Source organism: Jeotgalibacillus malaysiensis, assembly GCF_044789845.1.
Taxonomy (GTDB): Bacteria; Bacillota; Bacilli; order Bacillales; family Jeotgalibacillaceae; genus Jeotgalibacillus; species Jeotgalibacillus malaysiensis_A.
In genome coordinates, this window is record NZ_CP085252.1 from 1,386,586 (window position 1) to 1,444,256 (window position 57,671).

Below are 57,671 nucleotides of genomic sequence, written 5' to 3' on the forward strand. Positions count from 1 at the left end.
TGTTTAATTGGCTCATATCAAATCTTTTGTTCCCAGTCAAACTCACTTCTCCATTTCTCACTGAAAAGCTACCACCATACTTGAGTACGCTTATAAGGGTCTCGAAAGCTTCAAGGGTGGACTCCCCAAGCTCTTCAACAAGGTTATTCCACTTCAGTCTTAAACCCTTCAGGTTCTTGAATCCTTCTTTGTTATCCTCTTCAAGTTCTTCTGGAAAACGGTTGTACTCAAGAACTGGGTGAAGTGGGGAGAGTCTTCCAAGGTTTCCTTTTTCCTTTTTGCAAGTAAGGTGAGGGAAATCTGGTAGCTCCTTCTCTTCTCCGCTCTCAAGCTCTTCAAACACATCACCAATGCTCTCAAGAGTTTCTTCCACTAGCTCAATGAACTTGAGTAGCATCTTCACATCATGCTTACTTACTTGAGGGTCTCTCTTAAGTCGCTTAGCAACTTTCCTCATATCGGTGAGAGAATCTTCAGTAACAGTCAAAGACTCAAGCAAATCAGGTCTTTCATCAAACCAAATTAGTGAGCGACCATTTATAAGGTCTTCCGCTGTTCCAGCTTGGCTCTTGTAGGTGAACTTAGCTGTTGTTACCACAAGGAGTCTTGCTACTTTGGCTCTATCAAGAGCGTCTTTGTAGGCTACATCAGAAGAGTAATTGTCTTTGCCAAGGAGTGGAAAAGCTTCAACCCCCAAGGTTTCCATGTACTCAGTAAATTCCTTTATGGTTTCAATCTTTTCAGCCACCACTAGAGCGGAAAAATCAGAGAAATTTTTAATCATATAAGCTAACATTTCCTTTTGAGCTACACTCTTGAATGACCCAGCTGGTAAGTCTAAAACTACCTTTGAACAATCATTTGTTAAAATCACCAGAGCCATTTCATACATGACTTTCTTTTGAACTGCTGTTGTTGGTCTTTTGGTGAGCTGTTCTACTTTTTGCTGAATCTGGCTTTGCATTTTACTAGCGTGTTCTTTGCGTTGTTCCTCATCAAGGTTCTTGTACTGCTCATTCCACATTAGACTAAAACCCCCTTAATCACTTGGGGTATATCCTCAATTATCACATCCCCAAGGTTCTCTTTATCTCTGTAGTAATCATCAGCTCTCAAGACAATCTCATCTCCATACTGTGGTTTGAAGTTCTGGAGGTAAGTTGAAACAGTAACAGCTTGAATGAGTTGCTCATCAGAAGGGTTAAATTTCATAAGCTTCTCTGGGTAGCTGTCAAACATCTTCACCACCCTTTTAATTCCCTTTGAGTCCAACTTCTGAAGTTCATTTTGACGGAATCCACCATGAACCAGACTGACAATTATGAAAGACTTGGTTTTCATCTCAGAGGTTTTAGTATCCACTACTGGAGCAATCAACCTACTTACTTTCACATAAGGTTCTTTTTTCATTCTGTGGTCATCTCCTTTTTTAATTTTTGTTGACAACGTTATAGAGATATTCCTATAAGACTGTCAACATTTTAATTCCCTTACTGGTACACCCTAATTAGTTCAGCCATTTCATGGGGTTCCAAATCAAGTGCATTAACAATTACCTCTAAAGTCTTCAATGAAATGGTCTCTCTTCTCATCAAACGAGAGATATAAGCGGTGTCCAATCCTGTCATCTCACTTAGTTGCTTTTGGCTCAAACCTCTTTCTTGCAAAACCCTTTTAAGCTCAAACTTTACTACCTTTTTAGTTTCCATTGAGTTGCCACCTCCTTAATTGTTTGTTTTAATCTGTGAATCAATCTAAAGAGTAAAAGAGAGAGCCAGTTCAGAAGAACCAGCTTTAAGTCTTTTGGAAGACTCACAGAATGATTAAATTATCAAGAGAGAATTAGAATGAAAGTAAGTAAACCAGTAATTCAGCAAAGGAGTTGCACCTCATGGGGTGCTGATTAGTAAAGCTCCTTTTTTTTACCTCTTCATTAGTTCTTTTCAAGAGGTGTGACATTTACTCTTCATCTATATATACCAGAGAGGTGTCTACCTTTTTTCCACCTCACTTTATACCTTTAAGAAGGTGTCTAGTGTTAACCTCTTCATACATAATGTGAAGGAGGTGTCTAGTCACTTAATTTCCCTTACACCTATAATGTGAAGGAGGTGTGACATTTACTTTAAGTCCATCTACTATATATACCAGCAAGGTGTTTACAATCTAAAAGTGTTCAGTCTACTTATAATCTATAACTAGGGTGAACACTTTAAAGTGACAATCTTTCTTTGCTGGCTCAAAGGGAATTAAAAAAAATGAAGAGAAGGTGTCTTTTAGTAACAATCCATTTTTAAAAGAAGTTTTGTTCAAATCGGACATTCCTCTTTAGAGCATATCTTTAAAGGGAAATGTCGCTTTTAATTTTTGTTACCAACGTTATAGAGATATCCCTATAAGACTGGTAACACTTTTGTGAAACAGCAAATCACCTAGAGCCAGAATCAGAGTGAACTTGCTTAGTTTCCGCTCAAGAGCGGGGTCTGTGAGAAAAATTTTTTAAAAAAATGTGAGGTGGCAAATTAAGAAGGGGGCTACCCAGTTCAACTCAGGGGGGGGAGGGTGTGAGAGGTAGCCTTGGAGTGAACCTTGTTTACGACTCTTGGAACTTACGCTAGTAAGTGACCTTGGAGGGTTGCCAAATCGGGTTTGTGGAATTTATCTCTAGTAGAAATGGCTCTATGTGTGTGTGGAGATACCCCCTATGCTCATAATTTTTGGACACAAAAAAAGTTAAGACCAAAATCAAAACACGAGCTGGAGACTCAAGGGTAAAACTCTCAAGGCTGTATCTGATAATCCTTGCCCTGAAGCGGTTCACTTGGACTCATTACCAGCTGTGTAGAGTCCATTAGAGTGGTGTTCTATAGGTCTGTTACTCAAGAGGTAGTCTTGGAGGGTATCGAGGGGAGTGTGAGGCTACCTGAGACGCTCTGAGAGTCCATCTCTGGAGTCTTCCTTTTGAGCTGAATGTCATTGGACTCCTAGCTCCAAGGTGGGCTGAGAAAGGCTTCTGAGTTGTTTTGAAAAGGTGTGCTTATCAGGTAAAACAAAAAGAGCCAACCTCGAAAGGTCAGCTCCTGAGTTTAATGTAGTTGTTTGTTTGAACCAGCACCATCTTGAGCTAGTCTTTGAAGGTACTCTGACAGCTCCCCTTCAAGGGCTTCTAGTAGGTCATCTACTTCATCCATATCAGCAAAGACTTCGTTCAAGATAGCTGAGAGAATCTCTTCATGAGCTTTTTCAAGTAGCTCATCTCTCCAAGCTGGAGTCTCTTTGATTGATACTACATCATTCCCTTTCATTACTGTTGTTTCAATCCCACTCTGAGAAGCCCTTAACATTACCTTCACATCAAGCACATCAGTAACTAACACATTTCCGAATTGTTCAATCTTCATCATCATTTTCACTTCTCCCTTCAAAGTTCAATTCATAAGTAATCACTGGAGGAAAGGTCTCTCCATCAAGTATCTTCTGGAGCTTCCCAAAGAGCTTGGGGTGTCTTTTTGGTGAAATGGAGAGAACCGCTTCCAAGGTCTCTATCTTAATCACAATCCTCTTTCCACTCTTCCACATTATGATAGGGGAATGGAAGTACATCACAAAAGTCCTCTGAGAGGGTTGGCTTCATCAAGGCTCTCTTTTAATTCATGAGCAAAGTAACCTACATACTGTCTGGTCACATCAATCTTTGAGTGTCTCGCAAGGAGCTGAGCCTGTCTCAGGTTCAATCCATTCTTGAGAACGCTCTTAATGAAGTAATTTCTCAAGGTGTGAGGTGAAAAGTAGCCCTCAATTCCAATGCTTGCCCTCAGTCTCTTAAAGACGTTCTGAACAGAATCCTTGGTGAGTCCTTTGCCTTCTTTAGTGACAAACACTGAGTCAGGTAATCTCTGAAGTTTACTCTTCAGGTAATCTTGGTAATCAAGCAATTCTCTTTTCAAGTCCTCTGAGAGTGGTACTGATTGAGTTTTTCTACTCTTGGAGGTTCTTATCATGATTAAGTATGAATCAAAATCAATGTCGTTCCATCTGAGGGAGCACAACTCTGAGAGTCTCATTCCAGTTCCAGCTAATGTGAGAATGATAACGTAATTCCTTCTAGCTGTGAAAAGGTGCTCTCTTCTGAATTGCCTTCTCAGGTGTCTGAGAACATCTTGAAGGTCTTTATCTTGAAGAATCTTTGGAGAGTCATCTTCCTTCTTCATTTTAACTCCCTTGGTGAACAACTCATCAGTAATGCACTCATCAGTAAGCCATCTTGCAAATGCTCTCATGAGCTTGAGCTTCGTGTTCACTGTCTTGGGTTTGTTCTGACGCTCTTCAGTGCACCACATCAGGAACTTCTTTGTTACTCTTGGGTTTAGCTGGTCAACTCTTTCAATGCCCTCGTGAGCCAGCCACTCATTCCAAGTCTTAAAGAAGTTCACATAAGAGGTAAGACTGTTCTCGGTAAGACCTTCAAACCTCTTTTCAGCCAAAAATTCTTTTTCCATCATTTCAATTGAAGCCACAAAAAAAACCTCCTCAATGTTCACTGTTTTGGTGTAAACCGTACAGCGTTCATTAAGAAGGCTTTTTGTGTCCACAAGGTGGACTCTGTGCATGAATGACTCGTACTGGACTTGAACCAGTGACCCCTTGCCTGTCAAGCAAGTGCTCTCCCACTGAGCTAACGAGTCTCGATAGTTGTAACTTTGTGAGCTGAGACTGAACCGAAAGCGACCCCTTCCCTGTCAAGGAAGTGCTCTCCCACTGAGCTAACAGGTCATAGTATGTAGTGAATCTCATATGAACTCAGACAAATATTATATTACCTTTTAGACAATTCATTGTCAATCAGTTATTGTTTAAAAATAGACGTTTAAAAGAGGTGTCATTATGAAAAAGATGATTGTGATAGGGGGCGGCATAGCAGGTGCTTCAGCTGCCTATTATTTATCAAAACAACCGTGCGAAGTGATATTAATCGACCGGGAAGATCCAGGGCAGGCAACAGGCGCTGCAGCCGGAATTATCTGTCCATGGCTCTCACAAAGAAGAAATAAACTGTGGTATTTTCTGGTGAGGGAAGGTGCTGCGTATTATCCGGAATTGATCGATATGCTGAATCGTGATGGGGAAGCTGATACCGGTTATAAAAAAACAGGAGGCATCGCACTGCATCTTGAAGAATTAAAGAGAGATAAAATGATAGAACGGGCATTGATAAAAAGAGAAGAGGCGCCTGAAATGGGTGAGATCAGTGCATTAGATGCTGATGAGGTAAAGCGGCATTTCCCATATCTGACTGAAGATTACTTTGGTGTACTCGTCTCTGGAGCAGCCCGGGTCGATGGAAGAAAGCTCAGGCAGTCCCTGATTAATGGAATGAAAAAAAATGGGGGAAGGCTGATCACCGGCCATGCAGAAATTCTAAACGATGAAAAACAGTCACCGGTCGTAACTGTAAATGGAGAGAGACTGTCTGCTGACCGTATTATTTTAGCTGCAGGCGCATGGGCACAGGAAATCTTAAATAACATGGATATTAAGATTGACGTTTCCTATCAAAAAGCGCAAATTACGCATTTGGGGGTAGCTGGGGACACCAGTGAGCTACCTGTAGTGATGCCACCGGGAGATCAATATCTGCTTGCGTTTGATGATAACCGGATTGTTGCAGGTACAACGCATGAAAACGACAGACCAATGGATGATAAAGTCACAGCCGGCGGGGTCTTTGACATTCTGAATAAAACATTGGCTATTGCAGGTGGTCTGAATGAAGCAGCATATTTGGAAACAAGAGTGGGATACAGACCGTTCACGCCCGGGTTCTTACCAGTTGCCGGGCCATTTCCGGAAATTTCAAAGCTCCTGTTTATTAATGGGCTCGGTTCTTCAGGGCTAACATCAGGTCCTTTCATTGGCAAAGAAGTAGCAAAAATGGCTTTAGGTCAGGATTCAAAAATTAATTCAAAAGACTATCCGGTAGAGAATATTATAAAAGAGCGCTGAGGAGCGCTCTTTTATTTTTCTTTATGAACAGGCAGGATAATCTCAAATGTAGTCCCGTGATTTTTAGTACTGGATACCTTTACAGAACCGCCGCTCGCTTTGATAATACTGTAGGAGACCATAAGTCCAAGACCTGTGCCTTTTTCTTTCGTAGAAAAGTATGGCTCGCCCAGCCTGTTGATCTCTTCTTCAGACATTCCGTAACCCTGATCAGATACATGTATTATATATACTTCAGTTTGCTGGGATATACTGATGGTTAAAACCCCGCCGTCAGGCATTGCTTCAATTCCGTTTTTAAATATATTGATCAGGCTTTGCTGAAACTGTTTCTTTTCTGCAAGCAGCAGTGCATTATCAGGAAGCTGATCCTGTAAGTGAATATCTACTTGATTCATATTAGCGAGCGGCTGAATCACGTTAACAGAATGATTCAGTTCTTCTTTAATCTTAATGACATCCTGATGATCAGAAGTAGGCTTAGCAAATGTGAGGTAGTCATTAATGATGTCCGTTGCATGATCTATTTCTTTTAATGCAGTGTTTAAATAATAATGCTGTTTACTGTCTTCATCATGATCCTGGAGCGCCATCTGAATAAACCCTCTGCTTACTGTGAGTGGGTTTCTTACTTCATGTGAAATACTTGCTGCAAGGTGACTGACGACAGACAGCTTTTCAGCTCTGATTAAATCATTTAAAATCAGGAAATTTGTTCTGATGATTTCCCACAGAATCAGTGCAACAATCAGTCCGACAATATTAATAATGGTAAACGTCACCCATACATCAAGGGGCATTAATACATCAAAAATTAAATATGATAATGTCAGGTTACACATAACAAGAAATGAAACGAGTAAAGTACCAATCATAATTTTACCCGGAACCTTTGAGCGTTGAAACTGATTCATGAAAATAAGGTATAAAATCCAGATCAGACCTAGCGTAATGGTAGATACGAGTACGCCGTCACCACCGAGTATAGCACGGCTGATCAAGGCGACTGTTGTGAGGAAGATCCCCATGCGGTAACCGCCATATAATGTGCCGAGTACAATCGGTACAGCACGCAGGTCCCATAGAAATCCTTCATTCATAGTAAATGGGAAGGAGAGGCATAAAAGAATTGAAATTGCAGGAAAAATCGCTGCAAACTTTCCTTCTTTCTTTTGAAGGCGATTACGGTAAGAATAAAAATAAACAATTTGTATAAATAATAAAGGCAGTATCATTAATAAAAAATTCACCAGCAGGTCTTTTGTTAATACGTCCATATATCAAACTCCATACAATTAGTCAGTATGTATCATAACACAATATGAAGCATTTAGATTGAAAAATATCAGCAGTTGCGATATGATTTTTTTCCAGGCTGCGTTGTTCGTATGTTCTAAGTAAGTTTTAACCTTTGATCTGTTAACGGGAGTTTTAAATAAAAGTCGGATTGCCATGCCTCATCAGCGTATGAGGACGCGCATGAAAGCTTTTGCGAACACCCACTTTGAGGAGTGGTGGTTTAAAAACTTTCTTAATTAAACTACGGCAAAGGCGGCTGTAAAACCGGGGATTTCCCCGGTTTTTTTTATGCCTTCTTCCTACAGCTCCGTTCTTAAATCCCAGAGCTCCGGAAAAAAATAAGTATCCAGCACGCTTTTTAAATAGTTAACACCTGAAGAGCCGCCTGTTCCCTTCTTAAAACCGATGATCCGTTCTACCGTCTTCATATGACGAAATCGCCACTGCTGATGCCAGTCTTCAAGATCGACCAGTTTCTCAGCAAGCTGATAAAGTGTCCAGTAAGTCTGAGAGTCTTTGTATACTTCACTCCACGCTGTTTTTACTTCATCCCTTTTAACATACGCTTTGGAAAAATCCCGGTGCAGGAGATCTTTTGGAATGTGAAACCCTGCTTCTGACAGTTTATCTATTGCAATATCATAAAGCCCTTTCTCCTCATACGCTTTCTCAAGAACTTTATAAACTTCCTTATCCTGCTCATAGATTTTGAGAATATGCGGGATTTTGTATCCAAGTGAAAATTCAATCAGCCTGTATTGGTATGACTGAAAGCCTGATGCTTTACCGAGTGAATCACGAAACTCAATGTATTCAGAAGGTGTCATTGTAGCTAAAACATCCCAGGCTTTAATAATCTGCTCCTGAATTTTTGATACGCGGGCCAGCTGTTTGAAAGCTGGTTCAAACTGATTATTGCGAAGTGATTCACAGGCAGCCTGAATTTCATGTATGATCAGCTTCATCCACAATTCACTTACCTGATGGATCACAATAAACAGCATCTCATCATGATGACCTGAAAGCCGGTTCTGTGCAGCAAGCAGCTGATCGAGAGACAGATAATCAGCATAAGTCATGTCATCTTTAAAATCTGTGTATATATGTTGGTCACTCATTCTGTACACTTCCTTTGTTATTAATCATATGTCGTTTATCATTTTAACAAAACGATCCAGTGATGAGGGGAAATTAAAAATAATGTAAAACTTATATAAGGTTTGTGGTAAAATTTATTCATTGCAACTCATTATATAGGTCTTTATCATTACAGTTCATTATTTTTGGAAAAAGAAGGTGAAAACATTGTCTACGATGAATCATTCTCTTTTTAGAAATCAGCAGCAGCGGCTTTTTCAGTTAGCTAAAGCGAAAAGAATTTCTGCGCTTGAACTCCAGTCCACAGTAGAACAGCTTTGTGAAGCAATGTCTGAAATGATTCAATGCGAAAGGGTCAGTGTGTGGGTCTTTGATCAGGAGCGGCCTGCTTTGATCGCAGTGAATGTGTATCATGGCAGCCACACGAAAGGTGATGTTTTACATAAAGAATGGTTTCCACATTACTTCAGCCTGCTGCAGGGGACAAGAGTACTTTCCATTACAGATGTGTCAACGGATGAGCGTGTAAAGGAGCTATACCCTGATTATTTTGAACACGCAGGGAATATCCGTTCTATGATTGATGCGCCAATTGTAATGGCTAATGGTGTGATAGGGGTAATCTGCTGTGAGACTTCAATTCAGAAAGAATGGGGAAAGCTTGACGAATCCCTGGCCGGAAGCTTTGCAGACCTGATTGCATTTCTTTTTGACAGCATTCAGCAGCAGGAGCTCGAAAAGAAACTTGAGCATCTCGCTTATTATGACCAGCTTACATCATTGCCTAACTTAAATATGTTCTATAAAGAAGCAGACAGCAGAATGAAGAACACGCAGTATAGCGTCTGTTATATTGAAATTGATCAATTGTATCAGATGATTGATGCACTCGGTTATGATTCGGGAGATCTGATCATAAAAAAAATTGCCGAACGTTTCAGCCGAATGTTAAAAGACGGTGAATTTTTGGCAAAAGCTGACCAGGGACACTTTATATTTTTAACTGACTGCTCAAACTTAGAGGAAAGAATTCATCAGATCCAATTTTTACTGACTACACCTTTTAAAGTGAATGACTACGATGTGGCTGCATCCTTCAGCTTTGGCCTCAGCCAGTCAGGGAGCTCTGCAAAAGAGCTGCTCCAGACAGCCCAGATTGCTCTTAACAAAGGAAAAGAATCCTCATCAAGGAACAGTCTGACTTATTTTACAGAAGACATGAAAGATTCAAGCAGAGACCACTTTGAAATAGAAATGAATCTGAGAAAAGGATTGGAGCTGAATCAGTTTACCTTATACTATCAGCCCCAGATTAAAGCTTCTTCAGGGAAAATTTCCGGCTTTGAAGCGCTCATCAGATGGAATCACCCTGAAATTGGACTGGTCTCACCTGATATGTTTATTCCGCTAGCTGAGTCAACAGGATTTATTGTGCCGCTTGGAGAGTGGATTATTGAAGAAGCGATTAAAAAGGTAAGCGGGTTTAAGCAGGCAGGGGCAGGGGACATTGTGATTTCAATTAATATCTCACCAAGGCAGTTTATCCATGAGAACCTGCCTGATGTGATTTTCCGGACGCTCGCACTTTACAACGTCTCCCCGAAGCAGCTCTGCCTTGAGATTACAGAGTCGGTTGCGATGGAGGAAAATAAGCTCGTCATTGAAAGGTTGAAACTTTTCAGTAAAGCGGGCATCAGGCTTTCAATTGATGATTTCGGTACAGGGTTTTCTGCTTTTGTCTATTTACAGGACTACCCTGTTCATGAAATCAAAATTGACCGGGAGTTTGTCAGGGTGCTGACTGACAATAAAAAGAGTGAGGCGCTTGTTAAGACGATTATTGACCTGGCTGGTAACCTTGAGCTGTCTGTGATTGCTGAAGGAGTAGAATCACCGGCACAGCTGAATTTGCTGAGTCAACTCGGATGTGATCATTTCCAGGGCTACCTGATCAGCAGACCATTGCCTTCAGATGAGCTGGAGATATGGATGGACCGCTTTGAATATTATTTATAAATAAAAGCAGCCTGTGATTCAGTTCACAGGCTGCTTTAATATTAATTGCTTATTTTAATGTAATAGATTAAATACTAGTTAGAAAAAGTAGAATAGCTGTAATAACTCCGGTTCCGGCAAATCCTGTAAGTATATCCGACTTTGTATATGAAACGTTTTCTTCTCTCATGGTGATCTCCTCCTATGATAAACGCGCTGTTTTTAGTGATATTAGTCTATTCCCGGAAGTCAATTGATTAAACAGCAGGTGTTCAAAAGAAGAAAAAAGACCCATACTTTTTTAAAGTATGGGTCTTTTTGATCGCTATTCTGTTTTATACTGCATATAAGCTACATGTGTAACAAGGAAGTCATCTAAACCGTGCTTACCATCAGCACCGCCAAGACCTGATTTTCTGACGCCGGCATGATATCCCTGAAGCGCTTCGAAGTTTTCACGGTTAACAAACGTTTCTCCAAACTTCAAGCCGTTAATCACTCTCATCGCTTCATGATAATTCTCCGTGTAAACAGATGATGATAGTCCAAATTCAGTATCGTTACTCATTTCAATCGCTTCATCAAGCGTATTATACGTTACGATCGGAAGTACCGGACCGAATATTTCTTCTTTAATAATTGACATGCTGTGCTTTGCATTTCCGATCACAGTCGGAGCATAGAAGAACCCTTTGTCGCGATCAAGCGGCTTACCGCCTGTCAGAATTTCCGCACCTTCTTCAACTGCCTTTTGAACCATCTCATGCACAGTATCAAGGCGATCTTTGCTGACCAGTGGTCCAAGATCCAGGTTAGATTCCTCATTCGGGTTACCTGCCTGTGATTTTTCCATCGCTTCAGTCAATTTCTTTGTAAAATCTTCAGCTACTGATTCCTGAACGTATACGCGCTCAGCATTCGTGCAGGCCTGACCTGAATTTGTCAACCGGGACGTAACAATGTGTTTAACAGCGAGGTCAAGGTCTGCGTTCTCAGTTACAATGGCAGGAGCTTTACCACCCAGCTCAAGGTTAACCTTCGTAATATTCTGTGCAGCAGCCTCCATGACCTTTGTTCCTGCTCCTACACTACCTGTCATTGTGATGATGCCGACTTTAGGATGAGAAGCCATTACGTTGCCGATTGTAGAGCCTGTTCCTGTGACATAGTTGTAGACGCCTTTTGGAATCTCATCCATTCCGTCAACAATTTTAGTAAACTCAGCTGCTGTATTCGGTGTCTGCTGACTCGGCTTAAGTACGATTGTACACCCTGCAATTAGTGATGTTGCAACTTTTCTTGCCAGAATAAATACCGGGAAGTTCCATGGTACAATTCCTGCTACAACGCCAATCGGCTTTTTATAAATCAGTATGTTTTCATTCGGACGGTCACTCGGTACAATTTCTCCTTCAATTCTACGGGCCCATTCAGACATGTAATAAAAGTAGTCAATTGCCGTATCAACCTCATCACTTGCCTGATCTTTCGGTTTACCCTGTTCTTCAATCAGCAGTTCGATAAAAGTCTCACGCTTTTCCTTCATCTTATCGCCAAGCTTTCTGACGATCTCACCACGTTCATTTGAAGGAACCTTTTCCCACTGTTTCTGTGCTTCAAAAGCAGCATCTATGGCTTTGTTTACATCTTCTTCAGTACCTTTAGGGGTCTTTGAAATCACTTCTTCAGTAGCAGGATTGATAATGTCAATCCACTCATCGCCAGTTGAATCTGTGTATTGCCCATTAATATAAAGTTTATGCTGGTTCATAAAAATCCTCCTAAATGTGGAATAGTGTCTGTTTTCCACATTTAGAAGGATAGAAACATTTTGATGCTCTAAATAGCTTCGAAATTTTTCTCAAGTCTGATCTCAACGTTACCTTTCAGTGCGCGTGAGATCATACAGTTTTGTTCTGACTGCTCCATATAACGTTCAATTTTTTTCTGAAGTTCCGCCTCAGCCTTTACGTAAGGGCGGTGGATAATGGATTTGTAGGTGATCACACCCTTATCGTCCACTTCAACAATCCCTTCAGATTCAAGTGACATTTTTTCTATCTCAATGTTTGCACGTTCAAGCTTAGCAGCAAGTGTAATGATATAGCAGGTTGAAGCTGCACCGAGTAACATTTCATCCGGATTTGTTCCAATCCCCGGTCCGTTCATTTCAGGGGGAATTGAGATATCAGTCTTCAGGTTGCCTGCTTCAATTGAACCGACCGTATTACGGCCACCCGGCCATGTTGCTGTTAAATGAAAAGAATGTTCAGCCATCCAATCTTCCTTTCCTCATGAAAATTTCATCATTATTGTAACACTGAAGCTTAAAAAGGTAGATGAATTAAACCTGTGCTACAATATTTTTAAAAAGATGCAGGAGAGATCATCATGAAAAAAAGAGTGCTGATCGTTGAAGATGAAGAAAAAATTGCCCGCGTGCTTGAACTGGAACTGGGCTTTGAAGGATACGATACGGAAAAAGTATATTCTGGCTACGATGCGCTTGAAAAATACAGAGAAGGAAACTGGGATCTGATTTTACTCGATGTCATGTTACCTGAAATGACGGGGATTGAACTCTTAAGAAGAATCCGTTCTGCCGATTCGGAAACACCAGTGATCATGCTGACCGCAAAAGATTCGGTTGAGGATAAAGTTTCCGGTCTCGATCTCGGGGCCAATGATTACATTACAAAGCCATTCCAGATTGAAGAGCTGCTTGCAAGAGTCAGGGCAGTACTCAGAACGAAACAGACAGATGATGCATCTGTGCTTAAAGCAGGAAATCTCATATTGAATGAACAAACGAGGGAAGTAACAAGGGGCACATATGAAATCGATCTGACACCACGTGAATTTGATCTGCTCGTTTATTTGCTAAAGAACATGAGGCAGGTACTGAACAGGGAGCAGATTCTTAATGCGGTATGGGGCTATGATTATTATGGTGATACAAATGTAGTTGATGTCTATATCAGATATATACGTAAAAAAATTGATCTCGAAGGTCATGCTTCTCTAATTCACACTGTAAGAGGTGTTGGTTATGTACTGAAGGTGAATGAATGAAGCTTCAGAACAAAATTCATCTTTTTACGTCAGGTGTATTCGCCATTTTACTACTACTGATCAGTATTGCAATCTACTTGATATTCAGTAATCTTACTTACAGCAGTGAACTGAATGCTGCAGAACTGAATGCTGCAAGTACAGCTTCCGGCATGATCTCAAGTGCGGGGGTCATTCAGGAAGGCGATCTGCTCCGCTCCTTTGGTCCTCTTAACGGAGCAACCTCTATCATCAGGGAAGACGGCAGTTCACTTGGTACCGTAACCTCAGTTGGGCAGAGTGCATTAAACAACTCAGAAAACAATTTTTACAATAATCAGCATGCGGAAATAGTAGATCTTGAGAGTGGGAAATACACATTCGTCTCAATTCCAATGATCTGGACAGATGGGGCGGTTGTCAATCTGCAGACATATGAAAGCATTGAACCTGCTGTATCCAATCTGCAGATCCTTAGAAACACACTTGCAGTTGTTGTCGTGTTAGCGCTGATACCGGTTTTTATATCAGGCCGTCTTTTAGGCAATGTCATGATGGGACCGATCAGATCTATGACAGGAACGATGAAGGACATTCAAAAGAGTGGAGAGTTCAAAAGAATTCCACTTGAGGAAAAGTCTAAAGACGAACTGTACCAGATGGGTGACAGCTTCAATCATATGATGAATCTGCTGGAAACAAACTATGAAAAGCAGGAACAGTTTGTAGCAAATGCTTCCCATGAACTGAAAACACCACTTACTGTCATTGAAAGCTATGCGAATTTAATTAAGCGGAGAGGAATTGATAACCCGGAAGTAGTCGCGGAATCAGTTGAAGCGATCCATTCTGAAGCGATCAGGATGAAAGACTTAACACAGCAGCTGCTTTTACTCGCTAAGCATGGTGAGCAGTGGAATCTGTCACTTGAGCAGTTTAATTTATTCCCGCTTATTGAAGAGTCAGCTCAGGCGTTCAGGAATGCCTATAATAGAGATATTCTAGTTCATGGAGAAGAGCTGGTTACAGCCAACGCAGATAAACAGAAGCTGAAACAGCTCGTCTATATATTAATTGACAACGCGATTAAATACAGTGAACAGGAAATCAGTGTCATATTAATAAAAAATGGATCAGAAGGAAAAATAACAGTCGAAGATGAAGGGATCGGGATTCCTGAGAGCGATCTGCCAAAAGTGTTTGACAGGTTTTACAGAGTGGATAAGGCAAGGACGCGGAAATCAGGCGGATCAGGTCTCGGATTGTCGCTTGCAAAGGAATTATCAGATGCACTCGGTATGAGGCTTACCTTAGAGAGCACAGAAGGAAAAGGAACTACGGCTTCTATCCATTTTCAGGTTCAATCTTAATCTGATTCTCATCGAATTCTAATCTGTAGACGATAAGATAAAAGAAAAACGCTGGGGTGAAGATAGTGAAAATGCAAAGAATCATCTGGATGGGTGGCGGTGCACTGCTGGCAGTTGTTTTATTTGTCATTGTTCAGCAATTTATGACGGCAGGCACTTCAGCTGCACCGATGACAGAAGGAGAAGCCATACAGCTAATTAATGAGCAGTATCCAGACAGTACACCGGAGCTGATTGATGAGAACGATCACACCTTTTTGTTTAATCTGACAAATGATTACGGGATGTATGAGCTCGAAATTGACCGTGAGAATAAGAGTGTTGCATACCTTAATAATATCTCACTTAATGAATCTGATGAAGGTGATGACAATGGTACAACTGAAGCTGACCAGTCCCCATCTGAGGAATTAACGGAAGAAGAAGTCATTGCAATCGCGCAGGAAAGCAGCACCGGTGAAGTTGTGTCTGCTACTCCGCTTGAAAATAGTATATACGAAGTAATCCTTGAAGAAGATGAACGCATACTGACGGTTAGTGTAGATACAAAATCCGGAGAAGCTCAAATTACAGGGGAAGAAGCCAAAATTGCAGAAGACCCTGGCAGAATTTTATCTGAACAGGAAGCGATTAATATCGCACTTGGTGCTGTGGCAGGTCAAGTGGATGATGTAGATCTTGAGCAGGAGAATGGCGTCCCTTACTTCCTCATTGAAATTGAAACGGATGAAGATGATGCAACAGTACAAATTAACGCCATATCAGGAGAAATCATGTCTACTGTATGGGATGACTAGACAAAGCGGGCAGGTCCGCTTTGTCTTTTTATGACTGTATAGTACACTGATACTTAGATGAATTTTACAGGAGGAATCTGTATGCAGCCCAATACAAAAGAAACGATGAATCTGTTAAAAGAATTAGTATTAATCCCAAGCCCGTCAGGCCATACATCTGAGATCATTACATATATTAAAAACTGGTTTACAGAAAGAAACATTTCATCAAGATTGACGAATAAAGGCGGTCTGATTGTGACATTTCAGGGGGAGAACCCACAGCAACATAGAGTACTCACGGCGCACGTGGATACACTCGGTGCGATGGTTAAAGAAATCAAGCCGGATGGCAGGCTGAGTATGACGATGATCGGAGGATTCCACTGGAACGCAGTAGAAGGAGAGTACTGTACAGTGGAAACGTCAGATGGAAACAGGTATAGAGGAACCATCCTGCTCCATCAGTCTTCAGTCCATACATATAAAGAGGCAGGCTCTGCTGACCGCAGTGAAAAAAATATGGAGGTCAGACTTGATGAAGTCGTCCATTCCCGTGAAGATACTGAGGCACTCGGAATTTCTGTAGGGGATTTTATTTCATTTGATGCACGTCCTGAAATTACACCGAGCGGGTTTTTCAAGTCCCGTCATATCGATGATAAAGCAAGTGTGGCCATGCTGATGAAAGCTGCTGAACAAATGGCATCTGAGGGTGTTACGCTGCCGTATACCACCCATCTGATCATTGCGAATAATGAAGAAATCGGCTTTGGCGGTAATTCAAATATCCCATTTGAAACGGTCGAATATATCGCGGTCGATATGGGTGCACTCGGTGATGGTCAAAGTTCAGATGAATTCACCGTCTCTATTTGTGCAAAAGATAGTTCCGGACCATACCACTACGGTCTGAGAAATCATCTGGTTAAGCTTGCAAAAGAGAATAACATTAAATATAAAATTGATATTTATAATTATTATGGATCTGATGCCTCAGCCGCAGTCAGAGCAGGTGCTGATATCAAGCACGGTCTGATTGGTGCAGGAGTGGATGCTTCACACGCAAATGAACGCACACACGAAAATTCTCTCTTTCATACAGAGTCTCTGATTCTTAAATATCTTCAGTCTCCATTAAGTGAGGATTGAAGAAATATAAAAAAAGAGTAAAATATCAAGAGAACAAATCATCTAACGAGTGAGGAATTTTGAGATGAAAACCAATGAATGTATAAAAAAATTATCAATTGTAAAACAAATAGGTACACTTCCAGATGAGATTACAGCACTTGAGATTGATTCAAGAGCTGTATCAGAGGGAGCGGCATTTATCTGTCAAAAAGGCTATACAGTAGATGGTCACGATTATGCAGGACAGGCTGTTAAGCAGGGAGCAGCACTAATCATTACTGAAAAAGAGCTTGATCTGCCGATTGAGCAGGCTGCACAGCTGATCGTGAAAAACTCATCACGTGCACTTGCCGTACTTGCAGATACTTTTTACGGGTCTCCTTCAGAGCGGATGAACGTCTTTGGTGTGACCGGAACGAACGGTAAAACATCAGTATCCAACCTGATTCACGAGCTGATCAGGAAGCTGGATGGGCGTTCTGCACTTTCAGGTACGATTGGATTCGACCTCGATGGTGATCTTCGTCAGAGTGCAAATACAACGAGTGATCTTTTAACAACTCAGCGCATGCTCCGTACGGCAGAAGAAGAAGGTATCAATAATATGATATTTGAAGTATCTTCACACGGCTTGGTTGAAGGAAGGCTGTGGGGCATTGATTTTGATGTAGCAGTATTCACAAATCTCAGTCATGATCATCTGGACTATCACCATACTATGGAGCATTACGGATATGCTAAAGGACTCCTTTTTGCACAGCTCGGTCAGGACCTTACAAAGAAAAAAGCTGCAGTGTTAAATCTAGATGATGAATGGTTCGATCGGTATGAACAAATGACGCCGCATGAAGTAATCAGCTACAGTATGGAAAAACCTGCAGACTTTTACGCTAAAAACATTCAGTATATGGCTGATCGTACTTATTATAAGCTCATTTCACCAGAAGGGGAGTTCGATCTTGAAACGCAGCTCCTTGGCACATTCAATGTATCAAACACGCTTGCAGCGATTGCAGCACTCTATGCAAGAGGATACAAAGTGGCTGATCTGGTGGAAGCATTGAAAGACATTGCGCCTGTATCAGGAAGAATGCAGCTTGTTCCAACAAGTGCGCCATTATCTATTTATATTGATTATGCACACACACCTGACGCAATTGAAAAAGCAATCAGATCAGTCATGCCGTTTAAGAAAAACAGAATTCTTTTCCTGATCGGTACAGGCGGTAACCGTGATAAATCCAAGCGCCCTGCGATGGCTAAAATGGCCTCACTTGCAGACTACGTTGTGTTAACAACAGATGACCCGCGCTATGAGAGCTATGAAAGTATCACCTCAGACCTTGAAAAAGGCATGTTGCACGAAGACTACGCATGCATTGGTGACAGGGCCGCAGCCGTCAGACACCTCATGCAGCAGGCAGAACCTGACGACATCATCATCTTTGCCGGCAAAGGGCACGAAGATTACCAGATCATCGAAAATACAAAATACCCTCACAGCGACAGCGAAATCGCTTTAGAAGTTATTGCTGAGAGGTTTTAACCTGTTTTATATTTTGAGATTATGAGTTGATTGAGCAATATTAAGCAAATGATTGGAGTGGGGGACGAAGACTCCTGCGGCATAGAAGCGACAGGTGAGACACTGTAAGGCGAAGCCTGCAAGTGGCTCAGCGCGCGGCCGCGGAAAGCGAAGTCCCGCACGGAAATCATTTGCGGTTATAAAATACTAAAAGGGTTGTCCATTTGTCAGGACAACCCTTTTTAATCATCTTATTAGAAGAACATACCTGCAATCGAAGCGGAAAGCATTGATGCAAGCGCACCAGCTGCAACTGCACGGATACCCATACGCGCAATATCAGGACGTCTGTTAGGCGCCAGATTACCAAGACCACCAAGCAGGATCGCAAGAGAAGAAATATTTGCAAATCCACAAAGCGCAAATGTAATAATAGCAACCGATTTATCAGAGAATGAATCCATTTCAGGTGCAAAGTTTGCATAAGCAACAAACTCATTTAATACAAGCTTCTGCCCGATAAAATTACCGGCACGGATTGCTTCATCCCATGGAATACCGATTGCAAAAGCAAGAGGTGCGAAAACATAACCAAGAATCAGTTCGATTGAAAGCTGTTCAAAACCGAACCAGCCGCCAATTCCGCTAAGAATACCATTTAATAACGCAATTAAGGCAATAAAAGCAATCAGCATTGCACCTACGTTCAGTACGAGCTGAAGTCCTGTACTTGCCCCTTTTGCAGCAGCATCTACCACGTTGGATGCTTCTTCATCCGCCTCCATCTGGAAGTCATCAGGATCTGGACGATTATCTGTTTCCGGAACGAACATTTTTGCCATAACTAAACCTGCAGGAGCAGCCATGAAACTTGCTGCGAGTAAATATTCAAGTGGTACGCCAAGCTGTGAGTAACCAATCAAGACAGAACCTGCCACTGATGCAAGTCCACCAGTCATAACAGCGAATAACTCAGAATTTGTCATATTAGAAATATAAGGTTTTACGACTAGAGGCGCTTCAGTCTGACCTACAAAAATATTAGCTGAGGCTGACATTGATTCTGCTTTCCGTGTACCAAGTAACCAAGAAAGACCGCCACCTAGAATCTTTATTACAAACTGCATTATTTTTAAGTAATAAAGAACTGAAATCAAAGATGAGAAGAAAATAATAATTGTTAAAACATTTATTGCAAAAACAAAGCCACCTTCTTGCTGCTGGTAACCAAAGCCACCGAGAACAAAATCTATACCGGCATTAGCATATTCAATAATATTGTTAACGCCAAAAGTCAGAGCTTCGAGAAAGCTTCTTCCAATTCCCGTTTGCAAAACAAGAAAGGCAAATGTTAATTGTAATCCGAGACCTACAAGTACGGGGCGCCACTTAATCCGTGATCTATTATTAGAGAAGATAAAGGCAATACCCAGGACTGTTAAAATCCCTGCAAACCCCCATAAAATGTTCATGTTGCCAGCTCCTAACAATTGATAAAATAGTGTGTTGCCTAATTGCATTTCTCATTCTACAATGCAATTGCAAGCGTTTCAATAATCGTCACAGAAACGTCAAACAAATGTATGATGTCTGACATCTGAGGAGGTGAAAACTTGAAAATCAGAAAAAGCTATGGTTCAAAAGGGGATAGATCCGTATATATTCATGAAAATAAAAAAGAAGAATCCATACTGGTTGCAATCCCTTCATTGGAATGGTCCTGCTTTTTTACATATGAAGAAGCAGGGGAGGAATTACAGGAGAGAATGATAAAATCGTTGACTAGCAGAACAGATGACACTGAGGCATCTGAACTTTCGGCCCGTATTCGCGGGTGGACAGGGGAAATGTAGTCACATTAAAGGCTGATCAGGTCTGATCAGCCTTTAATTCTGTATAAACTACTAATCTCTCAACGTATCCATCGTTGCCACGGTCAAAATATCCTGTACATGTAATCAGATTCAGCCCTCTTTCAGGAGATGAACCAAAAATATCTGCAATCGGTGCTTCACCGGTCTCATACGCTACTGAATCTCTTACGACAAAAACGAGGGTTTCCCCGTTTTCATCAGTTACCGTAATCTCATCACCTGCTGCAAGCTCTTTCAGGTCCCAGAAAACAGCGGGAGCTTTCTCGCTGTCTACATGACCTGCCAGTACTGCATTACCTCTTTGTCCGGGCTTATAACCTGGTTCAAACCAGGCCACTTCTTCACCATTATCAGGTACAGCCATTCCACCAGCCTCATCAAGACCATATGGGTTAACAACTGCATCTACACCAATGGCGGGGATGGTGATTCTGCTTGGCCTGAGAGAAACATCCTGAACAATTGATGTAATTGTTGGTTCATCCGTTTCAAATGATGCAGATTGATCAGCTGTTTCTTCATTTTCAGCTGCCTGCACTTCTGCAGATACGGTATTTTCTACATTTTCTTCTGCAGAAGGAGCAGCCGTATCTGCAGAAAAGAGCTGATCATATGGCGAGCAGCCGCCCACCATCAAAATCAGCCCTGTAAATATCAATAGTCTTTTCATATTTTAATTATGATTGGAATACGCGCTTGCGGAATACAAACAGTAATGCTGCTCCAGCAGCCATTGCTGCTACTGCCATCATACCTGTATTAGACTGGTTAGCTGCCCCACCCATACCTGTTTCAGGCATTTCAGAAGGCATGCTTTCAGCTGCAGATGCAGTTACAATTAATGGCTCGATGCTGTCAAGCGTGTTAATTGCATAAACACTGTATGCTGTACCAGCTTCTAGTGCTGTACCAGACAGATCAAGTACCTGATCACCTTCAGGCGTACGTACTTCTAAATCATATGTGCCAGCTTCAAGTTCTGCAAAATCAGTAACACCAGGGAATTCTGCTCCTGAGAAGACTGCATCTCCATCGATTAGACCAACATCAACTGCAGGTGCATCCGGAGAGAAGTGTCCTGCACGAACTTTTGTCATTCCTTCACCAATCGCGAGGTCATCTTGAGTTACACTCAGCTCAATACGATCAAGTGTTCCTACAGCAGCTGCAGTATAGTACATACCTTCTTCAACTGTAAGTGTCTCTGAAATGACAGCTGTCTCTGTGCCTCCAGCAGGGAAGATTTCTACTTCATGATCTCCAGCAGGAAGTGCTAAGTAATCTGTGAATGCTTTAAATTCTGCGCCTTCAACAACTGCTTCACCGTTAACATATACATCTACTGCTGGTGCGTCGGGTGAGGCGTGAATGACTCGAGCCCATCCTTCTCCACCTTCGTGGTCGTCAGCCAGTGCTGCGCCACCCATCATTGCCATTACCATGATTGCAGCAGCGATTGAACTAAAAAGCTTTTTCACAAAAAATCACTCTCCTCGTTTAATTTGTATAATTTTGTGTACGATATTCTTATACTTAAAAAAATAATTAATCACTTCCGAATGTTCTGACTATAACACTTAAAAGATGAAATTTATTTTGATCGGCATAAGAAATGTACAACTTATTTATACAATGTGTTTAAATATTGTACAACTTTGAATGTGCTGTTTAACATTTTGAATCGGATTGCAATCTGCTATAGAAACTAATATGATGTTAAAGGTAGAAATTCTTACATGAGAGGAAATGGATATGACACTTATAGATGAGGTACAATCGCGCAGAACGTTTGCAATTATTTCTCACCCGGATGCCGGAAAAACGACACTGACAGAACAACTGCTTTTATTTGGTGGTGCAATCAGAGCAGCGGGGACAGTTAAAGGGAAAAAGACTGGGAAATACGCAACGTCTGACTGGATGGAAATTGAAAAACAGCGTGGAATTTCGGTTACTTCCTCAGTGATGCAGTTTGATTATCACGGGAAAAGAATTAATATCCTTGATACGCCTGGTCACCAGGATTTCAGTGAAGACACTTACCGCACACTGATGGCAGTAGATAGTGCTGTCATGATCATAGATGCAGCAAAAGGGATCGAGGCACAGACTTTAAAGTTGTTCAAAGTATGTAAAATGAGAGGAATTCCAATTTTTACATTCGTTAATAAGCTTGACCGACAGGGAAGAGAGCCGCTTGACATAATGGAGGAATTAGAGGAAGTTCTTGGAATTGAATCCTACGCAATGAACTGGCCAATCGGAATGGGGAAAGAATTTCTTGGCATTTATGACCGTCATCATAACCGGATTGAACAGTTCAGAGTTGAAGATGATCAGCGTTTCCTTCCATTAAATGAAGAAGGCGAGCTTGACGGGGATTATGAAATTAAAAAAACTTCATTATATGACCAGGCATTGGAAGATGTCATGCTGCTTAATGAAGCGGGAAATGAGTTTACAACTGACAGGCTGAAAAAAGGTGAAGTTACTCCTGTATTTTTTGGCAGTGCCTTAACAAACTTCGGTGTGCAGACATTCCTGGAGACATATTTAAAGTTTGCACCTTCACCTCAGCCTAGACAGACTGATCAGGGGGAAGTAGGGGCCACTGAAGAAGAATTTTCAGGATTTATCTTTAAAATTCAGGCAAATATGAACCCAGCACACCGTGACAGAATTGCTTTCCTGAGAATCTGTTCAGGTCAATTTGAGCGGGGAATGCCGGTGCAGCTGAGCAGAACAGGAAAAACGATCAAGCTCAGTTCATCAACCTCATTCCTTGCAGATGACCGGAATACAGTAGATAATGCCGTAAGTGGAGATATAATCGGTATTCACGATACAGGTAATTATCAAATTGGTGACACGCTGACAGGTGGTAAAAAGAATTTTGCATTTGAAAAACTGCCACAGTTTACGCCTGAATTATTTATGCGCGTTACCGCTAAAAATGTAATGAAGCAAAAACATTTCCATAAAGGAATTAATCAGCTTGTTCAGGAAGGCGCGATTCAGCTTTACAAAACCTACCGCACAGATGAAATTATCCTTGGCGCAGTAGGTCAGCTTCAGTTCGAAGTATTCGAGCACCGTATGAAAAATGAGTACAATACGGATGTAATGATGGAAAACATCGGATCAAAAATTGCCCGCTGGATTGAAAATGAAGAAGATGTAAAAGATGCAATGTCATCACAGAGAAGTATGCTTGTAAAAGACCGTTACGGCAAGCTTGTTTTCCTGTTTGAAAATGACTTTGCCATGAGATGGTTTTCTGATAAACACCCGGATATCAAACTATATAGTCTTTTATAAAGCAATGAAAACTCCCGTCAGATGCTGGCGGGAGTTTTAATATTCAAAAATATTATCTTTTTACTATTGTCTAGGAATAAAGTATGATTTTAATGGGTAGATAAAAAGCATCATGTTAGAAAAACGAAGGTGGGGAGAATGAATGGTGACAAAGTGTGTGAATTGTGGTGTCAGTATGAAATTTTCAAATGAAGGGACTTTTCATTTGAAAAGTGTCAGTGAGAGTGAAATAAAAGCATTATCTTTCCCGGTTATAGGATTGGGCGGAGCTTATAAAGCCGGATATGAGAGCCTGAACCAGCTTGAAGATATGGTTGAGGAAATCCTCCAGGTCAATCATCATATTGAATGTGGAATTTCTTCTAAAAATCACTACGCTCAATATATGAAAGCAGATCTATTTAAGAAGAGGCTTGAAAACAGGGAAACCGTAGAATTTATTCAGGAGGGTAAGCTGATCAGCCATCTGCAGCCAATTGTTGATATTTCTTCAGGAGAACTCTACGCGTATGAATCACTGCTTAGAGCTGACAGCAGTGAAAAGAAAATCTCACCATATGAATTGTTCCAGGTTGCTAATCAGGCTGAAATGCATTCATTGCTTGACCAGAGAGCCAGAGAAGAAGCAATCCGTGCAAGAAAAAATCATATTCCTTCAGGGATTAAGAGCTTTATTAACTTTCTTCCTTCTACTATTTATAATCCTGAATACTGTCTGCAGCATACATTCCATGTAGTAAATAAATATCAGGTTGATCCTGCAGATCTTGTATTTGAAGTTGTTGAGACTGAAAAAATTCAGGACGTTGAGCACCTGAAAAAAGTATTTAAAACCTATAAGCGTGAAGGAATGAAGGTTGCCCTTGATGATGTTGGAGCAGGCTTTTCCACTATTGAAATGCTAAAGCTGCTGGAACCCAATTATGTGAAAATTGACCGGTCATTTGTTGACCGCTGTGATGAGGATATCAAAAAGCAGGAATTTCTTTCTGAAGTGAACCGGATTTCAAAAGAGCTGGGGATCACTGTATTAGCTGAAGGGCTTGAGAGAGTGGAAGAATTAAAGGTGTGTAAGGAAATTGGTATTGATCTCTGTCAGGGATACTTAATTGGTAAACCTGAACCAACTGCGACTACGCCGATTATTAATACATCTGCAGCTTCATAAAGATTATGACTTGACGATTAATCAAATCCAATATAAAATCATCATATACTTTATCACTTAAAAGCGTTTAAGTAAAACAGTATATTGCGATGATCTTGCAGATTCAGTAGATCATTGACCTGCAGCAGAAAGAGACTGGAAGCATGGTGAAATTCCAGGCAGATCATTGATTGAATTACAGCTGTCAAATGGATGTACGGTTTGAGTGAGTGAGATACTAATTTGGGTGGTACCGCGGAGTTAACTTCGTCCCTTTTCAGGGGGGGCGGAGTTTTTTGCGTCTACATTGTGTGGTTTGGAGGATTTTTTATGAAGAAGATATATCAGGAAATAACACCTTCTTTTATGGAAGGAATAATCATTGTTGTGATGATTATTGGCATTATGAGTGTGAGTATGATTGGATTCGGTTCAGTTCCTCATATACCGATCATGATTTCAATTTTACTGTTAATGATATTTGGATTAATTAAAAGAGCATCATTTAAATCGCTTCAGGACGGAATGATCTCAGGAGCAGCATCAGGAATGGCTGCTATATTTATCTTTTTATTCATCGGTGTATTAATCAGTTCATTTATGTTATCAGGCACCATTCCAACACTTATGTACTATGGGTTGTATTTAACGGACTTCCCATTTTTCTATACGGCTGTGTTTGCCATCACTGCAATTATCGGGATCAGTATCGGAAGTTCTTTGACAACCGTTGCGACTGTTGGTGTTGTATTTATTAGTATTGCAGGTTCTCTTGATTTATCACTTGCCGTTACAGCGGGTGCTGTTGTCTCAGGTGCTTTTTTTGGGGATAAAATGTCTCCGCTGTCTGATACAACAAATCTGGCTTCATCAGTTGTTGGCGTTGATCTGTTCATTCATATCAGACATATGTCCTGGACGACCATTCCGGCATTTCTTTTAACTGCTGTATTTTTTATGTTCTTCTCAGCAGATCTGGCTGGAGGTAATAGCGGTATCCTTGACCTCAGAGATCAGCTTATGGATACTGGGCTGATCCATCTCTATAGCTTACTGCCAATTGTATTACTGTTTCTTTTTGCAGCCAAAAAGATTCCCGCACTGCTGACATTAATTTCAGCCATTCTTTTTAGTATTGTCATTTCTTATTTTCACAGTGCAGTTCCTTTTTCTGAGCTATTTCAGATATTGTTCTCAGGCTACTCTGCTACATCTGAAAGTGATCAGATCAATGAGTTACTGAGCAGAGGCGGCATTGAATCAATGATGTTTACGATCTCATTAGTATTACTGGCGCTTGGTCTTGGAGGGTTACTGTTTTCAACGGGCGTGATTCCAGCCCTGTTTGAAAAGATGAAAGAGGCAAATAATACACTCATTAAAGCTGCGGGAACAGCGGTTGGGACAAACGTACTGATTGGGGAACAGTATTTATCTATTCTTTTAACTGGTGAAACCTTTGCGCATCAGGTGGATAAAGAAAAGATTGAAAGAAAAAATCTGTCAAGAGTACTTGAGGATGCAGGTACAGTTATTAACCCGCTGATTCCATGGGGCGTATGCGGTGTATTCATTACAAATGTTTTAGGGGTTGAAGTCATTGACTACCTGCCGTTTGCATTCTTTTGCTTGATCTCGCCGATTCTTACGCTGACGTATATTTTTACAGGATGGACTGTTACGAAAGCCGAATGATTTGATGATATTGTGAACATGACATTTTAAAATTGATTAGCGACAGATTTGTCGGTATAGTGAAAAGTACAGTAAAATGCTGGTTTTTATAGACTGGCGAAAGGAGCGTTCACTTGAACATCAGTCGTTTTTCAATTAGACGACCCGTCTTTACAATCGTAACGATGCTGGTTGTTCTTTTAATAGGTACGATTTCACTATCAAGGATTCCACTTCAACTGATTCCAAATATTAATGCCCCGGTTTCAGTGGTTGTGACATCTTATCCGGGTGCTGGCCCGACAGAGGTGCTTGAGAAGGTGACCAAGCCAATTGAAGCCCAGGTAGCTCAGCTTCCTGGCCTTGAGAATGTGCAGTCAACTTCAACAGAAGGATCAAACCTTGTACTGCTTGAATTCAACTTTTCAACAGATATAGATGAGATTGAAGGAGATATCAGAAGGGCAGTAGAGCAGGTTCAGCTGCCTGATGATGCAAATCAACCGCGTGTTTTAAAGTTTGACCCCTCACAGTTTCCTGTGATCCAGATGAGTTTGAGATCTTCAGATGAAGGCGCGAATATCAGAAACCTGGCAGAAGAGCTTGAAGTAGAGCTCTCAAGAACTGAAGGTGTTGCCAGTGTTGATATTTCTAACTCCCTTTCAGAAGAGGTGAGAATCTCTCTGGTTCAGGATGAGCTTCAGACTTACGGGTTGACCCAGACTGATGTTTCAAATGCCATTCAGTCCAATAATGTCTCATTTCCAGGGGATACAGTTGAGACTGACGGTAAAAGTCTGACGACTAGAATATTAAGTACGCTGACTTCAGTAGATGACATTGAATCGCTGGTTGTATCTGCAGACCCTTCAACAGGGGACGACATTACCATTGCTGATATTGCAGACGTCCAGCTGGGTGAGCCGGAACAGTCTGTCATTACCCGTGCGAACGATGAATCTGCTGTACTAATCAGTGTGCTGCAGGAAGCAGATGCAAATACAGCCGATGTTTCCACAGCATTTCAGGATGCGCTGAATGAACTGTTAGAAGAGGATCAATATGAAAGCGTTACTGCAGATGTACTGTTTGACCAGGGGGATTACATTCAGCTTGCAATCGGCAATATCGCAAGCTCTCTGATCTTTGGTGGTATTTTTGCTATGGCAGTACTGTTTTTATTCCTTAGAAATATTAAGAGTCCAATTATTATAGGTGTCGCAATACCTTACTCAGTGATCGTGACATTTGTATTAATGTACTTTGCAGACTTCTCACTTAACATATTTACACTGGGTGCCCTTGCACTTGGGATCGGAATGCTTGTTGACAATGCGATTGTCGTACTTGAAAACATTTACAGGCATCTCGGTATGAAAAAAGATCCTAAAACAGCAGCAAGAGACGGTGCTAAAGAGGTCGCAAGTGCGATCACAGCATCTACTCTGACAACGGTTGCTGTATTTATACCGGTTGTATTTATTGAAGGATTAATCGGGGATCTGTTTACTGAATTTGCTTTAACGATCTCATTCAGTTTATTTGCTTCTCTAGTAGTAGCGCTAACCGTTATTCCAATGCTTGCAAGTAAAATGCTGAAAGAGCCGAAAGAGGATCTTGAGAAAAAGAGAAGAGAGTCATCATTTATAAAACGTTTTATGGGATCGGTAAAGTGGTCACTAAAACACAGATGGGTACCAATTCTTATTACATTTATACTGCTCGGAGCAGGAGGTTTTGGAATTGCAAGTGTAGGAACTCAATTCCTGCCTGCAACAGATGAAGGTTTCTTTGATATCAGCGTATCGTTAGAAAATGGTACAGCTCTAGAAGAAACTGAAGCTGTTATCGCGGCAATCGAAGATGAATTAAGAGATGAAGAGTCAATTGATGTTTATTTGAGTCAGGCCGGTTCATCAGGTCAGGGCGGTATTGATAATTCACCGGATGGTTCTTCAGGTAATATTTTTGTGAAAATGAAGCCGCTTGACGATCGTGAAATATCAGTATTTGATCTGATTGAGAAGATCACGCCTGAGATTGAAGACGCTGCTACTTCAGTCAATGAGACTGCTGAAGTTTCAGCATCACTTCAGACAGCGACAGGTACTTCACCGCAGACACTTTCATTTAGTGTCAGGGATGCCAATGAGAACCGTTTGAACGATGCAGTGGAAGAGATCAGAAATGCGCTGGTTGCGCTTGAATCAATTACAGAGGTTGAAACGGACCTTGAAGACACAGTTGAAGAAGTTCAAATTGAAATTAACAGGGAAGATGCACGAGCAGCAGGAATGTCGCCCGCGCAGATTTCCCAGGAGGTAAATGCCGTTACACGCGGTGCATTAGCAACACAGATTATTACGGATGACTCAGATGTATATGATGTCTACATTCAATATGATGGAGAAATCGCAAATACAATCGAAGGGCTTGAAGGTCTGGCATTAAGAGCGCCTTCCGGTGAATTTATTACACTTGGAGATGTTGCGGAAATTACAATTGGAGAAGGACCTGTATCAATTCAGAGAATTGACCAGCAGGCGGCTGTCGGATTTACTGCATCTTATACGACCAATACGAATCTTGGTGCAGTGTCACAGGAAGTGGATGAAGCCATTGCAGATCTGAATCTGGCTGATGAAACAGAAGTTGTATTCGGCGGTGACAGAGAGCTGCTTGAAGATTCAATTATGGATATGTTACTTGCCGTCGTGCTTGCGATTGTATTAGTTTACTTTGTTATGGCAGCTCAGTTTGAATCATTTAAATATCCATTTGTTATCATGTTTACAGTTCCACTAATGGTGATTGGTGTAGCGATTGCACAGTTTGTCACGCAGACGCCTGTCAGCGTGACGTCAATCATTGGACTGCTGATTCTGACCGGGATCGTTGTTAATAACGGGATTGTACTTGTTGATTATATTAATCAGCGAAAAGCTGCAGGTCTTACAAGCTATGATGCGATTTATACATCTGTCAGAGACCGTGCACGCCCGATTTTAATGACGGCGCTCACAACGATACTCGGACTGGTTCCACTTGCTCTGGGGATCGGTGAAGGAACGGAAATTAACCAGCCAATGGCTATTACAGTAATTGGCGGATTGATCAGTTCAACGTTCCTGACACTGTTCATTGTTCCGATCGTATACAGTTTCCTTGATCCGGAGACAAGAAGAATGAATAAGAAAAGTAAGGCAAAATAATATAAGGCAGTTCACAAATTTGTGAACTGCCTTTTTCTATTGGCGGCTTTTTCTGTATAATCAGAATAGGGGGAGTGATCACATGAAAAACGGCTATTTTGTAACCGGATTTCCAGGATTTATCAGCGAAAAACTATTAAGAAAATGGCTGAATGAACCGGATGAAAAAAACATTTACTTACTCGTTCTGCCGGCACTTCAGCAAAAAGCTGCTGAATGCATTGAGAAAATCAGAAATGAAATCCCGACCACCTCAACACTTCATATTGTTCAGGGAGACATTACTAAATGTGACATAGGCTTATCATCAACTGTCTCCACATACTTACAAGATAAAATTCATTACGTCTGGCATCTCGCAGCAGCGTATGACCTTGCGATTGATCAGCCGACTGCTTACAGAGTAAATGTAACCGGAACTTATCACTTAAATCAATGGGTGAAGCAGCTATCCGGCCTAAAGCGTTATATCTACTTCAGCACTGCGTATGTTGCAGGACGCAGGACCGGTTTAATTAAAGAAAACGAACTAATCAGACCTGAAGAGTTCAGAAATGCTTATGAAGAAACGAAGTTTGAAGCAGAAGTGCTTGTTGAGGAGCTTAAAGCGCAAATACCTGTCACGATTTTAAGACCTGGTATCGTGAAAGGTGACACGCAGACCGGTGAAACCAGCAAATTTGATGGACCCTATTATTTATTGAATATATTCGACAAGACAAAAGGTCTGTCAAAATACCCTTATATCAGTAAAAGCCGTGCAAAGCTGAATGTAGTCCCTGTTGAGTACGTCATTGACGCTGCAAGTTATTTAGGCAGGAGTAATCAGGGTGAGGGTAAAACTTATCATTTAACAGATCCAAACCCTTATCCTGCAAGGGAGGTCTACCGCTTTTTACTGCAAAAGCAGACGGGAAAGACACCTACAGGATTTGTCTCTCATAAAATGATGGATAAGGTACTTGCTATTCCAAAAGTCAGGAAGCATCTCGGAGCTGAACGTGAAGGACTTGAGTACTTTTTCTGGGACGGGGAATTTGATCAGTCAGAAACTGTAAAAGATCTAGCTGGCTCAGGCATTCAGTGTGCTGACTTTCTGGAAGGTCTGGATGCTATGGTCGACTTTTACAATCGTCATAAGCATGAAAAAAGTTTCCATACAGTCATAAAATAGGTATTGCCAGCTTTCCAGCGAATGGTATAATAAATGTAATTCAATAGCGCTTTGACATAATGTGTCAAGGGGGAGTAGCTTTAGCTGCATTCGCGGCTAATTATGATCGTCACGACATGAACACAGCGGTTCATCGGTCATAATGGCATGATAAATGCTTTGCAAGACCTTTGCCTTTTATTAGGTGAAGGTCTTTTTTGCGTTCATATATCAGTAAAAGAACTTCATGAGTAAGATATCAGTTATTGGAGAAAATAAAACAGAGTTAGAGGAGGAAAAAAGAATGGATGCAGCATTATTATTGGAATACGGCTGGGTACTTCTTATTTTAATTGGTCTTGAAGGAATTCTGGCAGCTGATAATGCGGTTGTTATGGCGGTTATGGTCAAGCATCTACCACCTGAACAGCGTAAAAAAGCATTATTCTACGGCCTATTTGGGGCTTTTGTTTTCCGTTTCGCATCATTATTTTTAATTGCAATTTTAATCGATGTTTGGCAGGTACAGGCAATAGGTGCATTATATCTGTTATACATTTCAATCAGTCATGTCACAAAACAGATCTTATCAAAGAAAGATGAGTCAGTTGAAGCTGTGGAAGCTGAAGATAAAACAAAAGGCTCCGGATTCTGGATGACAGTTTTAAAAGTAGAGCTTGCAGATATTGCATTCGCAGTTGATTCAATGCTTGCAGCAGTTGCACTGGCATTGACGCTTCCTGCAGTCGGCGCGTTCGAAATCGGAGGAATTGATGGTGGCCAGTTTATTGTCATCTTCCTTGGCGGATTAATTGGATTAATTATCATGCGTTTCGCTGCACACTGGTTCGTGAAACTGCTTGGTAAATATCCTTTGCTCGAAACAACGGCATTTCTTATCGTTGGATGGGTAGGTGTAAAACTTGCCGTTTTAACACTTGGCCACCCGAATTTACAGGTGATCGACACTCATTTTCCGCATTCAACAGAATGGAAAATCATTTTCTGGTCAGTGCTCGTTCTCATTGCAGGTGGAGGGTTTATTCTTGCTAAAAGACGTGGGCAGGAAAGCACGGCTCATTGATGTTATGAAGTCTGTTCCTTTTGGAGCAGGCTTTTTGTGTGGTGCAGGGGACTAAATTGAATGGTACAACTTAAGAATCATTAGAAAATGAATCACTCAACTCCGTCCCCGGTCCCCGAAGTGTCTATTTATAAATTTATTTAAAACCCCTCGGACACCCCCTCTTATTACAAACACATTACGTAAAGTATATTGAAAGGTGAGATCTTCCATTCGACACAATTTACCGGTACAATTTGTCTATGACGTGTTGAATAGAGGTGAAGAGATTGTTATCCTTCCTTTTGTTTGGATTATATCATTTCTCTTCAAAGCTGAGCCTTGAAGAGAAAGTGGCTCAAATACAAAAAGGGAATACGCAGCTTTTATCTGAAGTACTTGAGGATTATAAGCCTTTTGTGAAAAAAGCTGCTTCGAAAATTTGTCATCGTTACATATACGATTCCGATGACGAATTCAGTATTGCGTTAATTGCATTCAATGATGCATTGATGAAATATCAGCCTAAAAAAGGGGCTTCGGTCATCAGCTTTTCTGAAATTGTGATTAAAAGAAGAATAATTGATTATATGAGAACGCATCAGAAAGAAAAGCGGGAACTGTTATTTGAACCTGGTGCTGAATCCTCAGAAACAGCGGGCTATTTAGAAAATGATCAGTCCATGAAGCAGTATCAGGATGAACAGGATTCTGTCCTTAGAAAAGAAGAGATTAACAGGTACAGCAGTGAACTGAGTGAATACGGGTTAACTTTTGGGGAGCTGGCGGGCAGCTCTCCGAAACATCAGGATGCACGGAAAAACGCAATCTTTATCGCACAGCTGGTCAGTACAAATGATGAATGGTTTTCAGAGTTAAAGAGCAAGAAAAGACTTCCGATTAAAAAGATTGAAAAAGAAGTTGAAGTCAGCAGAAAAACGATTGAGCGCAACAGGAAGTATATTATTGCGGTAGCAGTATTACTAAGTGGCGGTTACCCTTATCTTTATGAGTATGTGAAGGAGCATTTATGATGAAAAAAGGAATCGTAATGGAAGTGAAGAAAAGACACCTTGTGCTTCTGACCGGTGATGGAGAATTCTGCAGAGTAAAAAAACCATCAGCCCATGTTGGTGTAGGTGATGAGATTATCTCGAGCGAAATGTCTGAAAGGTCATACCATCAGCTGATTGCAACAGGGGCTTTAGCAGCCGTATTTATGATTGCCTTCGTCATATTACAGCCGTTTTTAAATCAAAAGACTTATGCCTATGTGGCGATTGATATTAATCCGAGCTTTGAAATTGAATTAAATAAAAATAATGAAGCGGTGAAGCTCGAGCCAGTTAATCAGGATGCCGAGGCGATATTTAATGATCTGGACTGGGAAAATCAAAAAGTTGGGGACGTGATCGCTGCTATCGTGCAGGGAAGCGTCCGAGCAGGGTTCCTGACGCCTGAAGAGGGGACTTTAACAATTTCTACAGCTTTGTCAGGTGAAGCTGATGAGGTCTACGAGGAGAAGCTTTATTCCATTTTAAAAGGTTATTCACAAACTTCTAATATATCAAATATTGCATTTCTTGAAGGCAATATGCAACATGTAGCGAGGGCAGATGAGAGAGGGATTTCATTTGGACAACTTCTGTCTGAACAGAAAAGTAAGAATGAACAGCTGATCACACCTGAAAAACCCGCTTCTGTCATTACTGAACAAGAAGACGATGCTGCTGAAACTGCTGAGGAGCCTGTAGAAGCACCGGTTGAGGAATCAGCACCTCCTGCGACTGAATCAGCAGAAGAATCCCATGAAGAATATGCTCCCGCCAATCAGCAAGGTATGAAGAAGAAGGAAGAAAACCTGCAAAAACAAGAAGAAATGAAGTCTGAGCAAAAAGATAAAATAGAAGAGAAACAGCCCGAAAATAACGGAAACAATGGAAACAATGGAAACAACGGAAATAAACAGAACAGCGGCAACAATGGTAACAATGGAAATAGTGGAAACAACGGAAACAACGATAATAACGGTAATAATAAGAATAGCGGCAACAATGGATATAAAGGGAACGGCGGCAACAATGGTAATAAGGGCAATAACGAAAACAGTGGAAATAACGGCAACAATGGAAACAGTGGGAACAGCGGAAACAACGGCAATAACAACAATAACAGCAGTAATGGAAACAATGGTAAAAATAAAGATGATCAAGACTAAAGCGGGGAATACCCTGCTTTTTTATTTGTGCTTAAATGCCATAGATCTATACATAGATTTAAGATTACTATTTAAATCTTTTCGTTTTTCGTATAAGCTATGTATAGATTTCACAGAAGGGAATTAGAAACATGTGGCAGATGCTGAAGAACCGTATTAGAAAGCTAAAACCTGCCCAGCTGATTGTAACTTATTATTTTCTAGCAATCAGTTTGTCATTTGGGCTATTACGTCTGCCATGGGTTCACCAGCCTGGTCAGGAAGTTTCTTTAATTGATTCACTTTTTACTGCTGTAAGTGCTGTGAGTGTTACAGGGTTAACTGTCATTCAGATTACAGATACTTATACAGTCTTTGGAATCCTGATGGTAATGCTGATCTTACAGCTGGGTGGAATTGGTATTATGTCTCTTGGGACATTTGTATGGCTATTAATTGGTAAAAGAATTGGATTAAGAGAACGCCAATTGATCATGCTTGACCATAACCAGTACAATCTATCCGGCGTGGTAAAATTGATTATTGAAATTATAAAAATATTATTGTTGATCGAAGCCATAGGGGCATTGTTGCTTAGTTTATACTTTACGCAATTTTATGAGACATGGACTGAAGCCGTTTTGCAAGGCGTGTTTGCTTCGGTTTCAGCTACTACAAATGGTGGATTTGACATTACTGGCCAGTCAATGATTCCTTATGCAAATGATTATTTTGTGCAGATTATTACGATTTTACTTATTATTCTTGGTGCAATTGGCTTTCCAGTTCTGATTGAATTAAAGCAGTTCCTTAGTCATAAGTCAGGTCCATTCCGCTTTTCTTTATTTTCGAAATTAACGACGATCACGTTTGGAATCCTACTGGTCGTAGGAACGATTTTGATTTACCTGATAGAATATAATCAGCGCTTTGCAGACGTCAGTTGGCACCAGGGGCTATTTTATGCTCTTTTTCAATCAGTCTCTACGCGTTCTGGCGGACTTGTAACAATAGAAGTCAGTACGTTTACAGAGCCAACCCAATTAATTCTCAGTCTGCTGATGTTTATTGGCGCCTCACCTAGTTCAGTTGGTGGAGGTATTAGAACGACTACACTCGCCATTGCAGTATTGTTTCTAATTAACTTTTCAAGAGGCAGGCATCATATTCAGGTATTTGGCAGGGAGATTCACCTGATCGATATTTTCAGATCTTATGTTGTCATTATTTTAGCTGTGCTGATGTCTATGATTTCAGTAATCACAATCATGATTATTGAAGACCTGGATGTTATTACCGTCTTATTCGAAGTCACATCAGCATTCGGAACCTCCGGCATGTCTTTGGGCATCACACCGACACTTTCAACACCAAGTAAAGTGATCCTGATGGTGTTAATGTTTATTGGGCGTGTGGGGCTGATTTCATTCCTGTTTATGATTGGTGGTAACAACAAAAAAGAAAAGTTCCATTATCCAAAAGAACGTGTAATTATCGGATAACTAAAAGATCCTTTGCCGGGTGGCAAAGGATCTTTTTTCAGAATCGATTCAGACTGTCAGGCTCTTTACCTGATCTTTTGAAAACTCAAATATCGTAGACTCACCTGTTTTAGGGTCATAGTAAGCAAGTAGGTATATTGTAACAGATTCCCCGTCAATCAGCTTTAAGCCCTCTTCAAGTACTGTATGCTTATGAAGCTCTTTTTGGTTCAAATTAAGTAATGCGAACGCTTCTCCAGCAATTTCTGGGTTTGAAAGAAGAAAGTCGTAAACACCACTGATTCGCTTTTCTTCTTTATTCCACCAGGCTTTTCTTGGCTTGAATCGATGCTTTTTAAGGTAATCCTTTTTCATCAGATAGGATACATATGAAAGTGACTCAGGTTTATTTTCTTCTATAAACTGATACAATCTTCTAAATAAATCCTCAAGCTGGTGCCCGATACGCGACCAGCCTTTTTCATCCCAGTAAGTGCCGAAATCCTGATAGAAATCAAATGGTGTGTCAAACACATCTGACGTTAAATAAGCAATCGTCTCATCAAGTCTGTGATCGTTCCAGTACTTTTCAAGCACATCTTCAACCTGTTTAATTCTCAGAATCTCATCAAATGACAGCTGATTATTACCGAGAATTTCATATGGTGCATGATCCATAAAGACGTATTGATGATCTGCTGCGTTAATTCTGAGTCCGGTTCCTCTCAGCATTTTCAGGAAACCGAGCTGAAGCTCTTCCGGCCCTAACTCGTATACATCATTAAAAGTCTGCTTGAATGACTCATAATTCTCTTCGGGGAGGCCTGCGATCAGATCGAGATGCTGATCTATTTTACCGCCTTCTTTGACCATTGTCACAGTGCGCTTCAGCTTATCAAAGTTCTGTCTTCTTTTCACAAGTTCATTCGTATGATCATTTGTCGACTGAACACCGATTTCAAAGCGGAATAATCCTGCAGGGGCATTGTCATTTAAATACTGGATTACTTCAGGGCGCATAATATCACCCGTGATTTCAAACTGGAACACTGTTCCCGGCCGGTGTTCATCGATCAGAAATTCAAACATTTCCATCGCATAGCTTCTGCTGATATTAAATGTTCTGTCTACAAACTTAAACACTCTTGCACCGTGCTGCATCAGGTAGCGGATATCATCTTTCACTGCTTCCCGGTCAAAGTATCTTACACCGACCTCAATGGAGGATAAACAGAATTGACATTGGAAAGGACATCCTCTGCTCGTTTCAATGTATGTGATTCTCTTTTTCAAATCAGTACGGTCTTCCGGAAATCTGAATGGGGAAGAAAGTGTCTTTAAGTCAGTCTTCTGCGGCTGAGGGATCAGGTGCATTTTTTCATCAATTAGACAAGCTGCACCATGTACCTGCTTAAAATCGATCTTTCCTGAAAAATAATCAAGCAGTTCTTTAAAAGTAGATTCACCTTCACCTATCACAATAAAATCAATATCTTTCTGCAGTCTTTTCAGCCAGTCGTACACGTCATATGTAACTTCAGGACCACCAAGTACAATTTTTACTTCAGGACATATTTTCTTAAGCATTCTGATAACCTGAATCGTCTCTTCGATATTCCATATGTAGCAGCTGAAACCGATCACATCAGGTTTATTTGCATATAAATCACCGACTATATTTAGGACGGGATCATTAATTGTATACTCGGCAAGCTCAATATCATAGTCGCTGGCAGCAGCTTTCAGATATCGGATGGCAAGGTTTGTGTGTATATATTTGGCGTTTAATGATGCCAGGATTGTATTCATTTTTAAGCTCCTTTATTAACAAATCAACCCTTATTCTACAGGAGAGAATAAGGGTTGACAATAAATGTTCGTTATAATGAATTTTTATAGTGAAAATGGTTTATTTTATGAAAAATAGGTGGTAAACTAAAAGAATGACTTGTCAGAAATTTCTATCATCGTTATTCTTTCTGGTTTAACATTTTTTTCGCTTTGGAAGCTCTCAGCTCGACAATCGGCTGAGCAGCCGCTGCAACCAGTCTTGAAGAAAGGAAGATCGTCAATAATAGGGAAGCCGTCATAATGATCAGCAGCGAAACGTATGGGTTGACGATTAATCCCAGACCGCTTTCTCGGTAAAATTGAATAATAAAACCGTGGAACAGGTACACATATAATGTGTTAAGACCCCATCTTGTAAAAAAAGTCTTGGCAACAGGTGCCAGTGAAAAGAATGCAACAACCAGCCAGAAGCTGACGCCATAGATCAGCAGTCTCAGCATAGGACTTGCTTCCGCAGGGGTACCGAGGTCCTCATAAGAGTGGGAACCAAATAGCCATCTGCTGCTCCAGTCAGGTAACACGTAAATCGAAATAAAAACAATGACAAGAGACAGAACGGAGACAATCATTATTTTTTTCGATTTTAAATGAGTGAAGAAATCTCTGCTCAAATAATGTCCTGCCAGGAAAAACGGGAAAAACACAAAAGTTCTCGATAAACTTAATGTGGACGTGTAATCATTCACAAAGCCAATTACAACGCCAAGAATAATACTGATCAGCATCGCTGCTTTCCAATTCAGCTTCAGCACATCAACAAATAAAATTAACAGCAGGCTCCAGAAGAATAAGCTGACTAAAAACCATAGTGCCCATTGAGGGTTCAGCGGATCAATTTCAAGATTATTTTCGTTTCTCAAAAAGTAATAATAGATCGTATAGATCAGCTGGAAAATTAAATAAGGGACAATCAGCTTCTTTAGCAGCTTAAAAAACAAGCCTTTTGAATAGTTTGCTTTTGCAAAATATCCGGCAATTAAGATAAATGCCGGCATATGGAAAAAGTAGATTGTCTGATACGTAGTCATGAGAATCGGGTCTTCCTGTATAATACTTTGAATTGCATGACCAAAGACAACCAGAAAAATCAATAAAAATTTTGCATTATCAAAATAATAATCACGATTTGCCATTGTTACACCGCTTTCTACTACACTTCGTTCATCTTACATACCCGTTTTTATAAATAATAAATCTGGTGAAATTGACATAGTTATGATTGAACATCATTCTAATGAAAAGTAGGGATACAATGATGCTTTCTAGAGATTTATCTCAAACGGATTTAATCCATATTGGTAATGATCAGTCAAAATCAACTTCACAGAGTGACCGGCTGTTAAAATACATCAGCGAATGTGCAATTATTCTCAATCCCGATGGAATTATACTTAATTTTAATGAACAGAGCAAATATCAATTTCAACCGGAACCTGGCACTTCGATTTCAAAGTACCTTAAAAGTGAACACATAGAATGGCTGAAGGCCTGTATGCTTGGGGAAAATCAGGAATCTGCAAACCTTCAGTTTTTTAACGGTTCATGTGTGAAAGAATGTAAGGGTGAGTGCATTCCCCTTCCCACTGAAGATGCATATATGTTAATCCTTCAGGATATCAATCAGTTGCCTGAAGAATTGATCTATGCAAACGTTTTTGCAAGAGCTATTCATGGCTTGCTTATTATTAATAAGGAAGGGAAGATTGTCAGGTCAAATATTTTTGCTGACCGTTTGCTTGATTTACCATCAAACGGAATGATAGACCTTAAGGATTTAATGGCTCAATTTAAAACAAATGAGAAAGTACCGGGGTTTCTACAGCCGCTTGCACCGCATAAAGAAAAGGAAATGATCAGTAAAGTTATAAATATTAATAACAGAAACTATGAATTTACAAAAGTCACGGACATTACAATTGGGTATCATTTGATCGTCATTAGAGATGTTAGTGAAGTGGTTGAGTATATCAGTCGCGCTGATCAGCAGGATACGCTGAAAGTTGTCGGACAGCTTGCAGCAGGTATCGCACATGAAATCAGAAACCCTATGACTTCTCTGAAAGGGTTTATTCAGCTGATACAGTCAGATATAAAAGACAGTCAGAAGATGTATTTCGAGGTGATTAATTCTGAATTGAGCCGGCTCGAAACGACAATAACCGAATTTCTAATGCTTGCTAAGCCGAAAAATAGTGTGATGAAGAAAATCAATTTAACAAAAGTACTCGAAGAAACAGTTCATATTATGCAGCCTCAAGCTCTGCTTCACGATATTGAGCTTCACTTTACGAAGTCAGACCTTGAATCCTGGACATTTGGTGATGCAAACCGCCTGAAGCAGGTTTTTATCAACTTAATTAAAAATGCAATTGAAGCGACGTCGGTAAAAGGGCATATACACATATCCATTCAGCGCAAAAACAATGGGTTGATCGTATCGGTCAGGGATTACGGATGCGGCATTCCAAAAGAGAAGCTGAAAAAGTTGAATGAGCCGTTTTTTACAACGAAGGAAAATGGAACCGGACTTGGATTGCCGGTCAGTCTGAAGATTATCGAGGAACATAGAGGGACAGTTGAAGTAATCAGCAGAGAAAATGAAGGAACTGAATTTAATATATCACTGCCTTTAAGTAGTTAAATCATGAGCGGCCACATGCGGCCGCTCATGATTTGGATTTAATAGAAATCAACTCTCCGGTCATCAAAGATCGGAATTCTCTTACGGATTTCTTCAACTTCCTCTGCCTGGATTTCACCGTAAATAATCTCTTCCTGATCAGACCCTTCAGCAATCACCTTACCCCATGGATCAATAATCAGAGAGTGCCCGCCAAATTCGTTGGCATGATCACTGCCAACCCGGTTACAGGCAATGACATACACCTGATTTTCAATCGCTCTGGCTTTTAACAGTGTAATCCAGTGATCAATTCGCGGTGCAGGCCACTCAGCAGGCACTACAACCGCTTTAGCACCGTTTAAAACGGATTTTCTGATCCATTCAGGAAATCGGATGTCATAACAGATAAAGCCCGCAAAATGAATCTGATCGAGCTGGAACGATGGGTCATCATTTCCTTCTTTCAAATGAAGGTGTTCATCCATCAGCTTAAATAAATGAAGCTTGCTATATTCATGAATGAGTGAGCCTTTCTGATCAATGACCGGCATCGTATTATAAATATGCTGATCCTCAGATTTAGCGATAGAACCGCCAATAATATGAACATTGTGTTTAACAGCCAGGTCTTTTAAAATCGACACCGTCTGATTGAAGTGATCGTTCATTTTTTTCAGGTTCGGCAGGTCATAGCCTGTCGTCCAAAGCTCTGGCAGGACAACAACGTCTGCAGGGTTCATTTTATTCATCCAGCTCTTTACTTTTTCAATGTTTTTTTCAGGAGATCCAAATGCCAGGTCCATTTGGAAAATCGCGATTTTCATATGCTTCACCCACTTTTCAGAATCATCTTTACAATTATACATTTACGTTATAACATTTAGGGCAATAATTTGAAAGAGGGGCGTCTTAGTGAAAAAGTTTGAACAATCAGATCGTTTGAATGAATTACCGGAGCAATTCTTTGCAAAACTTTCATCAAAAGTAATGGAGAAGGTGGCAGCGGGGCACGATATTATTAATCTTGGCCAGGGTAATCCGGACCTGCCGACACCTGAACATATCGTCAGAAGATTGCAGGGTGCAGCCGAAAACCCGGTAAATCATAAATACTCTCCTTTTAAAGGAATGAAATATGTAAGAGAAGCGGCTGCTGCTTTTTATAAAAGGGAATATGGCGTGGAGCTTGATCCTGATGAAGAGGTAGCACTGCTGTTTGGAGGAAAAGCAGGTCTGGTAGAATTACCGCAGTGTCTTGCAAACCCCGGAGATGTGGTGCTTGTGCCGGATCCGGGCTACCCTGATTACTGGTCAGGTGTATCACTTGCAGAAGCTGAAATGGTCATGATGCCGCTGCTTGAAGAAAATCAGTTTTTACCGGATTTGACTAAGATTCCTGAAGAAGCTGCAAAAAAAGCAAAGCTGATGTTTTTGAACTATCCAAATAATCCTACAGGCGCAGTTGCAGATCAGGATTTCTTTGATGAAGTGATTGCTTTTGCTGAAAAGTATAATATTTGTGTGGTTCATGATTTTGCATACGGATCGATTGGCTTCGATGGCTATCGTCCGGTCAGCTATCTGCAGTCTGAGCGTGCTAAAGAAAATGGGATTGAGATCTATACACTCTCTAAAACCTTTAATATGGCGGGCTGGAGAGTTGCTTTTGCGGTGGGAAATCCTTCTGTGATTAAGGCGCTCAACCTTCTGCAGGATCATCTGCATGTAAGTCTGTTCGGAGCAGTGCAGGAAGCGGCAGAATCAGCCCTTACGGAGTCTTATGAACCGGCACTCGCGCTGTCTGATATTTATGAGAAGAGAAGAAATACAATGGTTCGTGCTTTTAACGAGGCAGGCTGGAAGGTTAAAGCACCACAGGGTTCATTCTTTGCCTGGTTTAAAGTGCCTGATGGTTATTCGTCAGAGAGCTTCAGTGACGTGCTGCTAGAGAAAGCAGGAGTTGTGGTAGCGCCCGGTATCGGCTTCGGGGAAAGTGGTGAAGGCTACGTCAGAGTTGCACTGCTGGCAGATGAGGACAGAATAGAGGAAGCAGCATCAAGACTCTCAAAGCTTAAGCTGTTTGTTTAATACATAAAAATCCACGCTGAAAATGAGGTGAAGGGATTGGCAAATGATCACGTTGAATTAACCATTCTTCAAACCAATGATATCCATGGGCACGTAAAGTCCACCTCTCACTGGGGAACAGATCACACGCACGGAATGGCGCGTCTGTCATCAATTATTAAAAACAGGAGGCAGGTTGACACGGATCTGTTACTGCTCGATACAGGGGATATGTTAAAAGGCAGCCCTTTATCTTACCATTACGCAAAATATAATGATCATATGCCAAACCCGATGATTTCAATCATGAATCACCTTGAATATGATTGTGCAGCAATCGGGGAGTATGATTTTGACTATGGACTGCCTTTTTTGAGCCGTGCAATCGGCAGATCATTCTTTCCATGGCTTGCTGCAAACATTGTACACAAGACGACTAAAGAGCCATACTTCGGCTTCCCGTACACAGTTAAAATCATAAAAGGTGTTAAAGTTGCCATTCTCGGCGTTTCAGCTACCAGAAAAATCGGGGAACATCCATTTATCCTGAAAGATATCCTGATTGAGGATGCTTATGTATCAGCAAAACGATGGGTAGGTTTTATACATGAGACGGAGAGCCCGGATCTTGTAATCGTTAATTACCACGGTGGTTTTAACAAAAAAGACGCTCGCAGCATTGATCAGGGGGATGAGATCTGTTCGATTGATGGAATTGATATCCTGTTGACCGCAAGAGATCATGCAAAGATTAGTGAAATGAAACATGGTAAATTTGTGATGCAGACGGGTGGATACGGGATTGAACTGGGGGAAGTGCGTGTGACACTTTCACGCTTTGGGTCTTCTTATAAAGTAGAGTCAATTAATGGTCTTTTTCATGCAGCAAATGAAGCTGAGCCTGATGAGGAAATTGAGAAACTGGTACATTTCCAACAGCTTGAAACATTGAATTGGAGTCTCCGTGAGAAAGTTTCACAGCATTTTAAGCATTCAGCGTCAGATGATCCTGTTATCAATGATTGGTTGAAGAAATTGCGACTAGAGGATTATATTGACTTCTTTTAGTTCTCATCGCTATACTTTAAAAGATGAATCTGACTAAAGGAATGACTGTAAATGACAGATGGAGCGGACTATAACCAATCATTAAAGCTGTTTATTGTTTTATCAAGAGCGTATAAAGCAATTAACGAATCAAGCAGCAAGCTTTTTCAGGAGCATGGGCTGAACCCGACTGAATTTGGCGTGCTCGAATTACTGTACCATAAAGGAAAGCAGCCGCTTCAGAAAATAGGCGGAAAGATTCTCCTTGCAAGCGGCAGTATTACGTATGTGGTGGACAAACTTGAAAAAAAAGGATTAATCTCGAGAATTGCTTCTCCGGAAGACAGAAGAGTTACATACGCTGTCATCACAGATGAAGGCCATCAATTTATGAGTGAGATCTTCCCGGCACATGAAAAAAATCTTCATGAACTCATGACAGCTTTATCGGATGATGAACAAAAACAGGCAATCGAACTGCTGAAGAAACTGGGACTTTCTATTAAAGACCTATCTTATTAAAGCAGATTTACTTGTTGAACACCAGACGCCGGAATAGTCCGGTGTTTTTTTATGGAAAAAAGCAGGAAGTGGGAAGCATTCAGTCGAATGATATAACTGAATCCCTACATAAGGAGAATGATGATGCTGAAATTTAGTGACTACGAATATAAACGCCCTGATATTGAGCAGGTGAAAATTCAATTTAATCAATTGCTGGATGCTTTCAGAAATGCTGAAAAACTAGAGGAGCAGGAACAAGTGATCCTGAAAGTGAATCAGCTGCGGGATGATGTTTCAACGCAGGGTAACCTTGCGTTTATCAGAGCATCCATTGATACAAAGAATGAATTCTATGAAAACGAAAAAAATTACTTTGATGAAGCCCAGCCGGAGTTTGAAGCTTTAATTACGCTCTTTTATGAGGAGCTTGTTAAGTCCCCGTTTCGCAATGAACTTGAAGAAAAATGGGGGCGTCAGTTCTTTGATCTGGCAGACTACTCCATCAAATCCTTCAGCCCTGAGATTATTCCTTTACTACAGGAGGAAAACAGGCTGTCCTCTGAATATTCCAGGCTGGTGGCTTCAGCAGAAATTGAATTCAATGGTGACACGCTGACACTTGCTCAAATTGATCCTTATACGGAGTCAACAGATCGTGAAACAAGAGAAAAAGCAGTGAAGGCTAAGTTTGACTTCTTTGCAGAAAATGAAGCGAAATTCGATTCGCTGTATGACAGTCTCGTGAAAACCAGACATGAAATCGCATTAAAGCTTGGGTATAAAAACTTCGTCGATGTCGGCTACCTGAGAATGCTGAGAGTGGATTACGATGCAGAAAAAGTAGCTAAATTCCGTGAGCAGGTCCGTACATTCGTTGTACCCCTTGCAATTAAGCTGAGAGAACGTCAGCAGGAAAGAATTGGCGTGCAGGAATTGATGTTTTGGGATGAATCACTGGAATTTCTTACGGGAAATGCTAACCCGCAAGGTGGGCCGGAATGGATTATCGATAAAGGAAAACAGATGTACCAGGAGCTTTCAGACGAAACAAATGAGTTTTTTTCATTTATGAATGAGCGTGAACTGATGGACCTTGAAGCTAAAAAGGGGAAGGAAGCAGGGGGCTACTGCACATTTATTGAAAACTATGAATCACCGTTTATCTTCTCTAATTTTAATGGAACTTCAGGGGACATTGATGTGTTAACGCATGAAGCGGGTCATGCTTTTCAAGTATACATGAGCAGGCACTCAAGTATCCCTGAGTATATCTGGCCAACACATGAAGCAGCTGAAATTCATTCGATGAGTATGGAGTTTCTCACCTGGCCGTGGATGGAGAATTTCTTCGGAGATCAGACTGAAAAATACAAGTTTACCCATTTAAGCAGCGGCATTTTGTTTTTACCTTATGGGGTAGCTGTTGATGAGTTTCAGCACCGTATTTATGAAAAACCGGATATGACGCCTGAAGAAAGAAAGGCGGTCTGGAAAGAACTCGAGGAAATTTATCTGCCTCACCGTAATTATGGGGACCATAACTACCTGAATCGCGGGGGCGTATGGCAGAGGCAGGGTCATATTTATGAAGATCCTTTTTATTATATTGACTACACGCTCGCCCAGATTTGTGCGTTTCAGTTCTGGAAAAAATCAAGAGAAGACTTTGACAATGCATGGAAGGATTACGTGCATTTATGCAAGCTTGGGGGTTCAAAATCATTCACAAAACTGCTTAAGGAAGCGAACCTCAAATCACCATTTGAAGAGGGGAGCCTTGAGTCAGTCGTGAAAGAGATCGAGCATTGGCTTGATGGTGTTGATGATAAGATGCTTTGATCACAATGTAATCTAAGTGGATGAAGGATATGAAAGTAAGTCTGATTGTAATAATGAAAGCCTGAGACAAATTTGTCTCAGGCTTTTAACTTAGATCTTTTCAATTTTAATCTCCTGATCCACAAGTACTGCTTTCAATTGCTTTTCTTCAGGGTGATCGTAAACAAAATCAGTTACCTGATCTTCAATTGTTTCCTGAATCACTCTTCTGAGCGGGCGTGCACCAAATGAAGGGTGGTAGCCAAGTTCAGCAATCTTTTCTTTTACTTCTTCAGTTACTTCGAGCTTCATCTGCTGTTCTTCAATCAATTCATTTAATTCATTCAGCATCAGATCAACAATTTTAATCAGGTGCTCTTTACCAAGTGAATCAAATTCGATAATGCTGTCAAATCTGTTCAGAAATTCCGGCTTGAAAAAGTTACTCAGTGATTCGAGAATAGACGCTTCATCGGCAGCCTGTGTTGCACCAAAGCCGACCGCTTTTTTCCTTGTTCCAACACCGGCGTTGCTTGTCATAATGATGACAGTTTCTTTGAAGCTTACTGTGCGGCCCTGACTGTCAGTTAACCTCCCGTCCTCCATAATCTGAAGGAACATATGCATTACATCAGGGTGAGCTTTTTCAATTTCATCAAGAAGCAGAATCGTATAAGGCGACCGGCGTACTTTTTCAGTCAGCTGTCCTGCCTGATCGTGACCGACATAGCCGGGAGGTGAGCCGATTAATTTTGACACACTGTGTTTTTCCATATACTCACTCATATCGAGACGGATCATATGGTCTTTGGAACCGAATAATTCTTCTGCCAGTGTTTTTGACAATTCTGTTTTACCGACCCCTGTTGGTCCAACAAACAGGAACGATCCTGCCGGACGGTTTTTGGATTTCAATCCTGCACGGCTTCTGCGTACTGCTTTCGCTACACGTTTCACAGCTTCGTTTTGTCCAATCACGTGATTGCGAAGATTTTCTTCCAGTTCAGCCATTTTCTTATGCTCATCCTGCTCAAGTTTACCAACCGGAATACCGGTTTTGCGTTCAATCAATTTCTGGATGAGTTCGATCTGAACGACCGGTTTTTCAGAAGATGCCGGCTGTTTCAGTGCTTTTTCAAGTTCTTCTTCTTCATCTCTGAGTTTTGCAGCTTTTTCATACTCTTCATGTTTTAACGCTTCTTCTTTTTCAATATGAATGGCCTTCAGACGCTTTTCAACTGCGTCCTTATCCGCATTCTCGAGTGTGAGGTTCAACTTCGAACCAGCCTCATCCATCAGATCAATTGCTTTATCCGGAAGAAAGCGGTCCTGAATATAGCGTTTTGATAATGTAACGGTTGCTTCGATCGCTTCAGGGCTGTATTTCACACTGTGAAAATCTTCATATCTAGGTGCAAGTCCCTTCAGGATATCAATCGCTTCTGAAATGGAAGGCTCTTTCAGATGAATTGGCTGAAATCTCCGCTCTAAAGCGGCATCCTTTTCGATTTTCCGGTATTCAGACAATGTCGTCGCACCAACCAGCTGCATTTCACCACGTGCCAGGGCCGGCTTGAGAATATTACCTGCATCCATAGAACCCTCAGCTGATCCGGCACCAACAATCTGGTGGATCTCATCAATGAACAGGATGACATTTTTACGCTGTTGCAGTTCATTGATAAGCTGCTTCATTCTTTCTTCAAATTGACCCCTGATACCCGTGTTTGAGACAAGGGAAGCTACATCTAATAAAATCACTTCTTTTTGCTTTAATTTCTGTGGTACTGTTCCTTCAGCAATTTTAAGTGCTAATCCTTCTGCTGCGGCTGTCTTACCAATACCAGGTTCTCCAATCAGTACCGGATTGTTTTTATTTCTTCTATTTAAAATTTCGATCATTTGTTCAATTTCTGCATCACGGCCTATTACCGGGTCAATCAGACCGGCACCTGCAAGGTTTGTCAGGTTTCTTCCATACTCTTCAAGAAGTCCCTGTTCTTTTGAAGGCTCCTGCTTAACCTGTTCAAAAGGCTGAAATTGATCATGCCCTTTTTTATTCATAGCAGCATGCAGCTTTGAGCGCTCTTCTTTATAACATGCGGAGCACAAATGAAAATCCTGTACCTGATCATTTAGTTGAACTCTGAATTGTATATTTGCAGGCTTACTCTGGCATTTTTGACAAATCATTGTGACTCCCCCTTAAATAGATTTGGTCAGTAAAGTTTGACTAACTTTGACTTTCTGATATCAGTATACTTTGACCTTTGTTGACTTTCAAGTAATAAGTTTCGAGGAATCAAAAAACCCGTTTTCCTGTTAAGAAAACGGGCGTCATGTATTATTCGATTGTTTCAGCCATCAGTAAAAATGCCTCTTGAAGACCGGAGTCTGTTTTCGCATAGATCGCAATTTTTACGTACATATCGTTCTTTTCATACAAATAAGTTTTAAACTGCTCTTCACCAAGTGTGGCTTCATAGCCTCCGATTACTTCATTGGCGCTGCCCTCAGGTGTCCAGTCAGCTGAAGCTTCTCCCTGAATCGCATCAGCCTGGCCCTTCATCTGCTCTTCAATCAGGGCAGCTTCAGATTCAGCTTTTGGATAAGTATGGATTCGCATATATTGTGCGCCGTCCTCATCGTAGAAGACCTGATCCACATTCGGTTCCTCAGGTGTAAAAGTAAAACCTTCAGCTACATAGACACTGTAATTGTTTTCTTCACTTTCTTGTAAAAAGGCAATGCGTTCAGTTTCTTCGCCATCGATTGTCAGCGTCATTGGCTGTTCGAGCAGGCGCATTTCAGTACCTGTTTCTTCTTCAGCTGCTTCTTCAGTTGACTCTTCGGCTGGTTCTTCCTGTGCATCAGATTCATCTGTTTCTTCAGCAGGAGGTTCTTCTGATGATTCCTCAGCTGCTTCTTCTTCCACTTCTTCCTCAGGAGCTTCAGTTTCTTCAGCAGGTTCTTCAACTGTTTCTTCAGTGCTTTCTTCCTGCTGTCCCCCGGTATTTTCCTCTTCGGCGCTTTCAGTTCCGCAGGCTGCGATGAAAGCTGCTAGCATAAGTACAAGTAATAATGTCCATAACTTTTTCATTGTGATTCCTCCATTCAATATGTATGCGCTTATAACAACAGACGTATGAGCATTGTAAAAGTTTCAAAAAAGGCATAAAGTGATATAGACAAAGAGTTAGGAAAAGCAGGTGAATGGGTATGAATAAAGATGAAGTGAACAATTTACTGGAGCAGTTAAAAGCTGGAGAGTTAAAAGAAATAACTGTAGATAAGAAAGATTTTGATTTTTTCAGAAGTATTTTAACTGAAAGAGAAGACTTCAAGTATTTTCGCGGAATAGCAGGTCATTATGGAAGAACAGTCTATCAATACCTTGAAGAGCCAAGAAGCTGAGGAGGAGTTTGATGAAAACAGTCGTAGTAACAGGTGCTGCAAACGGGATAGGACTTGCAATTGCAAAAGCTTACGTAAATGACGGCGCTTTTGTTTATATGGTTGATATCAATGAGGATAAGCTGAAAGAAGAAGCCGGAAAGCTGGAGCATGCTGAAGCGGTTATTGCTGATGTATCCAAATATGAACATGTTAAAAATCTTTTTGCTCATGTAAAAGAAAAATCAGGTTCAATTGATATTTTAATTAATAACGCAGGAATCTCCAAATTTAAATCAATATGGGAAGTATCAGTGGAAGATTGGGAAAGTATTCTACATACTAATCTCTCGAGTGTTTTCTATTGTTCGAGAGAGGCAGCCGGATTGATGGACCAGGGCGGCGCGATCGTGAACCTTAGTTCTACACGTGCCCACATGTCAGAGCCGAATACTGAGGGTTACGCAGCCACAAAAGGCGGTATTTTTGCACTGACTCATTCACTGGCAGTTACTTTATCTGAAAAGGATATTACAGTAAATGCAATCAGTCCGGGGTGGATTCATACAGGTGATTATGAAGAACTGAGGGAAGTGGATCATGATCAGCACCTGTCCAACCGGGTAGGAAAGCCGGAAGATATTGCAAGAGCATGTCTGTTCCTTACAGATGAATCAAATAATTTTATAAATGGTGAGAATCTTGTCATTGACGGTGGTATGACGAGAAAAATGATTTATGAGCATTAATTAATATTTAGTATAATGGACTTCCGGATCATTAATCCGGAAGTTGCTGCAGGGGGAATATTCCCGGTCCATTATGCTGCTATATTATATGGATCAGGCTTGTTTGTCCTTGCATTACTTAGTAGAAATATTCGTCAGACAGGAACAATGCTAATTGTTTTTGGCTCTCTGCTGTCGCTTTTGTTCAGTGGATGGTCAGCACTTCCTATTATTACGCTGGGCATATATTTATTCTGGCGATTGCTATCAAGGTCTTATCATCAAGATTCATATGAAATCACAACAATTCAGCTTATTTTATTAATGATTGTATTCATTGGTGTCTACAGTTTTCAGTTAACCTATGAGGTTTATTCCGCGGTACCCGTGATCCTTTCGTTAATTGCAGGTTTTATATTGTATAGTTCTGCTCCTTACTTCAGCAGTTATACTGGAAAGAAAGCCATGAAGCTGTATATCAAATGGTCATGTTTATTTCTAACAGGTGCAATAACCATTTACATTTTAATTAAACCTTTCAGGCTTCTTCTTATTGAAGGCGTAAGTTTAATGATCTCATTAATCACACTTCTTCTTTATCGTTCAGGGATAGATATTGATGTCCCAGAAATTACGCTGGAGGAAGAGGAACCATCTGCAGGAGGGAGATTATTAAGCCCAAATCCTTTCGGAGTAACTGAGATTGAACAAACAGTCAGGATTGGTAAGGTGGAACTTGTTGCATTAATCGCAGGTCTGTTGATGCTAACTTTCTTCACATGGAAGATAGTGAAAAAATTTAGCATGCAGCTCCAATATACGCAAAAAAATCATGAGGGGATGGTCATAAGCAGGAAAGATGCTGATCTGCCACCTTCAATGAAAATGACAATACCAAATCATGTAATCAGAAAAGAAATGCTGAAGCTGGAAAAAAAGGCTCAAAAAAAGAATGCAGGAAGGCTTAAGTCAGAAACAGTAAGAGAGTGGTTCACCAGACTGAATCTGCAGCAGGCGGAAGTTTTTGCCGGAATATATGAAAAAATACGTTACGCTGATGAAGAATTAACAGAATCAGAATATAAATCTTTTGAACAATTTGTTAAGGATTTTGAAAAAAGAATCAAAAGCTTTTAAAAAACGAATGCCGAAGCGTAGTAAATTCATTGTGCTTATGCTGCTGTCATGCTATTCTTATGATTTAAAGAGGTTATTTTAACTCATTGCCTGTGAGGGAATGATTTTTATTGACGGCAACGTCTGAATTCGTTAACTTATTAAGGTGATGTTGTAAATACAAGTGTAGAAAAGGAGAAAATTAATCATGACACAAAAAACTTTTACAGTAACAGCAGAAACTGGAATCCACGCACGTCCGGCAACAATTCTTGTTCAAAATGCAAGCAAGTTCGATTCTGATATCCAGCTTGAGTATAAAGGTAAGAAAGTAAACCTTAAATCAATCATGGGTGTTATGTCTCTTGGTGTAGGTAAAGATGCTGAAATCACAATTTATGCTGATGGAAGCGACGAAGAGGAAGCGCTGGCAAGTCTTGAAGAAACACTGAAAAACGAAGGCCTGGCGTAAGAATGTCTTCAGTACTAAAAGGAATTGCGGCATCAAGCGGAATCGCGATTGCAAAGGCTTACCGTCTAGTAGAGCCTGATCTTTCATTCGAACAGACGAAAGTTGAGAATGCAGATCAGGAAGTACAGCGCTTCCAGGAAGCACTACAGACATCAAAACAAGAGCTTGAAGTAATCCGCGACCGTGCCAAGACTGAGCTTGGTGAAGATAAAGCGGCGATTTTCGAAGCGCATCTACTCGTATTAAGTGATCCTGAGCTGGTCTCTCCGATTGAGGATAAGATCAAAAGCGAGCAGGTAAACGCTGAAGCAGCACTTAAAGAAACTGCAGATATGTTTGTTACAATGTTTGAACAGATGGATAACGAGTACATGAAAGAACGTGCTGCTGATATCCGTGATGTTACTAAACGTGTGCTATCCCATCTGCTTGGAGTAAAAGTACTTAACCCAAGCATGATCTCAGAAGAAGTTGTTGTCATCGCTGACGACTTAACACCTTCTGACACTGCTCAATTAAACCGTGAATTTGTTAAAGGCTTTACAACAAATATCGGTGGCCGTACGTCACATTCAGCAATCATGGCACGTTCAATGGAAATTCCTGCTGTCGTAGGAACGAAAGAAGCGACTGTGACGATTGAAAATGGCGATATGGTTATTGTAGACGGACTGAACGGTGAAGTTCATGTGAATCCGACTGAAGAAATCATTAGTAAATATAAGCAGGAAGCTGCAGATTTTGCTGATCAGAAAGCAGAATGGGCAAAGCTTGTAGATGAGAAAACAGTAACAGCTGATGGCCGTCATGTGGAGCTTGCTGCTAATATCGGAACACCTGGGGATCTTGAAGGTGTAACGAATAACGGCGGCGAGGCAATTGGTCTTTACCGTACAGAATTTCTCTATATGGGCCGTACTGAACTCCCTTCAGAGGATGAGCAGTACGAATCTTATAAAGCAGTATTAGAAGGCATGAAAGGTAAACCGGTTGTTGTTCGTACGCTTGACATCGGCGGAGACAAAGAACTTCCTTACCTGAACCTGCCTGAAGAAATGAATCCATTCCTTGGCTTCCGTGCGATCAGACTTTGCCTTGAGCAGACTGACCTGTTCCGTACACAGCTGCGTGCACTTTTACGTGCTAGCTCATACGGAAACCTGAAAGTCATGTTCCCGATGATTTCAAATCTTGAAGAATTCAGAGCTGCAAAAGCGCTACTTCTTGAAGTGAAAGAAGAGCTGATTGCAGAAGGCACAGAAGTATCTGATTCTATTGAAGTTGGTATTATGGTTGAAATTCCATCTACTGCTGTTATGGCAGACCAGTTTGCTAAGGAAGTAGATTTTTTCAGCATCGGTACCAATGACCTGATTCAGTATACAATGGCAGCTGACCGTATGAATGAAAGAGTTTCATATCTATATCAGCCTTATAATCCGGCGATTCTGCGCCTGATTAAAATGGTCATTGATGCTTCTCATAAAGAAGGCAAGTGGACTGGCATGTGTGGAGAAATGGCCGGAGATGAAATTGCAATTCCAATCCTCCTTGGACTTGGACTTGATGAATTCTCAATGAGTGCTACATCTATTCTGCCTGCACGTACACAGATCAAGCAGCTTTCAGATGATAAAATGAAAGCATTGGCTGAGCACGTACTGACACTTTCAACAAATGATGAAGTTATTGAGGCTGTAAAAAAAGAAATCAATTTGTAATATAAATGTTACTAAAATCGGGATTAAATGAATGAACAGGGGGAAGTATATTAGTAGTACAAGCATACTTTTTCATTCTGATTTCCCTTTTTTGAACCGGATTCCCCCCATAATCCGGTTCTTTTTTTATGTGATAAAAGGGTTCTTCCAGATCATCAGCACTGCGCAATCAGCTGAATCTTCATCCTCCAGATAATTCTTCATCAGCCGTTCAGGCATCCTTCCTGACTTCATTAAAAAAGTAACGACCGGGTCATCCAATTCCCCTTTTACAACCTTTTCATAATATGCTTCAATTGTGAGCTTATCACGTACTTTTTTGTAGCCTGGCATTCTGCTGCCGCCTGCCAGCTTTTTAACGCCCAGATAGACGACTGTTTCATACTTCGCCCTCATCAGCTCTTTTCCAAGCCCAAGCCCCCGGTAATCAGGATCAATACAAATATCAACTATATAAAGTACCTCTCCGTCATCTTCATGGTTTGTAATGTAGCCGTCTGACGTTATTTGTTCCCACGTGTGGCTTTCATTTGCATAATTGGTTCTGAGTGAAGTAATAGAGCCTGCGATTTGACCATCGACCTCAATACATAATGCACCGTCAGAAAATCTCGTGATGTGGGAGGTCAGCTGTTCATGATTCCATAGTAAATCCGGCGGGAAAGGCGGTGGAAAAGCTTTGCGCTGAAGGTCAATTAAATCCTCAAAATCCTCTTGATTGTAATTTCGTACATTTACTCTATATCTTTTTTTATTTTTGAAGATATACAGGTTTTTATTCATAACATCCTCCTTTTTGCCAATCTTATCAACATAATCAATCATTTGCAATTTTCAAAAAGTGAGTCACAATAAATATGAGGAGGGATCAGGATGAAAATTGGATTTATTGGAACAGGTGTTATGGGAAAGTCGATTGTTCTGCACTTGTTAAAAGAGCATCCGGTACATATTTTCACGCGTACAAAACAAAAAGCGGAGGAATTGATCAGCCATGGAGCGGTCTGGGAGGATACACCGGCGTCCCTCGCTTCTGAGTGCAGGCTGATTTTTACAATGGTAGGGTACTCTGAAGATGTGCAGCAGGTATACTCAGGTGAAAATGGCATTTTTAATGCTGCGTCTGAAGGCACGATCTGTGTTGATTTAACAACCTCTAAACCGGGGCTGGCCATAGACCTGTTTGAAAAAGGTAAGGATAAAGGTATCCACATGATTGACGCACCGGTATCCGGCGGTGACACCGGCGCCAAGAATGGAACGCTATCAATTATGACAGGTGGCGAGGAAGCTGTATTTGAGCAGATCCTGCCAGTACTTGAATTATTCGGTTCTAATATTGTTTATCATGGTGAAGCTGGAAGCGGTCAGCATACAAAAATGAGCAATCAGATTGTGATTGGGTCAACGATGATGGGTGTGTGTGAAGCGTTGACTTATGCAGTAAAGTCCGGTCTTGACCCTGAAAAGGTGCTGGCAAGTATTTCACAGGGAGCCGCAGGAAGCTGGAGCCTGAGTCATCTTGCGCCGCGAATTTTAAAAGGGGATTATGAGCCTGGTTTTTATATTCATCACTTTATTAAGGACTTAAAAATCGCATTGGAAGAAAGTAAAAGAATGGGTCTCGCGCTGCCCGGGCTAGAGCTTGCATTAAAGTCTTACGAGCAGGCACAGACAATCGGTCTTTCGGAAAAAGGGACACAAGCATTATTTAAAGTATACGAAGACCAGATGTAACAAAAACACCCTCTGCAAATCCAGCAGTTTAATCTGGTGGATTTCAAAGGGTGTTTTTAATTCATCTGGACAAATAATTTTTCATGCGCTCAAACGCTTCATTCAGCTGATCTTCTGAACACGCATAAGACACCCGTATATAACCTTCTCCTTCAGGTCCAAATGCAGTGCCGGGTACTACACCGACCTTTGCATGCGCTGCCAGATCAAGCGCAAATTCCTCAGCATTTTTCGCACCGGGGATACCGGCAAAGAAGTAAAAGGCCCCGTCAGGTTTAACAACATCAAACCCTAGCTCATTCAGCTTTTCCTCAGTCAATGCCCTTCTTTTTCCGTAAGCTTCCTTCATTGTTTCAGCGTCATTTTTGCCTGCTGTATAAGCTGCAAGCGCAGCATACTGAGAGATGGAAGAAGCACAGGAAACCGTGTATTGATGCACCTTCAGGCATTGTGCTGCAATATGTTCAGGGGCCATTAATACCCCGATTCTCCAGCCGGTCATTGAATGGGATTTAGAGAGACCGTTAATGGTGATTGTCCGCTCTCTTGCAATTGTACCAATTGAGACATGCGTCTCATCATAAGTCAGTTCGCTGTATATTTCGTCAGCCAAAATCAATAAATCGAATTCAACTGCCAAATCAGCGATCCCCTGCAGCTCTGAACGATTCAGGCTGACCCCGGTCGGATTGGAGGGGTAGGGCAGGATGATACAGGATGTCTGTTCAGTGATATAAGGTCTGATCATATCGGCAGTCATTTTAAAATGGTGATCAGTTGTATTGATAAAAACAGGCACTGCCCCGCATTGTTTAATGACAGGCGTGTAACCCGGATAGACAGGACCCGGTAAAATCACTTCCTCATTTTTAGACAAAATGGTTCTGAGTGCCGTGTCAATTGCCTGTGATGCACCATTGGTTACGATCACCTCATCTTCAGCCCGGTAATTCAGCTGATATTTCTCCAACATATAGTCAGAGATTGCTTTTCTCAGTTCTATAATACCTGCATTATGTGTGTAATTAGTATGGTTATGATCAATTGCATTCTTTGCAGCTTCTTTTATGTGTGAAGGAGTTGGAAAGTCCGGCTGCCCGATTGTCAGTGAGATCATGCCATCTATATGCTGGATTTTGTTAAAGAACTTCCTGATACCTGATATTTCAATGTTTTTTACTGCTTCATTCATTAAGGTCACTTCCTTTAGTATTGCGTATATAAAAGATATTGTACCGTAAATAGATTCCTGATGACATGAGAAATATTTTTGGTTAAAAAAGATGATTAAAGGATAAATAACAATTATGAAGATTGGGAGGTGAATTTTATGATCAGAGTGATGGGCATGACATCAGGAGGGAGCCTGAGTCAATTTGATACGATTAAAGATGCTAAAAAGGCCAGTCTCAGGTGGATGTGGGTTGATTTTAACCAACCTTCTGAGCGCGAAGGTAAAGAATTGTCAAAGTCATTCTCATTTCACCCGCTGGCAATTGAGGACTGTGTGGAAAAGGGATATCAGCGCCCTAAATTCGATAGCTATCATCAATATATATTTCTGGTTCTGCATCATTTAACAAAGGATACATATGAAGCTGAAGAGGTTGATGTATTTGTGAATGAAAAGATGATCGTAACCTGGCATTATGATCAGTTAAACATGATCGATGAGATCTGGGAAAGGCAGCTGTCCGGAGAAGGACTTGCAGAAGAAGGAAATCCGATCGGGCTGCTGCATTCAATATTGGATATGACTGTGGATGATTACTTTCCATCCGTTTACGGCATTGAAGACGTATTGAACAGTATTGAGGAGAAAACAGATGAGAACTCATCACATGACCTGATGGACCGGCTATTTGACGTCAGGCATGATATGCAAAAGCTCAGGAGGTCACTTGTCCCTACCAGGGATATGCTGTACAGGTTGCTAAATGGAACAAATGTAGCTTTAACAAGAGATCAGCAATTATATTTTTCAGATGTGAATGATCATGTGATAAAGCTGACAGAAATGCTTGAGTCTTATCGTGAATTTTCATCAGATATCAGAGATAACTATATCTCAGTCAGCTCAGATAAAATGAATAACATCATGATGACACTGACAGTCATTACGACTATTTTTATGCCGTTGTCATTTTTAGCAGGGTTATATGGGATGAACTTTGTTTTTATTCCCGAGCTTGAATTTGAATATGGCTATTTTGTGCTGCTTGGCATCATGTTTTTGATTGCCGTTGTTATGTTTATTGTTTTCAGAAAGATCGGCTGGCTTCAGTTCTCAAGGTCAAAAAAGAAAAAGCGCCGCAGAATTTTCAAACGCTGAAATCTGAAGTAAGAAAACTGTTATACAGTCATGCGGAGCGGAACGTTTTCAGAAGCTGAGACACTTGTCTTAGCTTCTTTTTTAATGCAATGATTTTACATGAAATTAATGATTTTAATAAAGGTTTTTGTAAGGCGGTTATGGAAGTGTAGAGGAAAGAAATGGGGGAGAGCCGAATGAACCGGACTGAACAGGCACCAAGAAGTGGAATGAAGCTGTTTTTTACGCTGCCGATTTTATCATGGGCTTTATATGATTTTGCAAATACGATCTTTTCATCAAATATTAATACAGTATTTTTCCCGTTTTATCTGGATGCACAAATTGGCGGGAGTGCTGAAATGGAACAGGTTGCAAGTACTTTCATTTCATATGCCAATGCATTTGCAAGCTTCTTACTCGTTGTTTTTTCCCCGCTCTACGGTGTATGGATAGACCGGACAGGACAAAAAAAGAAGTATATTGTCTGGCTGGCGTCGTTATCGATTGTCGGAACATTTTTGATGGGGATTTTTGCTGTAACTGATATGTCAGGGGAGTGGTTCAACCTCCCGATTAATTTATTTTTTGTCGTCATTGCATTTGTAGCTGCAAAATTCTTTTTCAACAGCAGCCTTGTTTTTTATGACACGATGCTTGGTGATCTGGGTACAAAAGAAGAAATTCCGCTTATCTCCGGGTTTGGAGTAGCAGTCGGGTATTTAGGGACAATTGTCGGGCTCTCTGTTTATTTATTTGTACAGGAAGGAAGCCCGGAACAGGCATTTATTCCGACCGCTGTTATGTATTTACTGTTTTCGCTTCCATTGTTCTTTTTTCTGAAGGACACACCTGCAAAGAAAGCTAAGAAAGAGCATTTCCTGACAGGCTACAAAGAAATCTATGCGACGTT

At 40.9% G+C, this 57,671-nt stretch carries 50 protein-coding genes, 1 tRNA gene and 1 other RNA gene (2 of these 52 only partly in view); 31 read left to right on the forward strand and 21 right to left on the reverse strand.

Annotated elements, in window-relative coordinates; translation table 11 throughout:
- The 7 genes from LG330_RS07640 to LG330_RS07670 form a co-directional block, all read right to left on the reverse strand.
- Nucleotides 1-1,024, reverse strand: the beginning of a protein-coding gene (locus tag LG330_RS07640; protein ID WP_404408772.1) for a hypothetical protein. 1,070 nt of this gene lie to the left of the window's left edge; only the first 1,024 of its 2,094 coding nucleotides appear in the window; it begins with the start codon at nucleotides 1,022-1,024; the stop codon falls past the left edge of the window.
- Nucleotides 1,024-1,410, reverse strand: coding sequence for a hypothetical protein (locus tag LG330_RS07645; RefSeq protein ID WP_404408774.1), 387 nt, complete (start codon nucleotides 1,408-1,410; stop codon nucleotides 1,024-1,026). Before LG330_RS07645 ends, LG330_RS07640 begins: the two co-directional genes overlap by 1 nt.
- An 80-nt stretch (nucleotides 1,411-1,490) precedes the next feature.
- Nucleotides 1,491-1,709, reverse strand: coding sequence for a helix-turn-helix domain-containing protein (locus LG330_RS07650; protein WP_404408776.1), 219 nt, complete (start codon nucleotides 1,707-1,709; stop codon nucleotides 1,491-1,493).
- Nucleotides 1,710-3,086: 1,377 nt separating this feature from the next.
- The gene (locus LG330_RS07655) at nucleotides 3,087-3,407 is read right to left on the reverse strand and encodes a hypothetical protein (RefSeq protein ID WP_404408778.1); all 321 of its coding nucleotides are present in this window, start codon (nucleotides 3,405-3,407) and stop codon (nucleotides 3,087-3,089) included.
- The gene (locus LG330_RS07660) at nucleotides 3,391-3,555 is read right to left on the reverse strand and encodes a hypothetical protein (protein WP_404408780.1); all 165 of its coding nucleotides are present in this window, start codon (nucleotides 3,553-3,555) and stop codon (nucleotides 3,391-3,393) included. Before LG330_RS07660 ends, LG330_RS07655 begins: the two co-directional genes overlap by 17 nt.
- Before the next feature lie 47 nt (nucleotides 3,556-3,602).
- Nucleotides 3,603-4,517 (reverse strand): tyrosine-type recombinase/integrase, encoded by a 915-nt coding sequence (locus tag LG330_RS07665; RefSeq protein WP_404408782.1) that lies wholly within the window; start codon nucleotides 4,515-4,517, stop codon nucleotides 3,603-3,605.
- Nucleotides 4,518-4,613: 96 nt separating this feature from the next.
- Nucleotides 4,614-4,685: transfer RNA gene (locus tag LG330_RS07670), tRNA-Val, on the reverse strand.
- Between the two features lie 199 nt (nucleotides 4,686-4,884).
- On the opposite strand from LG330_RS07670, the gene LG330_RS07675 reads away from it, so the two are divergent.
- The gene (locus tag LG330_RS07675) at nucleotides 4,885-6,003 is read left to right on the forward strand and encodes an NAD(P)/FAD-dependent oxidoreductase (protein WP_404408784.1); all 1,119 of its coding nucleotides are present in this window, start codon (nucleotides 4,885-4,887) and stop codon (nucleotides 6,001-6,003) included.
- Between the two features lie 11 nt (nucleotides 6,004-6,014).
- Here the strand turns inward: LG330_RS07675 and LG330_RS07680 are convergent, their stop codons facing one another.
- Nucleotides 6,015-7,280 (reverse strand): ATP-binding protein, encoded by a 1,266-nt coding sequence (locus LG330_RS07680; protein WP_404408786.1) that lies wholly within the window; start codon nucleotides 7,278-7,280, stop codon nucleotides 6,015-6,017.
- A gap of 92 nt (nucleotides 7,281-7,372) precedes the next feature.
- On the opposite strand from LG330_RS07680, the gene ssrS reads away from it, so the two are divergent.
- Nucleotides 7,373-7,564: non-coding RNA, 6S RNA (ssrS, locus tag LG330_RS07685), on the forward strand.
- A gap of 37 nt (nucleotides 7,565-7,601) precedes the next feature.
- Here the strand turns inward: ssrS and kynA are convergent.
- The gene (kynA, locus tag LG330_RS07690; RefSeq protein ID WP_404408788.1) at nucleotides 7,602-8,420 is read right to left on the reverse strand and encodes a tryptophan 2,3-dioxygenase; all 819 of its coding nucleotides are present in this window, start codon (nucleotides 8,418-8,420) and stop codon (nucleotides 7,602-7,604) included.
- 196 nt (nucleotides 8,421-8,616) lie between these two features.
- Here kynA and LG330_RS07695 point away from each other — a divergent pair, with 196 nt between their 5' ends.
- Nucleotides 8,617-10,416: an EAL domain-containing protein gene (locus LG330_RS07695; RefSeq protein ID WP_404409534.1), complete on the forward strand. Its 1,800-nt coding sequence runs from the start codon at nucleotides 8,617-8,619 to the stop codon at nucleotides 10,414-10,416.
- Between the two features lie 304 nt (nucleotides 10,417-10,720).
- On the opposite strand, the gene aldA is transcribed toward LG330_RS07695, so the two are convergent.
- Both aldA and LG330_RS07705 read right to left on the reverse strand, forming a co-directional pair.
- Nucleotides 10,721-12,166, reverse strand: a complete 1,446-nt coding sequence (aldA, locus tag LG330_RS07700) for an aldehyde dehydrogenase (RefSeq protein WP_404408790.1) — start codon at nucleotides 12,164-12,166, stop codon at nucleotides 10,721-10,723.
- Nucleotides 12,167-12,234: 68 nt separating this feature from the next.
- On the reverse strand, nucleotides 12,235-12,672 hold the full coding sequence (locus LG330_RS07705; RefSeq protein WP_404408792.1) for an SACOL1771 family peroxiredoxin: 438 nt from the start codon (nucleotides 12,670-12,672) through the stop codon (nucleotides 12,235-12,237).
- A gap of 114 nt (nucleotides 12,673-12,786) precedes the next feature.
- Here LG330_RS07705 and LG330_RS07710 point away from each other — a divergent pair, with 114 nt between their 5' ends.
- The 5 genes from LG330_RS07710 (at nucleotide 12,787) to LG330_RS07730 (ending at nucleotide 18,272) form a co-directional block, all read left to right on the forward strand.
- On the forward strand, nucleotides 12,787-13,467 hold the full coding sequence (locus tag LG330_RS07710) for a response regulator transcription factor (RefSeq protein WP_404408794.1): 681 nt from the start codon (nucleotides 12,787-12,789) through the stop codon (nucleotides 13,465-13,467).
- Nucleotides 13,464-14,816 carry a sensor histidine kinase gene (locus tag LG330_RS07715; protein WP_404408796.1) on the forward strand — a complete coding sequence of 451 codons (1,353 nt, stop codon included), beginning with the start codon at nucleotides 13,464-13,466 and terminating at the stop codon, nucleotides 14,814-14,816. The genes LG330_RS07710 and LG330_RS07715 overlap by 4 nt, the downstream gene beginning before the upstream one ends.
- A 71-nt stretch (nucleotides 14,817-14,887) precedes the next feature.
- Nucleotides 14,888-15,613: a PepSY domain-containing protein gene (locus tag LG330_RS07720; protein ID WP_404409535.1), complete on the forward strand. Its 726-nt coding sequence runs from the start codon at nucleotides 14,888-14,890 to the stop codon at nucleotides 15,611-15,613.
- A gap of 81 nt (nucleotides 15,614-15,694) precedes the next feature.
- Nucleotides 15,695-16,744 carry a M42 family metallopeptidase gene (locus LG330_RS07725; RefSeq protein WP_404408798.1) on the forward strand — a complete coding sequence of 350 codons (1,050 nt, stop codon included), beginning with the start codon at nucleotides 15,695-15,697 and terminating at the stop codon, nucleotides 16,742-16,744.
- Nucleotides 16,745-16,808: 64 nt separating this feature from the next.
- The gene (locus LG330_RS07730; RefSeq protein ID WP_404408800.1) at nucleotides 16,809-18,272 is read left to right on the forward strand and encodes a UDP-N-acetylmuramoyl-L-alanyl-D-glutamate--2,6-diaminopimelate ligase; all 1,464 of its coding nucleotides are present in this window, start codon (nucleotides 16,809-16,811) and stop codon (nucleotides 18,270-18,272) included.
- Nucleotides 18,273-18,505: 233 nt separating this feature from the next.
- Here LG330_RS07730 and LG330_RS07735 read toward each other — a convergent pair whose 3' ends face one another.
- Complete coding sequence (locus LG330_RS07735; RefSeq protein ID WP_404408802.1) at nucleotides 18,506-19,723, reverse strand: NupC/NupG family nucleoside CNT transporter; 1,218 nt, start codon at nucleotides 19,721-19,723, stop codon at nucleotides 18,506-18,508.
- 141 nt (nucleotides 19,724-19,864) lie between these two features.
- On the opposite strand from LG330_RS07735, the gene LG330_RS07740 reads away from it, so the two are divergent.
- Nucleotides 19,865-20,104, forward strand: coding sequence for a YueH family protein (locus LG330_RS07740; protein ID WP_404408804.1), 240 nt, complete (start codon nucleotides 19,865-19,867; stop codon nucleotides 20,102-20,104).
- A 16-nt stretch (nucleotides 20,105-20,120) separates the two neighbouring features.
- Here LG330_RS07740 and LG330_RS07745 read toward each other — a convergent pair whose 3' ends face one another.
- Together LG330_RS07745 and LG330_RS07750 are read right to left on the reverse strand one after the other, a co-directional pair.
- A complete protein-coding gene (locus LG330_RS07745; RefSeq protein ID WP_404408806.1) occupies nucleotides 20,121-20,795 on the reverse strand; it encodes a class F sortase in 675 nt (224 codons plus the stop codon).
- A gap of 7 nt (nucleotides 20,796-20,802) precedes the next feature.
- The gene (locus LG330_RS07750; RefSeq protein WP_404408808.1) at nucleotides 20,803-21,603 is read right to left on the reverse strand and encodes a DUF4397 domain-containing protein; all 801 of its coding nucleotides are present in this window, start codon (nucleotides 21,601-21,603) and stop codon (nucleotides 20,803-20,805) included.
- 274 nt (nucleotides 21,604-21,877) lie between these two features.
- Between LG330_RS07750 and LG330_RS07755 the strand changes: the two genes are divergently transcribed.
- The 9 genes from LG330_RS07755 (at nucleotide 21,878) to LG330_RS07795 (ending at nucleotide 35,391) form a co-directional block, all read left to right on the forward strand.
- On the forward strand, nucleotides 21,878-23,443 hold the full coding sequence (locus LG330_RS07755; RefSeq protein WP_404408810.1) for a peptide chain release factor 3: 1,566 nt from the start codon (nucleotides 21,878-21,880) through the stop codon (nucleotides 23,441-23,443).
- Nucleotides 23,444-23,585: 142 nt separating this feature from the next.
- Nucleotides 23,586-24,611 carry an EAL domain-containing protein gene (locus LG330_RS07760; protein ID WP_404408812.1) on the forward strand — a complete coding sequence of 342 codons (1,026 nt, stop codon included), beginning with the start codon at nucleotides 23,586-23,588 and terminating at the stop codon, nucleotides 24,609-24,611.
- Nucleotides 24,612-24,920: 309 nt separating this feature from the next.
- Complete coding sequence (nhaC, locus tag LG330_RS07765) at nucleotides 24,921-26,285, forward strand: Na+/H+ antiporter NhaC (protein WP_404408814.1); 1,365 nt, start codon at nucleotides 24,921-24,923, stop codon at nucleotides 26,283-26,285.
- 113 nt (nucleotides 26,286-26,398) lie between these two features.
- Complete coding sequence (locus LG330_RS07770) at nucleotides 26,399-29,476, forward strand: efflux RND transporter permease subunit (protein WP_404408816.1); 3,078 nt, start codon at nucleotides 26,399-26,401, stop codon at nucleotides 29,474-29,476.
- Nucleotides 29,477-29,558: 82 nt separating this feature from the next.
- Nucleotides 29,559-30,650 carry an SDR family oxidoreductase gene (locus tag LG330_RS07775; protein ID WP_404408818.1) on the forward strand — a complete coding sequence of 364 codons (1,092 nt, stop codon included), beginning with the start codon at nucleotides 29,559-29,561 and terminating at the stop codon, nucleotides 30,648-30,650.
- A gap of 283 nt (nucleotides 30,651-30,933) precedes the next feature.
- Nucleotides 30,934-31,713 carry a TerC family protein gene (locus tag LG330_RS07780; RefSeq protein WP_404408820.1) on the forward strand — a complete coding sequence of 260 codons (780 nt, stop codon included), beginning with the start codon at nucleotides 30,934-30,936 and terminating at the stop codon, nucleotides 31,711-31,713.
- Nucleotides 31,714-31,973: 260 nt separating this feature from the next.
- Nucleotides 31,974-32,726: an RNA polymerase sigma-I factor gene (gene sigI, locus LG330_RS07785; protein ID WP_404408822.1), complete on the forward strand. Its 753-nt coding sequence runs from the start codon at nucleotides 31,974-31,976 to the stop codon at nucleotides 32,724-32,726.
- Nucleotides 32,726-33,910, forward strand: a complete 1,185-nt coding sequence (locus LG330_RS07790) for an anti-sigma factor domain-containing protein (protein ID WP_404408824.1) — start codon at nucleotides 32,726-32,728, stop codon at nucleotides 33,908-33,910. The genes sigI and LG330_RS07790 overlap by 1 nt, the downstream gene beginning before the upstream one ends.
- A 131-nt stretch (nucleotides 33,911-34,041) precedes the next feature.
- A complete protein-coding gene (locus LG330_RS07795) occupies nucleotides 34,042-35,391 on the forward strand; it encodes a TrkH family potassium uptake protein (RefSeq protein ID WP_404408826.1) in 1,350 nt (449 codons plus the stop codon).
- Nucleotides 35,392-35,439: 48 nt separating this feature from the next.
- Here LG330_RS07795 and LG330_RS07800 read toward each other — a convergent pair whose 3' ends face one another.
- Together LG330_RS07800 and LG330_RS07805 are read right to left on the reverse strand one after the other, a co-directional pair.
- Complete coding sequence (locus LG330_RS07800) at nucleotides 35,440-37,179, reverse strand: B12-binding domain-containing radical SAM protein (protein ID WP_404408828.1); 1,740 nt, start codon at nucleotides 37,177-37,179, stop codon at nucleotides 35,440-35,442.
- Between the two features lie 161 nt (nucleotides 37,180-37,340).
- Nucleotides 37,341-38,354, reverse strand: a complete 1,014-nt coding sequence (locus LG330_RS07805; protein WP_404408830.1) for an acyltransferase family protein — start codon at nucleotides 38,352-38,354, stop codon at nucleotides 37,341-37,343.
- A gap of 119 nt (nucleotides 38,355-38,473) precedes the next feature.
- Here LG330_RS07805 and LG330_RS07810 point away from each other — a divergent pair, with 119 nt between their 5' ends.
- Nucleotides 38,474-39,862 carry an ATP-binding protein gene (locus LG330_RS07810; RefSeq protein WP_404408832.1) on the forward strand — a complete coding sequence of 463 codons (1,389 nt, stop codon included), beginning with the start codon at nucleotides 38,474-38,476 and terminating at the stop codon, nucleotides 39,860-39,862.
- A 38-nt stretch (nucleotides 39,863-39,900) separates the two neighbouring features.
- On the opposite strand, the gene LG330_RS07815 is transcribed toward LG330_RS07810, so the two are convergent.
- A complete protein-coding gene (locus LG330_RS07815) occupies nucleotides 39,901-40,668 on the reverse strand; it encodes a carbon-nitrogen family hydrolase (protein WP_404408834.1) in 768 nt (255 codons plus the stop codon).
- A gap of 88 nt (nucleotides 40,669-40,756) precedes the next feature.
- On the opposite strand from LG330_RS07815, the gene LG330_RS07820 reads away from it, so the two are divergent.
- From LG330_RS07820 to LG330_RS07835, 4 genes are all read left to right on the forward strand, one after another.
- Nucleotides 40,757-41,932 (forward strand): pyridoxal phosphate-dependent aminotransferase, encoded by a 1,176-nt coding sequence (locus LG330_RS07820; protein ID WP_404408836.1) that lies wholly within the window; start codon nucleotides 40,757-40,759, stop codon nucleotides 41,930-41,932.
- A gap of 36 nt (nucleotides 41,933-41,968) precedes the next feature.
- Nucleotides 41,969-42,979 (forward strand): bifunctional metallophosphatase/5'-nucleotidase, encoded by a 1,011-nt coding sequence (locus tag LG330_RS07825; RefSeq protein ID WP_404408837.1) that lies wholly within the window; start codon nucleotides 41,969-41,971, stop codon nucleotides 42,977-42,979.
- 51 nt (nucleotides 42,980-43,030) lie between these two features.
- Nucleotides 43,031-43,480, forward strand: coding sequence for a MarR family winged helix-turn-helix transcriptional regulator (locus tag LG330_RS07830; protein WP_404408839.1), 450 nt, complete (start codon nucleotides 43,031-43,033; stop codon nucleotides 43,478-43,480).
- Nucleotides 43,481-43,603: 123 nt separating this feature from the next.
- A complete protein-coding gene (locus LG330_RS07835) occupies nucleotides 43,604-45,301 on the forward strand; it encodes a M3 family oligoendopeptidase (protein WP_404408841.1) in 1,698 nt (565 codons plus the stop codon).
- Between the two features lie 90 nt (nucleotides 45,302-45,391).
- On the opposite strand, the gene LG330_RS07840 is transcribed toward LG330_RS07835, so the two are convergent.
- On the reverse strand, nucleotides 45,392-47,473 hold the full coding sequence (locus tag LG330_RS07840) for an AAA family ATPase (protein WP_404408843.1): 2,082 nt from the start codon (nucleotides 47,471-47,473) through the stop codon (nucleotides 45,392-45,394).
- Between the two features lie 151 nt (nucleotides 47,474-47,624).
- Nucleotides 47,625-48,380, reverse strand: a complete 756-nt coding sequence (locus tag LG330_RS07845) for a hypothetical protein (protein WP_404408844.1) — start codon at nucleotides 48,378-48,380, stop codon at nucleotides 47,625-47,627.
- A 113-nt stretch (nucleotides 48,381-48,493) separates the two neighbouring features.
- Between LG330_RS07845 and LG330_RS07850 the strand changes: the two genes are divergently transcribed.
- From LG330_RS07850 to ptsP, 5 genes are all read left to right on the forward strand, one after another.
- Nucleotides 48,494-48,694, forward strand: a complete 201-nt coding sequence (locus tag LG330_RS07850; protein ID WP_404408845.1) for a hypothetical protein — start codon at nucleotides 48,494-48,496, stop codon at nucleotides 48,692-48,694.
- Between the two features lie 11 nt (nucleotides 48,695-48,705).
- On the forward strand, nucleotides 48,706-49,422 hold the full coding sequence (locus tag LG330_RS07855; RefSeq protein ID WP_404408847.1) for an SDR family NAD(P)-dependent oxidoreductase: 717 nt from the start codon (nucleotides 48,706-48,708) through the stop codon (nucleotides 49,420-49,422).
- Nucleotides 49,423-49,725: 303 nt separating this feature from the next.
- Nucleotides 49,726-50,538 (forward strand): hypothetical protein, encoded by an 813-nt coding sequence (locus tag LG330_RS07860; RefSeq protein WP_404408849.1) that lies wholly within the window; start codon nucleotides 49,726-49,728, stop codon nucleotides 50,536-50,538.
- A 187-nt stretch (nucleotides 50,539-50,725) separates the two neighbouring features.
- Nucleotides 50,726-50,989, forward strand: a complete 264-nt coding sequence (locus LG330_RS07865; RefSeq protein ID WP_039808554.1) for a phosphocarrier protein HPr — start codon at nucleotides 50,726-50,728, stop codon at nucleotides 50,987-50,989.
- 2 nt (nucleotides 50,990-50,991) lie between these two features.
- On the forward strand, nucleotides 50,992-52,710 hold the full coding sequence (gene ptsP / locus LG330_RS07870) for a phosphoenolpyruvate--protein phosphotransferase (RefSeq protein ID WP_404408851.1): 1,719 nt from the start codon (nucleotides 50,992-50,994) through the stop codon (nucleotides 52,708-52,710).
- A 126-nt stretch (nucleotides 52,711-52,836) separates the two neighbouring features.
- On the opposite strand, the gene LG330_RS07875 is transcribed toward ptsP, so the two are convergent.
- A complete protein-coding gene (locus tag LG330_RS07875) occupies nucleotides 52,837-53,493 on the reverse strand; it encodes a GNAT family N-acetyltransferase (RefSeq protein WP_404408852.1) in 657 nt (218 codons plus the stop codon).
- Nucleotides 53,494-53,583: 90 nt separating this feature from the next.
- On the opposite strand from LG330_RS07875, the gene LG330_RS07880 reads away from it, so the two are divergent.
- A complete protein-coding gene (locus tag LG330_RS07880; protein ID WP_404408854.1) occupies nucleotides 53,584-54,447 on the forward strand; it encodes an NAD(P)-dependent oxidoreductase in 864 nt (287 codons plus the stop codon).
- A 61-nt stretch (nucleotides 54,448-54,508) separates the two neighbouring features.
- On the opposite strand, the gene LG330_RS07885 is transcribed toward LG330_RS07880, so the two are convergent.
- Nucleotides 54,509-55,639, reverse strand: coding sequence for an aminotransferase class I/II-fold pyridoxal phosphate-dependent enzyme (locus LG330_RS07885; protein WP_404408856.1), 1,131 nt, complete (start codon nucleotides 55,637-55,639; stop codon nucleotides 54,509-54,511).
- 138 nt (nucleotides 55,640-55,777) lie between these two features.
- Between LG330_RS07885 and corA the strand changes: the two genes are divergently transcribed.
- Together corA and LG330_RS07895 are read left to right on the forward strand one after the other, a co-directional pair.
- Nucleotides 55,778-56,779, forward strand: coding sequence for a magnesium/cobalt transporter CorA (corA, locus tag LG330_RS07890; RefSeq protein ID WP_404408858.1), 1,002 nt, complete (start codon nucleotides 55,778-55,780; stop codon nucleotides 56,777-56,779).
- Nucleotides 56,780-56,955: 176 nt separating this feature from the next.
- Nucleotides 56,956-57,671, forward strand: partial view of an MFS transporter gene (locus LG330_RS07895; RefSeq protein WP_404408859.1) — the 5' portion only. The gene runs 595 nt beyond the window's last position; the window shows 716 of its 1,311 coding nt (coding positions 1-716); its start codon is at nucleotides 56,956-56,958; its stop codon lies beyond the right edge, outside the window.

Bases quoted from the DNA above. Each gene is read 5' to 3' on its own strand.
- LG330_RS07720 (WP_404409535.1), top strand. From the start codon at position 14,888: ATGCAAAGAATCATCTGGATGGGTGGCGGTGCACTGCTGGCAGTTGTT.
- ptsP (WP_404408851.1), top strand. From the start codon at position 50,992: ATGTCTTCAGTACTAAAAGGAATTGCGGCATCAAGCGGAATCGCGATT.
- LG330_RS07680 (WP_404408786.1), bottom strand. From the start codon at position 7,280: ATGGACGTATTAACAAAAGACCTGCTGGTGAATTTTTTATTAATGATA.
- LG330_RS07655 (WP_404408778.1), bottom strand. From the start codon at position 3,407: ATGATGATGAAGATTGAACAATTCGGAAATGTGTTAGTTACTGATGTG.
- LG330_RS07840 (WP_404408843.1), bottom strand. From the start codon at position 47,473: ATGATTTGTCAAAAATGCCAGAGTAAGCCTGCAAATATACAATTCAGA.
- LG330_RS07790 (WP_404408824.1), top strand. From the start codon at position 32,726: ATGAAAAAAGGAATCGTAATGGAAGTGAAGAAAAGACACCTTGTGCTT.
- LG330_RS07645 (WP_404408774.1), bottom strand. From the start codon at position 1,410: ATGAAAAAAGAACCTTATGTGAAAGTAAGTAGGTTGATTGCTCCAGTA.
- LG330_RS07675 (WP_404408784.1), top strand. From the start codon at position 4,885: ATGAAAAAGATGATTGTGATAGGGGGCGGCATAGCAGGTGCTTCAGCT.
- LG330_RS07725 (WP_404408798.1), top strand. From the start codon at position 15,695: ATGCAGCCCAATACAAAAGAAACGATGAATCTGTTAAAAGAATTAGTA.
- LG330_RS07705 (WP_404408792.1), bottom strand. From the start codon at position 12,672: ATGGCTGAACATTCTTTTCATTTAACAGCAACATGGCCGGGTGGCCGT.
- LG330_RS07755 (WP_404408810.1), top strand. From the start codon at position 21,878: ATGACACTTATAGATGAGGTACAATCGCGCAGAACGTTTGCAATTATT.
- LG330_RS07830 (WP_404408839.1), top strand. From the start codon at position 43,031: ATGACAGATGGAGCGGACTATAACCAATCATTAAAGCTGTTTATTGTT.
- LG330_RS07835 (WP_404408841.1), top strand. From the start codon at position 43,604: ATGCTGAAATTTAGTGACTACGAATATAAACGCCCTGATATTGAGCAG.
- LG330_RS07710 (WP_404408794.1), top strand. From the start codon at position 12,787: ATGAAAAAAAGAGTGCTGATCGTTGAAGATGAAGAAAAAATTGCCCGC.
- LG330_RS07860 (WP_404408849.1), top strand. From the start codon at position 49,726: ATGATTGTATTCATTGGTGTCTACAGTTTTCAGTTAACCTATGAGGTT.
- LG330_RS07795 (WP_404408826.1), top strand. From the start codon at position 34,042: ATGTGGCAGATGCTGAAGAACCGTATTAGAAAGCTAAAACCTGCCCAG.
- corA (WP_404408858.1), top strand. From the start codon at position 55,778: ATGATCAGAGTGATGGGCATGACATCAGGAGGGAGCCTGAGTCAATTT.
- LG330_RS07745 (WP_404408806.1), bottom strand. From the start codon at position 20,795: ATGAAAAGACTATTGATATTTACAGGGCTGATTTTGATGGTGGGCGGC.
- LG330_RS07865 (WP_039808554.1), top strand. From the start codon at position 50,726: ATGACACAAAAAACTTTTACAGTAACAGCAGAAACTGGAATCCACGCA.
- LG330_RS07735 (WP_404408802.1), bottom strand. From the start codon at position 19,723: ATGAACATTTTATGGGGGTTTGCAGGGATTTTAACAGTCCTGGGTATT.
- nhaC (WP_404408814.1), top strand. From the start codon at position 24,921: ATGAAGAAGATATATCAGGAAATAACACCTTCTTTTATGGAAGGAATA.
- kynA (WP_404408788.1), bottom strand. From the start codon at position 8,420: ATGAGTGACCAACATATATACACAGATTTTAAAGATGACATGACTTAT.
- aldA (WP_404408790.1), bottom strand. From the start codon at position 12,166: ATGAACCAGCATAAACTTTATATTAATGGGCAATACACAGATTCAACT.
- LG330_RS07875 (WP_404408852.1), bottom strand. From the start codon at position 53,493: ATGAATAAAAACCTGTATATCTTCAAAAATAAAAAAAGATATAGAGTA.
- LG330_RS07845 (WP_404408844.1), bottom strand. From the start codon at position 48,380: ATGAAAAAGTTATGGACATTATTACTTGTACTTATGCTAGCAGCTTTC.
- LG330_RS07775 (WP_404408818.1), top strand. From the start codon at position 29,559: ATGAAAAACGGCTATTTTGTAACCGGATTTCCAGGATTTATCAGCGAA.
- LG330_RS07800 (WP_404408828.1), bottom strand. From the start codon at position 37,179: ATGAATACAATCCTGGCATCATTAAACGCCAAATATATACACACAAAC.
- LG330_RS07810 (WP_404408832.1), top strand. From the start codon at position 38,474: ATGATGCTTTCTAGAGATTTATCTCAAACGGATTTAATCCATATTGGT.
- LG330_RS07760 (WP_404408812.1), top strand. From the start codon at position 23,586: ATGGTGACAAAGTGTGTGAATTGTGGTGTCAGTATGAAATTTTCAAAT.
- LG330_RS07695 (WP_404409534.1), top strand. From the start codon at position 8,617: ATGAATCATTCTCTTTTTAGAAATCAGCAGCAGCGGCTTTTTCAGTTA.
- LG330_RS07730 (WP_404408800.1), top strand. From the start codon at position 16,809: ATGAAAACCAATGAATGTATAAAAAAATTATCAATTGTAAAACAAATA.
- LG330_RS07780 (WP_404408820.1), top strand. From the start codon at position 30,934: ATGGATGCAGCATTATTATTGGAATACGGCTGGGTACTTCTTATTTTA.
- LG330_RS07815 (WP_404408834.1), bottom strand. From the start codon at position 40,668: ATGAAAATCGCGATTTTCCAAATGGACCTGGCATTTGGATCTCCTGAA.
- LG330_RS07650 (WP_404408776.1), bottom strand. From the start codon at position 1,709: ATGGAAACTAAAAAGGTAGTAAAGTTTGAGCTTAAAAGGGTTTTGCAA.
- LG330_RS07805 (WP_404408830.1), bottom strand. From the start codon at position 38,354: ATGGCAAATCGTGATTATTATTTTGATAATGCAAAATTTTTATTGATT.
- LG330_RS07880 (WP_404408854.1), top strand. From the start codon at position 53,584: ATGAAAATTGGATTTATTGGAACAGGTGTTATGGGAAAGTCGATTGTT.
- LG330_RS07850 (WP_404408845.1), top strand. From the start codon at position 48,494: ATGGGTATGAATAAAGATGAAGTGAACAATTTACTGGAGCAGTTAAAA.
- LG330_RS07885 (WP_404408856.1), bottom strand. From the start codon at position 55,639: ATGAATGAAGCAGTAAAAAACATTGAAATATCAGGTATCAGGAAGTTC.
- LG330_RS07855 (WP_404408847.1), top strand. From the start codon at position 48,706: ATGAAAACAGTCGTAGTAACAGGTGCTGCAAACGGGATAGGACTTGCA.
- LG330_RS07715 (WP_404408796.1), top strand. From the start codon at position 13,464: ATGAAGCTTCAGAACAAAATTCATCTTTTTACGTCAGGTGTATTCGCC.